The sequence below is a fragment of the Pseudomonas sp. Irchel 3H9 genome (assembly GCF_900187495.1).
Lineage (GTDB): Bacteria > Pseudomonadota > Gammaproteobacteria > Pseudomonadales > Pseudomonadaceae > Aquipseudomonas > Aquipseudomonas sivasensis.
In genome coordinates this window covers 1-55272 of the sequence record NZ_FYDK01000005.1, presented here as the reverse complement: position 1 = coordinate 55272, position 55272 = coordinate 1, and the positions used below count along the sequence as shown (strand labels likewise).

Genomic DNA, 55272 nt, shown 5'->3' with positions numbered 1-55272 from the left:
CAAACCCCCGCGCTCAGCAGCAGCCAGGCAGCGGGATTACAAAGAACGCCAGAGGGCGGCCGGCTACAAGCTCACAGCCCTGTGGATTCACACAGAGACGGAGCAGGAGGGTAAGCAGGCGGCACGCGACGGGAAGCCACTCAAGCCGATGGAGTCGAAAGACCCCTTGAGCTGGGCGGCAGGCTGGATCAGCGAGAAGGGCAAGCAGTAATCGGCTGAAACCTTAGCCGATCGAATCGATGGTCCAGATTTGGGCCATCTCAGAAGAGGTGCCAGGCCGCTGCGCTAACAGCCGCCTGGCGATCACACGACGCAACCTTGAGAGACACGTCATGCAACTTTACCAAAATATCAGTAACGCCCTGAAAGGCCAAGACAAGTCCGAATTTGAAGGGGAGTGCTCGGTAGGCACTGAGGTGGGCGACTCTAGCGACTTACATCTGCCCCTCTTCACCGAGAAGCAACGAACCCTCGTGGTTGAGCTCATTCTCGCAGAGCGGCGTTACGCTACCCGGTGGTGGACGCACCTAAGTGAGATGCGGCGGCGTAAGGAGCTCCCTGAGTGGGTTGCAGCGGACATTGGCACTCATGATGAGCATGATCTTCTGCTTGAGAGTAGGAAGGCCGTCAATCAGGCTCTGTTCGGCTCAGATGACCTGGGCGGCGATCAGCAATACCGCGCGGTGATGTTGGAGTAGGGCTGGTAAACAACGACACCTTTGCAGCATCAAGGGCGCTACCCCGAAACAGGGTGGTGCCCTTTTTTCATTTGCTGGCGGTCGGTGCCTTCTCAGCAAAGTAGATCAGGTTGAGCTGTATGCCTCCAACCACTCATCAACACTCTGGTCCTGTGGTGGCTTAGGGGTGTGTATGGGGGAGTAAGGAAAGGTCTTGTAACCGTTCTCCCTTATTACCTTGTTTCCGTAGTTTGAAGCACACGTAGTTGGAAACGGCTGTAACCCTTGTGGTTCGTGGTCTGTAGGCATTTCCTTGTCCGGTACTTTTGTCCGGGAGTTGTCCGGCGCTTGTCCGGAAATTGTCCGGATGTTGTCCGGCAAAATTGCTGCTCTGAATTGTTCTGCGTTCAGACTGACAGGTACCAGGGTGCCGACTTTGAAGCGGTCATCAGTCACTGATCCAGTCACCAGGACGCTACGTAGCTTCCCCATGTAATCGTGCATAGCCGCCAGCCGCCGAGGAAAAGGCAGGCCGGTCCCCATCCAGAACTTGTAGAAGTGGCTGCGCTTGCCGATGCGGAATTGTCCTTTTGGTAGCAGAGCGCCAGCCTTAGCCGTAGCGGTGTTCCGCTGACGCGTCAGATCGGCGTTGAAAACTGCGTAGACAGATTGGCCGGACAGCATCGAGACAAACTGAAGCGTGATACCGGCGCTCCGGGTTTTGCCGTAGTGCCCAGTTGAATAGCCTACGTACTCGAATGCATCCAGGCCCACCGACATAAGCACTTCACGGCAAATTCTGGCCCGGTTGGTACTGATCCACTCCGGCGGTACGAGCTTGCCGCTCGCCGGTTGAATGGCGAGCTGCCCAAGCTCAATGCTAACCGTGTCTCCACGGCTAAGTAGTTTTGTGGCTAGGCATTCCACTGAATCGACCTCAGCGTTACTCGGCTGGATAACCAGAGGGCCGAAGCCCACAAGCAGTTCACAGGCAGGCGCAAGAGGTCGCCGCAAAACTGCGGAGACCTCTACGAGCTCTGGATTACGACGCTTCGCGCATCAGGATGTACTTGGCCACGCGATGAGGTGGCCGGCCTGGCTCGGTGGACTGGTGCGTCCAATAGGTGCGGATCTCATGACCCTTTTTCCTGAGGCGGCGGATGGTGTTGGGGGGCTGGACGATATCCAGATCCTTGGCGGCTTCGATGGTCGATACCGGCCCGTTTCGCAGGGCCTCCATCATCTTGCAGTCTTGCTCTGTTGAAGAATGACGTGTCATAGTTTGCCCTTCACGTTGGTGCTATCCAGTGTGTTTTCGCTAAGGCGGTGCTCGAACACCGCCTTAGCAACCTCTCGCGCAACCCTGCGCAATCTCCACTCCTTATTCTTTTCGTACTTCACCGTGCGCCGACCTTTGCTGCGCGCTCGATGAAAGCCTTCAGCTCGGACGCCAAAGCCAGGCGCCGGCGGCCGATCTTGAAAGTCTTGATTTCGCCCTGAGCGATCAGCTCATAGGTGGCAGATCGCGAGATGCCCAGAATGCGGGCAGATTCTTCGACGCTCACCGACAGCGGCGCCATTTGTTGCTGTGCTTGTTCCATGGTTGTCTCCCAAAAACGAAGCCAGAAAGGGCGTCGTGTGTTGCTAGACTACAACGCACAAAACTAACATTGCAAGCAAATGCTAAACAGACTCGTATTCGCACGGATTGACAGAGGTTTGCGTGTCGCGCAAGCTGTGCCAGTCAGGTCAGTTAGGCTGATCTCATCAGAGTTGATGGAAAGATATGGCTACGAAGACGAGTAAGAGAGCGGGCGAGACAAGCACCACGGTGAGCGTGGGAATCAGGATCGATCCTAAAATTAAGTTTGCCCTGGATATAATGGGACGCCTACAAAAGCGCTCATTAACGGCCGTAATCGAGTGGTCCATTACTCAGGCAATCGCTAGCCAGACGACAGATTTCGATGGTGGAACTCTGTCCAGTGAACTTGACAAAATTTGGTCTACTGATGAAGCAGTAAGAACCGTAAATTTGGCTATCCATATGCCCGGGGCGCTGACATACGACGAACTTCGGATCTGGGAAACTATCAGGTCAAGCGAATATTTTTGGCACACCTACCCGGACGGCTCGTTCGGCGATGACTTTGATCGTTTAGTGCCAAGTCGTATCAGGTCTAATTGGGAGCGGATTTTGTCCCATGTTGAAAAACATAAATCATCGCCGACAGTAGTGCCGATGACGGCTGACGACATCATATTCGATGACATACCGTTCTAGAGCAATTCCACCGCTGCAGCCTTTGTTCCTGGAGCTAAATGCGCGTAGCGTAAAGTCATCTTGATATCGGCGTGCCCTAGCAGATCCCGTACCGTGTTGAGCGGTACGCCGGCCATTACCAGGCGTGAAGCGAAGTCGTGACGCATATCGTGCCAGCGGAATCCGTCGATCTGCGCCCGCTCAAGCAACTTGAGCCAGGCGCTTTTGACGTCCTCAAAGCGACCGCCGCCCTGACCTGGGAACACATACGGCGACTTGCTCACCTGCTTCTTCCAGGCTTCCAGCACACCAATAGTCTCCTTGTTCATCGGGATGTGGCGCGTATCGCTTGTCTTGGTGGTGGCCCCGGCGACTGTGATTGTCTTCGTGTCGAAGTTCACCGCTGACCATTTCAGGTCGAACAGCTCTCCGCGCCTCATGCCGGTATTCAACGATACCAACACCATTGGCTTCAGGTGATCGGTGAAGGGCAGTTGCAGGAGGCTTGGCAGTGGCTCTCTGTGGCGGTCCGTCCGCCAGGTGTTTGCACTCTCACGCTCGGCCCTCATTTCATCCTGTCGAGCGTCCAGGGCATCGCGTAGACGCTTGGTCTCGTCAGCAGCCAGGTAGCGAATTACCCCCTTTGAGTCGACTTTGAGCTGTTTCAGCTTGGCCAGAGGATGCTCGTCGATGTAATCCCACTCGACCGCTCGGCTGAATACTCCGCTGATAGAGCCCATTTTCCGGTTGACCGTGGAGGGCTTGTTACCGGCCTGCATCCATCCTGTGCGGATCTGCTCCAGGTCTCGCCCGGTGATCGCGTCCAAGCGCTGGGGCATGATTGGGTCGAAGTTATTGCTGAGGGTGTGCTGCGTCTTCTCATGGCCTTTGTGATGGGCTTTGAACCACGGCATATAGGTGTCGTCGATAAAGTCGCGCAGCGAGGGCAGGGCTGACCCTTTGCGGCCCTGGGCGATGGCCAAGGGCTCGCCGTGGGCGTGCGCATCGGCTAAGTACTGGGCGGCCTCGGTTCGGGCTTGGTCAAGAGTAAGCACGCCGACACGCCCGAGGGTGGCGTTCTTGTTTCGGCCCCACGTGACCATGTAGGACTTGTGACCGCTGGGCAGTACGCGAATAAAGAAACCGGGTTGCACGGTGTCATGCACGCGGTATGCTTTCGTCTCGGCGGCTAGGCTGCCAATTAGCTTCTGAGTGATTTTGGTTTTCAAGGGTTCGACCGTGACAGCAGGATGGCAGCAAAAAGCACTATACCGCTCGATGTTCACGGACTCAATGGGACTAAAAGGCCAAGTAATACTGGGCTTATGGTTGTGCCTGTTGGGTCTGAATTGACCCTCCTAAGGGGAAGGTTGGCCGTTCGAACCGGCCCTGGGACACCAGTTCCAAAGCCCCGCACAGACTATTCTGGGCGGGGCTTTTTTGTGCGTGCTCGGTCTTTTCAAACAACAATCGAACCTTGCCGCCGATCAATGTTCACAGCAGGTGCTGTCGGGTATTTTTCGCGATGGTGTACCTCTTACGACGCCCCGTGTCGTCTGAGCTGTTCAAGCAAATTAATCCCCGGAAACAGCTCATACCGCCTGTCCGGAACCGGCCACCCAGGACTATCATGCCGATAGCCCTGTCTCTCACTGCAAGGAGCCGCTCGGAACGCCGATGCGTCAGATCTGGAAATCTTTTCGAGCCCTTTATTTCGCGTCCTTGATGATGCTGATCGGCTCTGGCCTGCTCAGTACCTACCTGGCCTTGCGTCTGGCGGCCGACCATGTCGACAGCCTGTGGGTGGGTGCGCTGATGGCGGCCAACTACTTTGGCCTGGTTTTGGGCGGCAAGATCGGGCACCGCTTAATTGCGAGAGTCGGGCATATCCGTGCCTATGCTACCTGCGCCGGTATCGTCGGCGCGGCGGTGCTGGGCCATGGCCTGATCGACTGGTTGCCGGCCTGGATCGTGCTGCGGATGATCGTCGGCCTCGGAATGATGTGCCAGTACATGGTCATCGAGAGCTGGCTCAATGAGCAGGCGGATGCCAAGCAGAGGGGCGTGGTCTTCAGCGGCTATATGATCGCGTCCTACCTTGGGCTGGTGCTGGGTCAATTGATCCTGGTCATGCATCCCCAGCTTGGCCTTGAGTTGCTGATGCTGGTGGCGCTGTGCTTTGCCCTGTGCCTGGTGCCGGTGGCCATGACTCGACGTATTCACCCGGCGGCCTTACACCCCGCGCCGATGGAGCCGCGTTTCTTTATCAAGCGCGTGCCCCAGTCGCTGAGTACAGTGTTGGGTGCGGGGTTGATTGTCGGTTCGTTTTACGGTTTGGCGCCGCTTTATGCGTCCCAGCAGGGGCTCACGACGGAGCAAGTCGGCCTGTTCATGGGTAGCTGCATTTTTGCCGGACTGCTGGTGCAGTGGCCTCTGGGCTGGTTGTCGGATCGTTATGATAGGGCGCTGTTGATTCGTTGTTTTGCCTTGTGCCTGGCGGTAGCGGCCTTGCCGCTGGCGATCATGACTCAGGTGCCGCTGGAAGTGCTGTTTGTCGCGGGCTTCCTGTGTTCGCTGGTGCAGTTCTGTCTGTACCCGCTGGCGGTGGCGTTTTCCAATGACCATGTGGAAGGCGATCGTCGAGTATCGCTGACCGCCATGCTGCTGGTGACTTATGGCGTTGGTGCGAGTATCGGGCCGTTGCTGGCAGGCGTGATCATGAAGATGTTCGGCAGCCAAATGCTGTATGCCTTCTTCAGCCTGTGTGCGTTGATCCTGGTGTGGCGCATCCGGCCGAAGGCGGTGACCAATTTGCATCAGGTGGAGGATGCCCCGCTGCATCACGTGGCGATGCCCGACAGCATGTCGAGTTCGCCGCTGGTGGCCGCGCTTGATCCACGGGTCGATGAGCAAGTGGTGCAGGAGCAGATGCAGAATGTCCCTGATCCTGAGCCTGAGCCGGAAACTGATCCCCAGCCGCCAGTAGATGAGCCAGCCTTTGTCGGGCCGCCGGAACCTCTGGGGCCGGAAGAGCATCCGCATGACTTGAGCAGGGCGCGCCCCTGAAAGTAAAAACGGGCAGATCCCCAAAGGATCTGCCCGTTTTTTTGCCGCGATCTTTAATGATTAAAAATCGTCGTCCTTGTCGAAGCGCCGCGCTTCTCGCTGCAGTTGATACACAAAACGTTCGACTTGGCGCTGCACCAGGCCACTCATGTTGTGGAAGCGCACGCCGGCAAAGGTGGTGTTTATCTTCTCTTCGAAGTGCAGGTAACGCAGCTCGACCGAAGTGGTCATGCTGCCAAACGGCAGGGCGGCGATAAAGCGGTCGTAGACCTGGCCCAGTTGCAAGCGTTCGGAGATGTCGCCTTCAAAGCGCAGTTTGCAGCCGGTGGCGGAGATATCGAGCAATTTGCCGTTGACCGGCGCCTTGAGTTTTTCGCCGCCGAGCTCGATGTTCACCAGTTGTGCCAGCTTCAGCGCGGCGCGAAATGCATTGCGGCGCTGATGGTAGACCACCTCGTCCGGCAGGCTGCCGGTGTAGATACGGTGGCCATCTTTTTCGCTGATTTTGAGGTTGCCGGTGCTTTCCCAGGCGACGCGCACGCCGTCGTGGAAGCCTTCGATACGGAAGGGTTCGCCGTTTTCGAGGTGGCGTTCGCCATCACGGGGGATCATTTCGTCCAGCGCCAGCGTGCTGCTGTCACGGTTGACGTCCACCAGATAGCTCTGGAAGCGCTGGCTGCGCTCATGGAAGGTGATGATCAGCGGGTCATGGCTGTCTTGCAGCATCCGCAAGGTGCCTGCGATTTCCAGAGGCGTGGTGAGCACCTTGGGTGGCTGCGGCGCATCTTCCGCATTAAGGGCGTTGAACACGGTTCTTCCATCTCCAGACAAAATACGACTACACGCAAGAACCGGCATTTTGCCAGCATGTGGCGCGCCTTGGATAGGGCGCACAGTAAACTGGCGTCAGGCTTGGCTGCGGGTGCTTGGCTTGACCAGGCGCGAGGTTGATCCCTGGGCGTTATACAGTGCCGGCGGCTCTCCGCCATGGAGTATGCGCAACTGGTTGGCGGTCGTGGCTTGCTGAAGCTGGATCGACTGACCGTTAAGCAGGTTGGCTTCCTGGCACTGGGCGAGCAATTGGTTGAGTTCTTTGCTCTGGCTCAGGAGCTGATCGCCGACCGAGGAGTGGCTGGCCAGCTGCGCCAAGCCGTCGTGGTCTGCCGGCAGGCCAAGGCTGATCAGGATCTGGCTGCGTTTTTTGCCGTGCTGTTCCAAGAGGACAATCAGCGACTGTTTGCGGGCCAGAATTTCTTCCAGCAACGGCATGTCCCGGCCGTAAAGGGCCAGTGATTCCTCTCTTAGCAGCTCCAGCAATTGTTGCGTCGGCGCTAGATCATCAATGATCAGTTGCAGCAAATGTTCGTCGTGATGCATGGCTGGCCTTGGGTTTTAAGCGTCCAAAAGCCCTGCGCAGGCCTTTGCCTAGCGCTCGGCTTCGAAATTAAGCAGCTTGCTGGCTACACGGTTGCTGTCGACTTTATAGCTGCCATCGGCGATTGCCTGTTTCAATTCGGCCACACGGGCTTTATTGACCACGGGTTGATCGCGCAGCGAGTCAGTGACCTTCTGCAACTGTTGAGCCTCATTGCTCAGGTGTACGGATTCCCCGCTCTGGCTGGCCTGTTCTGCCTTGACGGGCAGCGCCGGGGCCTTGGTTTCTACGCTGTCCTTGGTGCTGGTGGTGCGCGTAGTGCCTGACGTCGTCGGGGCGTTATTTAAACGGCTGAAATCGATGACCATGATAAAAAAACCTCTGGGTATTTGGACGCTTGCCATGTTTTCGGCCATACCCGGACAAACTTTAGGCGCGAATGACAATAAATCTCCGCACGGGACTTCTCGTGCACAGTGTAGGAAAACCCAGCGTCCTGTACCAGTAATCTATAAAGCGACCTCGACTTGCCCTGGGGCTGTCACCCGCGCCTTGATCACGCGGTTGGAGTTGAGGTTCTTGACTCGAATCTGTTCGCTCATGCCGCCGTTGGACAGTGCTTCGCCAGGCATTTTCACATTCAATCCTCCGCTGCTCGCGGAAATCACTACCTGATCGCCCTTGCGAATGACCTCGGCCTGTTCCAGATGCACCAGCGTAATCACCTGATCGGTGACCACTGGTCGGGTCAATTTCTGCCCGATGGCTTGGTCCACTGATGTGAGATAGCCCTGGTTGATCAGGCTGATGTCGCGTTCACGCAGCACAACGTCTTCAAAACCAATGATGCCGGTGCGTTTCAGCGGTCGGGCCACCACCACTACATCGCGGAATAGCTTGACCTGTGCCGGCACAAACACCGTCCAGGGCGAGGCGCCATCGCAGCGCACCCGCACCGTCACGCGGCCGATAGGCTGAGCGGGGCTTTCCAGGGTCGCTGTCAATTCCTTGTCGCACATAGGCATGCGCAGGCGCGGGTCCAACTGGTTGACCTGGATTTCATAACGCCCCGGTGTCTGGGTGGTCGCCAGATAATCTTCTACAGTGAACTCAAGAAAGCCCTGAGTGACGCCGATAAGTAGATCAGGCAAGGTGACGTTATCTGCGCGGGCCGTGGCGCCGAGGCAGGAAGCAAGCAATGCCACCGAGGCGCAGAGCAATCTGCGGTACTGTGGGAATCGAAGGCGTCGGGAAACTGTCGTTTTAATATCCATGGCCAATAAATAGCAAAGCTCGTGCCGTTTAGTGTTGGGTGCGCGTCGCACCTTCAAGGTTTTAGCGTAGGAGTCTGGGCATGGCAGGAGTAATGGATTCAGTAAACCAGCGCACACAGCTGGTAGGGCAGAATCGCCTGGAGTTGTTGCTTTTTCGCCTGGATGGCAAACAGCTGTACGGCATCAATGTGTTCAAGGTGCGGGAAGTGCTGCAATGTCCCAAGCTGACGATCATGCCCAAGTCCAGCCCTGTGGTGTGTGGCGTAGCCAACATCCGTGGCGCGACCATCCCGATTCTTGACCTGGCCCTGGCCACCGGTTCGGCTGGACTGCAGGACCGCGAGAGCCCGTTCGTAATCATCACCGAGTACAACACCAAGACCCAGGGCTTTCTGGTGCGCTCGGTGGAGCGCATCGTCAACATGAACTGGGAAGAGATTCATCCGCCGCCCAAGGGCACTGGCCGCGACCACTACCTCACGGCGGTGACGCGGGTCGATAACCAGTTGGTGGAAATCATCGACGTGGAGAAGATCCTCGCCGAAGTTGCGCCGACCTCGGAATCGATTTCCGTGGGCGTGGTGGATGCCGAAACGGCGCATAAGGCGGTCTCGCTGCGTGTGCTCACGGTGGATGACTCCTCGGTGGCACGCAAGCAGGTGACCCGTTGCCTGCAAACCGTCGGCGTGGAAGTGGTGGCGCTTAATGATGGTCGCCAGGCGCTGGATTACCTGCGCAAGCTGGTGGATGAAGGCAAGAAACCGGAAGAAGAATTTTTGATGATGATCTCCGACATCGAGATGCCGGAAATGGACGGCTACACCCTCACGGCTGAGATACGCAGCGATCCACGCATGCAAAAATTGCATATCATCCTGCATACTTCGTTGTCGGGCGTATTCAATCAGGCGATGGTCAAGAAGGTCGGTGCCGATGACTTCCTGGCCAAATTCCGTCCTGATGACCTGGCATCCCGGGTAGTCGACCGGATCAAGGCAGCAGATCACAGCTAAGGGCTTGTTGCCCTGGCGGTCTTACGATTTTAGAGGCGGTATCAGTGTCTACGGGTAATTTGGATTTTGAACAGTTCCGGGTCTTCCTGGAAAAAGCCTGTGGCATATTGCTCGGTGAAAACAAGCAATACCTGGTATCCAGCCGTCTTAACAAACTGATGGAGCAGCAGGGCATCAAGTCCCTGGGCGAGTTGGTTCAACGGATCCAGGGGCAGCCGCGCAGTGGTCTCAAAGAAATGGTGGTCGATGCCATGACCACCAACGAAACCCTTTGGTTTCGTGATACCTACCCCTTTGAAGTGCTCAAGAGCAAAGTGCTGCCGGAGGCTATCAAGGCCAGCCCGGGCCAGCGTCTGCGTATCTGGTCGGCAGCCTGCTCCTCGGGGCAGGAACCGTACTCTATCTCGATGTCCATTGATGAGTTCGAACGGACAAACATGGGTCAGTTGAAGGCCGGGGCACAAATTGTTGCCACTGACCTGTCCGGCACCATGCTCACTAATTGCAAGACCGGCGAGTACGACAGCCTGGCTCTGGGACGTGGTTTGTCCCAGGAACGCCTGCAACGTTACTTCGACCCGAAAGGGGCGGGGCGTTGGGCGATCAAGGCGCCAATCAAGAGCCGCGTTGAGTTCCGCTCGTTCAACCTGCTTGATAGCTACGCCAGCCTTGGCAAGTTCGACATGGTATTTTGCCGCAACGTGCTGATCTACTTTTCGGCCGAAGTGAAGAAAGACATCCTCTTGCGCATCCACGGCACCCTCAAGCGTGGCGGTTACTTGTTCCTCGGTGCTTCCGAGGCGCTCAATGGCCTGCCGGATCATTTCCAGATGGTGCAGTGCAGCCCTGGGATCATCTACCAGGCCAAGTAATAAAGCGTACGCGGTCAAGAATGTGGGAGGGGGCTTGCCCCCGATAACGGTGGTTCAGTTGATGCATCTATCACTGATACACCGCTATCGGGGGCAAGCCCCCTCCCACATTTTTTTTGTGCGGCAATCCTCAGGATAGCGGCAAGCCGGATTGCCGCTTTACTGGCGCTACGCGGAGACCCGTTGCCGCTTTTCTGGCATTGCCGCCGGCAATATCCCCGCAAACCCTTGATTCATGGGCTTTTCAGAAACTGGCATGCGCTTTGCTATAACCAAGTTAACGAACAGCAGGTCAGCCTAAAGGTTTCCGCCATGAGCATCAGCTTCGATAAAGCGCTCGGTATCCACGAAAAAGCCCTGGGCTTCCGCGCCCAGCGTGCTGAAGTCCTGGCCAACAACATTGCCAACGCCGATACCCCGAACTACAAGGCTCGGGACCTGGACTTCTCCGCGGTGCTTGCCGCACAGCAGGACAAGACCAAGAACGGCACCTTCGCCTTGAACATGACCAACAACCGTCATATCGAAGCACAAGGTCTGAGCAGTGGTGACGAGTCGCTGCTGTATCGCACGCCGATGCAGCCGTCGATCGACCAGAACACCGTCGACGCCCAGCTGGAGCAATCGGCCTACGCCGAGAACTCGGTGAACTTCCAAGCCAGCTTTACGCTGCTCAACAGCAAATTCAAAGGGCTGATGTCGGCCCTTCGTGGAGAGTAAGCCATGTCCCTGTCCAGTGTTTTCAATATTGCCGGTAGTGGCATGAGCGCCCAGACCACGCGTCTCAACACCGTCGCCAGTAACATCGCCAACGCCGAGACTGTGTCTTCGAGCATTGACCAGACCTACCGTGCGCGTCACCCGGTCTTCGCCACCATGTTCCAGGGCGGCCAGAACGGCGGCAGCGATTCGTTGTTTCAGGAGCAGGGCGCAGCAGGCTCTGGCGTGCAGGTGCTCGGCGTGGTCGAAGACCAGAGCAACCTCGAAGCCCGCTACGAGCCGAACCACCCGGCTGCGAACGAAAAAGGCTACGTGTACTACCCGAACGTCAACGTGGTCGAGGAAATGGCCGACATGATTTCCGCCAGCCGCTCGTTCCAGACCAATGCGGAAATGATGAACACCGCCAAAACCATGATGCAGAAGGTCCTGACCCTGGGTCAGTGATAAGGGGCGCCAAATAATGGCCATCGTTGATACGTCTACTAATTCGGCAGTCCAGGACCTTTTCAATTCCAAGGTCAGCACTGCAACAAACAATGTCGCGAGTACGGCTGCTGCTGCTACCGGCAATCAGTCGTTGGGTAAAGATGCATTCCTGCAGCTGCTCGTCACCCAGCTGAAAAACCAAGACCCGCTGTCGCCTCAGGACAACGGTGCATTTGTGGCCCAACTGGCCCAGTTCAGCAGCCTGGAAGGCATCAACACCCTCAACGACTCGGTGAATGCAATTTCCAGCAACTTTAGCTCCTCCCAGGCGCTGCAGGCTTCGTCGCTGGTTGGGCGTTCGATCATCACCCAGACCGACAAGGCCCTGGTGGATACGAGCAAGAGCATGAACGGTTCGGTAGCTGTGACTGCAGCCACCGGCAACGTCGCCATCAAGATCACAGACAAAGATGGCAACTTGGTGCGCACCATTGATATGGGTGCCCAGAGCGCCGGCACCGCGAGCTTCATCTGGGATGGCAAGAACGATGCGGGTGAGGTGGCTCCAGCGGGCACCTACACCTTCGCGGCTACGACCAAGAATGACGCGGGCGATTCAGTGGCCCTGGCCACTTCGTTGCCGGCAACGGTGACCAGCGTGACTTTGAGCAAGACCGGTGGCGAGATGCTGCTGAACCTTGCGGGTGGCATGGGCAGCGTCAAGCTGTCGCAAATTCAGACTATCGGTACATAGAGCCGGCTAACTACGGCAGAGGGAGAGAAACATGTCTTTTAATATCGGCCTTAGCGGCCTCTATGCGGCCAACAAACAATTGGACGTGACTGGCAACAACATCGCCAACGTCGCGACCACTGGCTTCAAGTCGTCCCGTGCGGAATTCGCCGACATCTACGCCGCGTCCAAATTGGGCACCGGCCAGAACAGCATCGGCAATGGTGTGAACCTGGCGGCGGTGTCCCAGCAGTTCACCCAAGGTGACGTCAACAACAGCGGCGGCGTGCTGGACATGGCGATCCAGGGCGGTGGCTTCTTCGTGCAGAAGGGCAGCGACGGTTCGCTGGAATACACCCGTAGTGGTGCGTTCCGTGCCGACAAAGACGGCTATATCACCAACAACACCGGCACCTCGCGCCTGCAAGGCTACGCAGCGGATGAAGACGGCAAGATCATCAAGGGTGGCTTGACCGACCTGCAACTGAACTTGTCTTACCTGCCGCCGAAGGCGTCCACCAAAGTGGATTCCACCAGTAACCTGAACTCGTCGGAGCCGGTGATCAATCAGACCGACAAGCCGTTCGACCCAAGCGACACCACCACCTTTACCACTCAGTACAGCACCACCTTGTACGACTCCCAAGGCAACTCGCACGCCATGGTGCAGTACATGGTGAAAACCGACGCCAACGAATGGAATGCCTACACGTTGATCGATGGTCGTAACCTGGATGGTTCCAAGCCGACAACGACCGGCACCACTGCACCTGTGCCATCGACCATCACTTTTGATGGTGCCGGTAAGCTTAAAGATGTTGTTACCGGTGGCGTGAGCAGCAAGACATTGACGCTCACTGGCTGGGTCCCAGGATCGGTGACCGATGGCAATTGGACGCCAAACGAAGCGACCGCCGGGCCAATTGCCGTGAATATGGGCAATATCACCCAGTACAACTCTGCCAGCTACCGCAACCCACCGACTACCGACGGCTACGCCACCGGCCAGATCACCGGCCTGAAAATCGACGGCAACGGTGTCATGTTCGCCACGTTCAGCAACCAGCAGAGCAAGGCCATTGGCCAGATCTCCCTGGCCAGCTTCAACAACGAACAGGGCCTGCAGCCTGCGGGTAGTACCGCTTGGAGAGAGACCTTCTCCTCGGGCCAGCCGGGTTACGACACCCCGCAATCCGGGACCCTGGGTTCGATTGTGGCCAACTCCCTGGAGAACTCCAACGTCAACCTGACCAACGAGCTGGTAGACCTGATCAAGGCCCAGAGCAACTATCAGGCGAACGCCAAGACCATCTCCACCCAGAGCACCATCATGCAGACCATCATTCAGATGACCTGATGCGGTAATGCTCCACAAGAAGCCCCTCGTGAGAGGGGCTTTTTTGTGGATGTAAGAAAAGTGTGTTTGAAACGGTCCCCACGCGTGAGAGCGATCAAACCGCAGGCAAAAGAAAACCCCCGACCAGCCCAGAGGGTTGATCGGGGGTTTCGAGTAAGCGCTATTGGGCGCTTACCTGCTCAGCTTATTGGCAAGCTTCGCAATCCGGCTCATCAATCGCGCAGGCCTTTGGCACGGGTGCCGGACCGGCTGGAGCAGCGAGTACCGAGTCATCACCATGGTTGCCGCTGGATACAGCGTTCAGCTTACCGGTGTTGATGGTCGACTTCTCGGTGCTGGTTGCGGCCAGGGCACGGAGGTAGTAAGTGGTTTTCAGGCCACGGTACCAAGCCATGCGGTAGGTCACGTCCAGCTTCTTGCCCGAAGCGCCAGCGATGTACAGGTTCAGGGACTGAGCCTGGTCGATCCACTTCTGACGACGGCTGGCGGCGTCAACGATCCACTTGGTGTCCACTTCGAAGGCGGTCGCGTAGAGCTCTTTGAGTTCTTGCGGGATGCGCTCGATCTGCTGCACGGAACCGTCATAGTACTTCAGGTCGTTGATCATGACCGAGTCCCACAGGTCGCGAGCCTTGAGGTCGCGAACCAGGTACGGGTTGATCACGGTGAATTCGCCCGACAGGTTCGATTTCACATACAGGTTCTGGTAGGTCGGTTCGATCGACTGGGACACGCCGGTGATGTTGGCGATGGTCGCAGTCGGTGCGATGGCCATGATGTTGGAGTTACGAATACCTTTCTGCACGCGGGCACGTACCGGCGCCCAGTCCAGGGATTCTTCCAGGTCAACATCAATGTACTTCTGGCCACGTTGCTCGATCAGGATCTGTTGCGAGTCCAGCGGCAGGATGCCTTTGGACCACAGCGAACCCTGGAACGTCTCGTAGGCACCGCGCTCGTCGGCCAGGTCGCAGGAAGCCTGGATCGCGTAGTAGCTGACCGCTTCCATGGACTTGTCGGCGAACTCGACCGCTGCATCCGAACCGTAAGGGATGTGCTGCAGGTAAAGCGCGTCCTGGAAGCCCATGATGCCCAGGCCAACCGGGCGGTGCTTGAAGTTGGAGTTCTGCGCCTGTGGCACCGAGTAGTAGTTGATGTCGATTACGTTATCGAGCATGCGAACTGCGGTGTTGACGGTGCGCTCCAGCTTGGCAGTGTCCAGCTTGCCGTTGACGATGTGGTTCGGCAGGTTGATCGAACCCAGGTTGCAAACGGCGATCTCGTCCTTGTTGGTGTTCAAGGTGATCTCGGTGCACAGGTTCGAGCTGTGAACCACGCCCACGTGCTGCTGCGGGCTGCGCAGGTTGCATGGGTCCTTGAAGGTCAGCCATGGGTGGCCGGTTTCGAACAGCATGGACAGCATCTTGCGCCACAGGTCTTTGGCCTGGATGGTCTTGAACAGCTTGATCTTGCCTGGGTACTGGGACAGGGCTTCGTAATACTCGTAGCGTTCTTCGAAAGCCTTGCCGGTCAGGTCGTGCAGGTCCGGCACTTCGGATGGCGAGAACAGGGTCCACGGGCCGTCATCGAAGACACGCTTCATGAACAGGTCAGGGATCCAGTTGGCGGTGTTCATGTCGTGGGTACGACGACGATCATCACCTGTGTTCTTGCGCAGCTCGATGAACTCTTCAATGTCCATGTGCCAGGTTTCCAGGTAGGCACACACAGCGCCTTTGCGCTTGCCGCCCTGGTTGACCGCTACCGCGGTGTCGTTCACGACTTTCAGGAACGGTACGACGCCCTGGGACTTGCCGTTGGTGCCCTTGATGTACGAACCCAAGGCCCGCACCGGAGTCCAGTCGTTGCCCAGGCCGCCTGCGAATTTGGACAACATGGCGTTGTCGTGGATCGCGTGGTAGATGCCCGACAGGTCATCCGGCACGGTGGTCAGGTAGCAGCTCGACAGCTGTGGACGCAGGGTGCCGGCGTTGAACAGCGTCGGGGTCGACGACATGTAGTCGAAGGACGACAGCAGGTTGTAGAACTCGATCGCACGGTCTTCTTTGTGTTTCTCTTCGATCGCCAGGCCCATGGCCACGCGCATGAAGAACACTTGCGGCAGTTCGAAGCGGATACCGTCCTTGTGGATGAAGTAACGGTCGTACAGGGTTTGCAGGCCCAGGTAAGTGAACTGCTGGTCGCGCTCGTGATTGATCGCCTTGCCGAGTTTTTCCAGGTCGAAAGTGGCCAGGATTGGGTTCAGCAATTCGAACTCGATACCCTTGGCGACGTAGGCAGGCAGGGCCTTGGCGTACAGGTCAGCCATTTCGTGGTGGGTGGCGCTGTCGGCCACGCCCAGGAAGCCCAGGCCTTCGGCACGCAGGGTGTCCATCAGCAGGCGCGCGGTCACGAACGAGTAGTTCGGCTCGCGTTCAACCAGGGTACGGGCGGTCATCACCAGGGCGGTGTTGACGTCGGTCAGGGCCACGCCGTCGTACAGGTTCTTCAGGGTTTCGCGCTGGATCAGGTCACCGTCGACTTCTTCCAGGCCTTCGCAGGCCTCGGTGATGATGGTGTTCAGGCGGCCCAGGTCCAGCGGTGCAAACGTACCGTCGGCCAGGGTGATACGGATCGACGGGTGAGCTTGTACGGCGGCTTCTTCGGCCGGGGAGCGCACGGCGCGCTCTTTGGAGCGGGCGTCACGGTAGATCACGTAGTCGCGCGCAACTTTTTGCTCGCCGGCACGCATCAGGGCCAGTTCGACCTGGTCCTGGATTTCTTCGATGTGGATAGTGCCGCCCGACGGCATACGACGTTTGAAGGTCGCGGTGACTTGTTCGGTCAGGCGGGCAACGGTGTCGTGGATGCGCGACGAAGCGGCAGCGGTGCCGCCTTCAACTGCAAGAAACGCTTTGGTGATAGCGACGGTGATTTTGTCATCGGTGTAAGGAACGACAGTGCCGTTACGCTTGATCACGCGCAGTTGCCCTGGTGCAGTGGCGGACAGATCCATATTCGAATCTGCTGCCAGCGGCACGGAGCCCTGCGGGTTCTCGCGAGTTGTGTCGGTTTGCATGGGGGGTTGTCTCCACATTCTATATTTATTTGGGCACCATCACGGTGCCCACCGTTCCGTCCTGAAGCACTTACAGCAGGCGTTGGCCTGGCATAACAACTTCGGGACAGGAGGAAGGGGGGCTGTTCGCGCCGCTTCCATGCCGAAGTCTTCGGTTCGGGGCTTTAATGCCCTTGGCCGTATTCCTGGTGGGTGACAGTTGCCAGGTTCAAGCACTGCAACACCCGTACCGTTTTCTGCTATTGGAGCTTGAAAACGGCTGCCATCCGCTTGAGCGGTTTGGGCTTTCAAAAAATGCTTGGGTTCGACCAAACAGGAGCAAGAAAGGGCTTGAGTTTCTTGTCTGACTTGTGTTGGGTCTTTTCGCTCAAAACCCTACATGTAGGGTTTTTTTAGCGCCGAGGTACAAGATAATGCGTTTTGGGGGGCTTAGCAACGCACGACCTGTGGATAACGCTGTGGGTAAAATGTGTATGAAACGTGGAACGCCCGTGTAGGCCGCAGTACTGCTGGATTCGGCCGTTTGTCACCGAATATTCCAATATAAAAACAGCCGGTTGGATTTTTGAGGGCGCGAACCCTACCACAAAAAAACGCGATCACCGAATGGATTTACCGGCTTGTGTTCCAGGGTTGGGGCATGGCTACAATCGGCCTTCAATAGAGGCAGTATTGTGCTTCCCGTACATGACAATAATTAGAATCGAGGTAGCGCATGGAGCAAGAAGCCTGGCAAATCCTGATCGTCGAGGACGACGAGCGATTGGCCGAATTGACCCGTGAGTACCTGGAAAGCAACGGCCTGCGTGTTTCGGTTGAAGGCGATGGCGCCCAGGCCGCAGCGCGTATCATCGCCGAGCAACCAGACCTGGTGATCCTCGACCTGATGCTGCCCGGCGAAGATGGCCTGAGCATCTGCCGCAAGGTGCGCGAGCGCTACGAGGGCGTGATCCTCATGCTTACCGCGCGCACCGACGACATGGACCAGGTGCTGGGCCTGGACATGGGCGCCGACGACTACGTATGCAAACCCGTGCGCCCCCGGCTGTTGCTGGCGCGTATCCAGGCGCTGCTGCGGCGCAGTGAGCCCGCCGAATCCGCAACGGTAGAAAACCAGCGCCGCCTGGAATTCGGCCCGTTGGTGGTAGACAACGCCCTGCGCGAAGCCTGGCTGCACGGCGGCAGTATTGAACTGACCAGCGCTGAATTTGACCTGCTGTGGCTGCTGGTGGCGAATGCCGGGCGCATCCTGTCCCGCGAAGAAATCTTTATCGCCCTGCGCGGTATCGGCTATGACGGCCAAGACCGGTCCATCGATGTACGCATCTCACGAATTCGCCCGAAAATCGGCGACGATCCGATCCATCCGCGTCTGATCAAGACCATTCGTAGCAAAGGCTACTTATTCGTCCCTGAAGCCGCCGCCGATATGTCGCTGTGAACTCGATCTTCCTGCGTATCTACGGCGGCATGTGCGCGGCCCTCATCCTGGTGGCGCTGTTGGGCGTACTGGCCTTGCACCTGCTTAACGAGGTGCGCAGCGGCCAATACCGCGAGCGCCTCGCCCATGGCACCTTTGCCTTGATGGGCGACAACCTGCAACCCATGAGCGCTATCGAACGCCAACGTGCCTTGGCGGTGTGGGAGCGCTTGCTGGGGATCCCCCTGGAACTGCGCAGCCTCACCGACGCGCAGTTGGACCTCAGCCAGCGCAACAGCCTTCAACGCGGCCAGGTTCTGGTGCAGCAGACCGGCCCTCACGCCGCCCGTGTTCTGCGCCTGGTCAGCGATAAAGAGCAGTGGGTGCTGACGGGGGAGGTGCAGCAGATCAGCGAACAACTGGCCCGTGCGACCATTTACCTGCTGGCTGACGAATTGGTGCGCTTCCCCGTGGCCGAGCAGCCGCAAAGGTTGGCGGATATAAAAGAAGCCAAGGGCTTTGGGTTCGAAATGCACCTGATGACCCTCGACCAGGCCGATATGGACGACGACCAGCGCCGCCGCGTGTCGGAGGGCGATACGGTGATGGCCCTGGGCAAGGGTGGCGACTCGATCCGCGTGTTCTCTGGCATCGTCGGTACGCCCTGGGTGCTGGAACTCGGTCCGCTGTATCAAATGAACCCGTACCCGGTGCAGTGGCTGGTCCTGATTGCTTTGATTGGCCTGACCTTGATCGGCTTGATCGTCTATCTGCTGGTGCGTCAGCTTGAGCGCCGGCTGCGTGGCCTGGAGGCGGCCGCGACACGTATTGCCAAGGGCAATCTGGAAGTGCGCGTGCCGGCCCGGGGAGCGGACTCGGTGGGTCGCCTCGCCGCGGCCTTCAATGGCATGGCCGAGCACTTGCAGCAATTGCTGGCGATCCAGCGCGAACTGGTACGTGCGGTGTCCCACGAACTGCGCACGCCGGTAGCGCGCCTGCGCTTCGGATTGGAGATGATCGGCGACGCTGCTACCCCAGAGGCCCGGCGCAAGTACCTGGAAGGCATGGACAGCGATATCCAGGACCTCGATGGCCTGGTGGATGAAATGCTCACCTACGCAAGGCTGGAGCAGGGCGCACCCGAGCTGAGTTTTCAGCGAGTGGACCTTGATGCGTTGCTTGATCAGGTGATTGGCGAATTATCGCCACTGCGCCCACAGGTGACTGTGGCGCGGGGTATCTGCTTGTCATCGGCCCACTGGGATAACGCCTGGGTCGACGCCGAACCCCGCTATTTACACCGTGCCCTGCAAAATCTGGTGAGCAATGCCATGCGCCACGCGCAGAGCCAAGTGCTGATCAGTTATCAGGTGGGTCAGGTGCGCTGTCGAATCGATGTCGAGGACGATGGCCCCGGTGTGCCGGAAAACGCCTGGGAGCGTATTTTTACGCCCTTCCTGCGGCTCGACGACAGCCGCACCCGAGCGTCCGGGGGCCATGGCCTGGGCTTGTCGATTGTACGGCGGATCATCTATTGGCACGGCGGGCGCGCATTGATCAGCAAGAGCAACAACCTGGGTGGGGCGTGTTTCAGTTTGAGTTGGCCGAGGGGGCAGGATAAAACCTGACCTATCAGGCGCTGATGCTCACGAGGCTCAAGAGCTGCCCATCATTCACCGCAAACTGCCCAACCAACTCTTTGCCATGGCACCACTCATCCGACAAGTCAGTCAGCAGCCGCAGCTTTATATGCCCGGCCTCGGTCCACTCCACCACCTCGGCATGCTCAAAATAGAAGCGCTTGTGCACAATCGGGTAAAGCGCCTTGAACAGGCTCTCTTTGACCGAAAACGTCAGCGTCACCAGCAGGGCAATCTGCTCTCGCGCCACACCGCCCATACGCTGCAGCTCGTCGGCTGTCAGAATTTCCCCGGCCAGACGCTCCGCGCGCTCCAGCGTGAGTACATTCTCCAGGTCCATCCCCAACCCGCGCCATTGCGCCTTGTACCCGACAATCGCCGCGGCATGCCCGGTGCTGTGTGTGATCGAGCCACTGATGTGCGCGGGCCAGACCGGTGCACGGTCTTCGCCGATAGCCGGGATGCAGTCAAGCTGATCGAGGTGTTGCAGAGCGGCGCGGGCGCACAGGCGACCGGCCAGAAACTCGGCTTGGCGCTTGGCCACTGAGCGCTGGATGCTCGCCGGTGCGGGCACTGCACAGCGTTGGAAATCACCGGCTGCCAACAATGCCGGGTCGAAGTGAGTGCCGAGAAACACTGTTCCCGGTAATGGTTCGGGCAGTGGCCAATGGGCGTCGAGTGGTGTGCAGCAAGCGGGCAGAAGATTCATGGGCGGTATTTTGCCGAGTTGAGGCGCCAGAGGATAGCCCGCTGCGGCGCACCGCCTGTTCAGGGGGAGTTCAGGGGCTTTTGCGTAGGCTGACCTCAACAGCCAAACGCGTATGAGGTAACACCATGACTGCGATCAAAAAGCTGATGTTGGCGTTGACCATGCTCAGTGCCACCGCAGGGGTCCAGGCCTCTGATGGTGACTTTGCCGCATTCGGTCGCGAGAAAACCAAGAAAACCAGCACCTTGATTCAACGTGTCAGTTTCGAAGACGCGAGCAGTCAGCCTACGCCTTGGGGCCAGTCCCTGGGCCTTGCTACCCCACAGCCAGCCTACCGCACCGGTTACGCGCACCTGAGTGGCCAGTTCAATGGCATTAAACTGCGCCCGCAAGACCTGCAGGGCCGCTATGATGTCCCCCTGTCGGACAGTTGATTTGCTTTGGAGAGCCTTATGAAATTGCTGGTGGTGGAAGATGAGGCGCTGCTGCGTCATCACCTGTTTACCCGCCTGACCGACAGCGGCCACGTGGTCGAAGCTGTGGCCAACGCCGAAGAGGCGCTTTACCAGGTCGGTCAATTCAACCATGACCTGGCGATTATCGACCTGGGCCTGCCCGGCATGGGCGGCCTGGACCTGATCCGCCAACTGCGCAGCCAGGCCAAAACGTTTCCGATCCTAATCCTCACCGCGCGTGGCAACTGGCAGGACAAGGTCGAAGGCCTGGCCGCCGGCGCTGACGACTACGTGGTCAAACCATTCCAGTTCGAAGAGCTGGAGGCGCGCATGAACGCCTTGCTGCGCCGCTCCAGCGGGTTCACCCAATCGACTATCGTTGCCGGGCCCTTGCTGCTGGACCTCAACCGCAAGCAAGCGTCCCTCGACGAACAGCCCCTGGCGCTGACCGCCTACGAATACCGCATCCTTGAATACCTGATGCGCCATCACCAGCAAGTTGTCGCCAAAGACCGCTTGATGGAACAGCTTTACCCCGACGACGACGAGCGCGATCCAAACGTCATTGAAGTCTTGGTCGGCCGCCTGCGCCGCAAGCTGGAAGGCCCCACAGGGTTCAAGCCGATCGACACCGTGCGTGGCCTGGGCTACCTGTTCAATGAGCGCTGCCGTTGATCCGCTCGTTACGTGTGCGTTTGATGCTGGCGGCAGCGACCCTGGCCGTGTTGTTCATGCTGGGCTTGTTGCCGGCCATGCAGGGCGCTTTCAGTCTGGCGTTGCAGGATTCCATCGAACAGCGCCTGGCGTCGGACGTGACGACGCTGATCTCCGCCGCGCGGGTCGAAAACAACCGCCTGCTGATGCCTGCGCAGTTGCCGGACGAACGTTTCAACCTGACCGATAGCCGTCTGCTCGGCTATATCTACGACCGCGAAGGCCACTTGGTGTGGCGCTCGCGGGCTACCCGGGAAGAAAACATCAACTACAAGCCGCGCTATGACGGGCGAGGCAATGAATTCGCCAGGATTCGCGAAGCGGACGGCCAGGAGTTCTTCGTCTATGACGTGGAGGTCAAGCTGCTCGGCGGCAAGAGCGCGGCGTTCAGTATCGTCGCCCTGCAACCGGTGCGCGAATACCAGCTGACCCTAGAAGGCCTGCGCGAAAACCTCTACTTGGGCTTCGGCGCGGCGTTGCTGGTGCTGCTGACGTTGCTGTGGCTGGGCCTGACCTGGGGCCTTCAAGCCCTGCGGCGGCTGAGTCAGGAGCTTGACCAGATCGAAGGCGGCACCCGCGAAAGCCTGTCCGAACAACACCCACGTGAATTGCTGCGCCTTACCGGCTCCCTCAACCGCTTGCTGCACAGTGAGCGTGAACAACGTACGCGATACCGCGACTCCCTCGATGACTTGGCTCACAGCCTGAAAACCCCGCTCGCCGTGTTGCAAGGCGTGAGTGAAGACATGGCCAAGCGCCCGGAAGACCGCGATCAGGCCTGGGTGCTGCAATCGCAGATCGAACGCATGAGCCAGCAGATCAGCTACCAGTTGCAGCGCGCCAGTTTGCGCAAAAGCGGGCTGGTGCGCCATCAAGTGCGCCTGGAACCGGTGCTGCAAAGCCTGTGCGATACCTTGGGCAAGGTCTACCGCGACAAGGGGGTCAGGGTGTCCTTTGAACTGCCGCACGCCTGCGATGTGCCGATCGAGAAGGGTGCCTTGCTCGAATTGCTCGGCAACCTGCTGGAAAACGCCTATCGGCTGTGCCTGAGTGAAGTGCGAGTTAGTCTGGTCGAGAACCTCGAAGGCATTGAGTTGTGCATAGAAGATGACGGACCAGGCGTGCCGCCAGATCAGCGCGCGCGGATTTTGCAACGGGGCGAGCGGCTGGACCGCCAGCATCCGGGGCAGGGGATTGGGTTGGCGGTGGTCAAGGACATCATAGAAAGCTACGGCGCGCGACTGACCCTGGGAGATTCACCGCTGGGTGGCGCGGCGTTCAAGATCCACTTTCCATCTGTGTGATCTTCACTGGCTGGGCTGGCCCTATCGGGGGCAAGCCCTCTCCCGCATTTTGAATTTATTCAAGCATCAAACTTTGTAAAGGCAGTCAAAGGTGGGAGGGGGCTTGCCCCCGATGAGGCCCTCACACACAACGCCTCTCTAACTCACCCGTGCGCGATAGGCCCCCGGCGTTAACCCTGTCCACTTCTTGAACGCCCGATGAAATGCCGACGGTTCGGAAAATCCCAACTGCTCGGCAATCTCCTGCAACGACAAATCCGCCCGTCCCAGATAGTAGATGGCGATGTCCCGCCGCAACTCATCTTTGAGCGCCTGAAAGCTGGTGCCTTCTTCGCGCAAATGCCTGCGAAGGGTTTGTGGGCTGATGTGCAAGTGCTGAGCGACGGCTTCCAGGTCCGGCCACGGCGTGCGATCGCGGCTCAGTAGGCGTCGCAACTGACTGCTCAAGCTATCGCCTTCATCCGGGCGTGACAGCAGGTCAGCGGGAGAGCGCTCCAGAAAGTGCTTGAGGGTGCGCTCATCCTGCAGCAGCGGCATGTTCAGGTAGCGGGCAGGGAACACCAGGCTACTGTTCGGCGAACCGAACACCCGGTCGCAGGGAAACAGCAGGTCATATTCGCTGGAGTGGGCCGGCATCGGGTAGCTGAACGTGGCCTGGTGCAGTCGGATGCGCTGGCCGATCAGCCAACTGCCCAGGCGGTGCCAGATCACCAGCAGGCATTCGCTGAGGAAGTGATCCGGGTCCCACAGTTGGGAGTCATCCAGGCTCAGGCGGGCCATTTCGCCTTCCCGTGTGAGCTGCCAACGCGGGCCTTGTGGGAATAGGCTATAAAATAATAAGCCGCGTTCCAGGGCTTTCTCCAGCGTGCGGCAGTGGATCAACGCATGGCACATCATGGCGAAAGTGCCACGTTTGCTCGGACCGTCGGCAAAGCCCAGGTATTCGTCGTCCAACGCCAGCCAAAGCATCTGGAGCAACCGGGTAAATTGCTCCGGCGCAATGCGGGCGCGAGGTTCAGTCAACTGCTCGGGGGTGATGCCCAACTGTTGCAGCAGGCCCGAATAATCGTAACCGGCCCGACGCGCTCCGCCCAGGGCGGCCCGTGCGTAGTGACTGGCGATGGTGCGTTCACGCATGCGGGGCCCTCGTCCATGGAATGGCGGATGGTAGTCAGCACCTGGCAAGGCGACAAGGCGGATATCCGCCAAATTGTAGGACGCGATTGGGTGCGGTGGCGGAAATTCGCCAACCGATTTGGCGCCTGGCGAGGCGTCTGAAAACGATCAGCCCTGATGCCTAAAGGCCTTTAGGGCTTTTGAGCAAAGTGGCACGGCGTTTGCGATAAGGATTACAGCGCAGGCCTGGACCTACAGGCTTCGCAAACAACAAATCCCTCCAGTGCAGGAGGGTTCGCAATTCAAGTGTCGTGGGCAATGGCGGATATTTGCCACACGGGACGATTGAGGAATTTTGCAATGACGACTCGTCAGCCAATCTACAAATCCCTGTATTTCCAGGTGATCGTTGCAATCGTTATCGGTATTTTGCTCGGTCACTTCTACCCGCAAACCGGTGTGGCCCTTAAGCCACTGGGTGACGGGTTTATCAAACTGATCAAAATGGTCATCGCCCCGATCATCTTCTGCACCGTTGTCAGCGGCATCGCTGGCATGCAAAGCATGAAATCGGTCGGCAAAACCGGCGGCTACGCGCTGCTGTACTTCGAAATCGTTTCCACCGTCGCCCTGCTGATCGGCCTGATCGTGGTGAACGTTGTGCAACCGGGCGCCGGCATGCACATCGACGTAGCGACCCTGGACGCTTCCAAAGTCGCTGCCTATGTGACTGCTGGCGCAGACCAGAGCATCGTTGGCTTCCTGCTTAACGTGATCCCGAACACCATCGTCGGCGCCTTCGCCAACGGCGATATCCTGCAAGTGCTGATGTTCTCGGTGATCTTCGGTTTTGCCCTGCATCGCCTGGGTGCCTACGGCAAGCCGGTGCTGGACTTCATCGATCGCTTCGCCCACGTGATGTTCAACATCATCAACATGATCATGAAGCTCGCGCCACTTGGTGCCCTGGGCGCCATGGCGTTCACCATCGGTGCCTACGGTGTAGGTTCCCTGGTGCAGTTGGGCCAACTGATGATCTGCTTCTACATCACTTGCCTGTTGTTCGTGCTGGTGGTGCTGGGCGGTATCTGCCGCGCTCACGGTTTCAGCGTCATCAAGCTGATCCGCTACATCCGTGAAGAGCTGCTGATCGTATTGGGTACTTCCTCCTCCGAGTCCGCACTGCCACGCATGCTGATCAAGATGGAGCGTCTGGGTGCCAAGAAATCCGTAGTAGGTCTGGTAATCCCGACTGGCTACTCCTTCAACCTTGACGGTACTTCGATCTACCTGACCATGGCTGCCGTGTTCATCGCTCAAGCGACTGACACCCACATGGACATTACCCACCAGATCACTCTGCTGCTGGTGCTGCTGCTGTCCTCCAAAGGCGCTGCTGGCGTGACCGGTAGTGGCTTCATCGTTTTGGCTGCAACCTTGTCGGCTGTAGGCCACCTGCCGGTTGCCGGCTTGGCGCTGATCCTGGGTATCGACCGCTTCATGTCCGAAGCCCGCGCACTGACCAACCTGGTCGGTAACGCCGTTGCCACCATCGTTGTGGCTAAGTGGGTCAAGGAACTGGACACCGACAAGCTGCAAAGCGAGCTGGCGTCTGGCGGTACCGGTATCTCCGAAACCCGCGAAATCGATGACCTGGGCGTGGCCGAAGGCCCTGCACCTGTCGTCAAGTAAGCCGCTGAAGGCGTGAGCCCACGCTAGCAGCTATACGCAAACGCCCCGACTGGTTCGGGGCGTTTGCGTTTCTGCTCGGCCACTTTTGAATCGCTTTGCTTTACAGTAAATGAATACTTCATCAACAACGCTGGCGGGAGACTGAATGGACAGTGTGGATTTGAATGTCCTGCGCAGCGTGCTGGAATGGCGCCGCGCTGGACAGCGAGTGGTGTTGTACAGCGTGGTCCAGACCTGGGGCAGTGCACCGCGTCCGCCGGGGGCAATGCTAGCCCTGCGGGGCGACGGCGTGGTGATTGGCTCGGTTTCCGGTGGTTGCATCGAGGATGACTTGATCGCGCGGTTGCAGGACGGCCGCTTGCCTGATGACGGCCCGCCGGTACAACTGGTGACCTACGGCGTTACACGCGACGAAGCTGCGCGTTTTGGGCTGCCGTGCGGCGGCACGCTGCGCTTGACCGAGGAGAGGGTGGATGACTGGGGCTGGGTAGAGAAGTTACTGGCGCGCTGCGAGGATCATCAGATTGTTGCTCGGGAGCTAAACCTTGCTACCGGCGAAGTGACCCTGAGCGGCGCGAGCAAGACTGATGTGGTGAGTTTCGACGGTGAACGCTTGCGCGCCATCTATGGACCACGCTGGCGCCTGCTGCTGATCGGCGCCGGGCAACTGTCGCGCTATGTGGCGGAAATGGCGCGTTTGCTGGATTTCGAAGTGCTGATCTGCGACCCGCGCGAAGAGTTCGTGTATGGCTGGGAAGAGCAACATGGCCGCTTTGTGCCGGGTATGCCTGATGAGGCAGTGTTGAATATCCAGACCGACGAACGCACAGCGATTGTCTGCCTCACACACGACCCGCGCCTGGATGACATGGCGTTGCTGACGGCGTTGAATTCCAATGCCTTCTATATCGGCGCGCTAGGTTCAAGGGTCAATACCCAGAAGCGCCGTGAAAACCTCGCCGCACTGGGTTTGTCGGCGGAGGCGATTGCCCGCTTGCATGGGCCGATTGGTTTGCATATCGGCAGCCATACGCCGGCGGAAATCGCGCTGTCGCTGATGGCGGAAATTGTCGCAATCAAGAACGGCGTGGCGCCTATGCAGAAAAAGCCTTTGCCGGTGGTAGCTGAGTGACCGTGACCGCGATTGTGCTGGCGGCAGGGCAGGGCAGCCGCTTCCGCGCAGAAGCTGGGGCCGACCAGGATAAATTGCTGGCGCTCTGTGTAGGTCGCGATGGCGTGACGCGACCGGTGATCGAGCAGGTGCTGTTGAATCTGCCGGCAGACGTAGTGGAGCGCTGGGTGGTGACCTCGCCAGATCGTTCGGAGGTCATTCGGTTGGCGAAGGTGTATGGCTGCAAGGTCTTGTTGCTGCAGTCGGCTGGCATGGGCGACAGTATTGCCGCAGCTGTCGCGGCCAGTGCTTCGGCGCAGGGTTGGCTGGTGGTACTGGGGGATATGCCGTTTATTCAAGCGTCGACGATCGAGCGCGTGATAGACGGTCTGGATAGCATCAATGTGCCGGTACATGCCGGTCAGTATGGCCACCCGGTTGCCTTTGCCCGTGCACTTGGGCCCGCCTTGATGGCGCTGAGTGGCGATCGTGGTGCCAAAGCGTTATTTGTACAGGCTGTTTTGAAGGCGGTGCGGGTGGAGGATCCCGGTGTGTTGTGGGATGTGGATGTGCCCGCGTTGTTGCATTACCGCTGACCGGCAGACAAAAAAAGCCCCGCCTGATCACTCAGGCGGGGCTTTTTAGTGGCTGATGGAATCAGACGAGGGGTTTAGGCTCGTGCTCTTCTTCCAGGGCCTTGTGCTCTACCACGGCTTCAGCAACCGGAGCAGGCGCTTCGACAGCTTCGACTACAGCCGGAGCGGCGGCGGCAGCAGCAGCGGCGGCTGCCTCAGCTTCCTTGCGGCGACGACGCACTTCACGTGGATCGTTCGGCGCACGGCCGTTTTCGCTCAAGGCGCTGGCAGGAGCAGCTTCAACCACGGGTGCTTCAACTTCAGCAACAACCGGGGCTTCAACAGCCACTGGTGCGGGCTCGGCAACCACGACTTCAACCACCGGTGCTGGCGCTTCTTCTACAACAGGCGCTGGCGCGGGAGCTTCGACCGGGGCGGCAGGTTCGGCAGTCCACTGGAAGGCGGTCTGTTCTTCGCGAACTTCACGCACCGCTGGGGCAGCTTCTTCGACAGCCGGAGCTTCAACTACGGCTTCAACCACTGGCTGAGGTTCAACAACCGGCGCAGGTTCAATGGCGACCGCTTCGGTTTCTGGCTGGGCGTCGCGAACCGGGGCTACTTCCACTTCCGGAACCACTGGGGCTTCGATCGGGGTAGTTGCCTCAACAGCGGGGGCCTCAACGACCGGTGCTTCAACCGCTGGGGTCTCGGCAACTGGTGCTTCTACAGCAGCGGTTTCTTCAACGGCTGCAGTAGCGCGTTCAGCTTGCTCGTGAGCCTGGGCTTCAGCAGGAGCGCTGATGACCGAGCTGGCAACGGCAGCAGTAACGGCCAGGCCGGCAGCCAGTTCGGCACCCGTCGTTTCGTTAGCTTCGTTGGTTGCGCCCTCAGCGTTCTCGCCGGTCTCTTCCGAGCCTTCGATTACGTTGCCGTTGGCATCACGCTGGCGCTCGCGACGGTTGCTGCGACGACGCTGACCACGGGAGCGGCGGCGAGGACGATCGCCTTCGGCGTTGTCCTGACCATCTTCCTGCAGTTGCTCTTCGCCGGTCAGTACTTCTTCCTCTTCGCTGGCGGAAGCAGCTTGCTCGGCGCGTGGTTGACGCTCTTCACGCGGAGGGCGCGGCTGGCGCTCTTCACGAGGGGCGCGTTCTTCACGCGGCTGGCGGGCCGGGCGCTCTTCGGTAGTCGCAGCAGCGGCAGCAGCAACGGCTGGCGCAGCGTCCAGCGGCTCACGCAGTTCACGTACGCGTTCCTCACGCTCGCCACGTGGCTTGCGATCTTCACGCGGAGCACGTGGGGTGCGAGGTGCGCGCTCTTCACGCGGTGCGCGTTCTTCACGGGCTACGGCTGGTGTTTCTTCACGGGCTTCACGAGGCGCACGCTCTTCACGTGGCGCGCGTTCCTCACGCGGTGCCCGTTCTTCGCGCGGCTTGCGCTCTTCGTCACGGCGACCGTTGCGGTTGCGGCTCTGCTGACGGCCGTTGCGACGTTCTTCGTTACGTGCCGGGCGCTCGGAGGCTGGTTTTTCAACTACAACCGGGGCCACAGGCTCTTCTTTGGTAGCGAACAGGCTGACCAGCGATTTCACCAGGCCTTTGAACAGGCTCGGCTCAGGCATGGCGGCTGGTGCAGCAACTGGTGCGGCAGCTTCAACCGGCACTGGTGCATTGGCACGGGCTGGCGCGGTTTTCACGGCAGCTTCCTGGCGAACCAGAGTGCGGGTCGCGGCGGCTGGCTGGACTTCTTCCACTTCGGCAGCGGCAGCAGCGATTTCGTAGCTGGACTGGCCGCTGTGGGCTTCCGGGCTGTCGTCACGCAGGCGCTGTACTTCGAAGTGCGGCGTTTCGAGGTGATCGTTCGGCAGGATGACGATACGGGCACGGGTGCGCAGTTCAATCTTGGTGATCGAGTTACGTTTTTCGTTCAGCAGGAAAGCGGCGACCGGGATCGGCACTTGCGCGCGGACTTCGGCGGTGCGGTCTTTCAGGGCTTCTTCTTCGATCAGGCGCAGGATCGCCAGGGACAGCGATTCAACGTCACGGATGATGCCGGTGCCGTTGCAACGCGGGCAGACGATGCCGCTGCTCTCGCCCAGGGATGGACGCAGGCGCTGACGGGACATTTCCAGCAGGCCGAAGCGCGAGATGCGGCCGACTTGCACGCGGGCACGGTCAGCTTCCAGGCATTCGCGGACTTTCTCTTCCACGGCGCGCTGGTTCTTGGCTGGGGTCATGTCGATGAAGTCGATCACGATCAGGCCGCCGATGTCACGCAGGCGCAGTTGGCGGGCGATTTCTTCAGCCGCTTCCAGGTTGGTCTGCAGGGCGGTTTCTTCGATGTCGCTACCCTTCGTTGCGCGCGCCGAGTTGATGTCGATGGACACCAGTGCTTCGGTCGGGTCGATCACGATGGAGCCACCGGAAGGCAGTTCTACGACGCGCTGGAAAGCGGTCTCGATCTGGCTTTCGATCTGGAAGCGGTTGAACAGCGGAACGCTGTCTTCGTACAGCTTGATCTTGCTGGCGTACTGCGGCATCACCTGGCGGATGAAGGTCAGGGCTTCGTCCTGGGCTTCAACGCTGTCGATCAGCACTTCGCCGATGTCCTGGCGCAGGTAGTCGCGGATGGCGCGGATGATCACGTTGCTTTCCTGATAGATCAGGAACGGCGCGGAACGATCCAGGGACGCTTCTTTGATAGCGGTCCACAGTTGCAGCAGGTAGTCGAGGTCCCACTGCATTTCTTCGCTGCTGCGGCCCAGGCCGGCAGTGCGAACGATCAGACCCATGTCGGCCGGTGCGATCAGGCCGTTCAGCGCTTCACGCAGTTCGTTGCGTTCTTCGCCTTCGATGCGGCGGGAAATGCCGCCAGCACGTGGGTTGTTCGGCATCAGCACCAGGTAACGGCCGGCCAAGGAGATGAAGGTGGTCAGGGCGGCGCCCTTGTTGCCACGTTCTTCTTTTTCGACCTGGACGATGACTTCCTGGCCTTCGCTCAGGACGTCCTTGATGTTCACGCGGCCTTCGGGGGCTTTCTTGAAGTATTCGCGGGAGATTTCTTTGAGGGGCAGGAAGCCGTGGCGCTCGGAGCCGAAATCGACAAAGGCAGCCTCAAGGCTTGGTTCGATGCGAGTAATACGGCCTTTATAGATGTTGGCCTTCTTTTGCTCGCGTGCACCGGATTCGATGTCCAGGTCGTAGAGGCGTTGGCCATCTACCAGTGCAACACGCAACTCTTCGGGTTGAGTTGCGTTAATCAGCATTCTTTTCATGTTGTACCGTCGGTTTCCGGGCTGCCGGAAACGGCGTTCGGCACACACGACTTCTCACGGTCGGTGTCAGGTGCGTCAAGAGTGGTTGGCCACTCCAGTGTCCAGCAAAATCGGCCAATTGGGCCGGTATCGCGACGGACGCGTCCTGCTTGTTAGCGGTGGTGACAAAGGCACCACTTCAACAAAAGCTAAGGTCAGGAGGAGGAATCAACCGGCGACTGTGGACGAGATGAAGCGTCTAAATATAAGCCTAGTGCTACACGGTCCGACGGTTGTGCATCTCCACCCTACACGTATCCCTGATAATTCGGGTGCTGCCGCGCGCAGAATCCGCAGCGGGTTGGCATTTACCGTGTACTCCAATGGGGAGTTCACGCTCATGGCTAAACAAGACTGAATGTGGGCGACTGCGCTCTCACTCAGCTCTTAACAGGCGTTGTTTCCGAAGCATTCGCCGTGGTCTGGCACAAGACTGACTGCACTTTGTGAACTGGCCGTAAATATCGGCGCAGAATGCGAGTATTCACTCTGCGTTCTGCACTCGCTTCAGGCCTCATGTCACCTGCGCTTGTTACAATCTCGAACCTTCCAGGGTGGCGAAAGCCCCGTAGGACGGCCTCGCGTCCTGATGAATTGCGATGGTCAGGGCCGGCAGCTTGCCGCAAGTCCTCTGTCCAGGCCGCTTTTGGCGGCGTTCGCGACTATAGCAGCAATGATTAAGTGCTTCAATTCCATAAAAAATTGTTATCATCGCCGCCATGACGACTACCGCCCCCCAGACCCCCAGCGTCCAGCTGCTTGAGGTCTCGCCGGAATATGCCGGCCAACGCATCGACAACTTTCTCCTGGCCAGGCTCAAAGGCGTGCCCAAGACCTTGATTTACCGCATCTTGCGTAAAGGCGAGGTGCGCGTGAACAAGGGTCGTATCAAGCCCGAGTACAAGCTGCAGGCGGGCGATATCGTCCGTGTGCCGCCAGTGCGCGTGCCTGAGCGGGACGAGCCTGTTCCCCTCGCGCAAGGGCTGCTGCAGCGCCTTGAGGCGTCGATTGTCTTTGAGGACAACAAACTAATCGTGATCAACAAGCCCTGTGGTATTGCTGTGCATGGTGGCAGCGGCCTAACGTTTGGGGTGATCGAAGCCTTTCGCCAGTTGCGCCCGGATGCCAAGGAGCTGGAACTGGTCCATCGCCTGGATCGCGATACTTCCGGCCTGTTGATGATCGCCAAGAAGCGCAGCATGTTGCGGCACCTGCACACCGCCCTGCGGGGTGATGGCGTGGACAAGCGCTACATGGCGTTGGTGCGTGGCAACTGGGCCAGCTCAATCAAAAGCGTTCGCGCGCCGCTTCAGAAGAGCAATCTGCGCTCGGGCGAGCGCATGGTCGAAGTGGACGAGGAGGGTAAAGAAGCCCTGACCCTGTTCAAGGTGCTGCGCCGCTTCGGTGACTTCGCCACCCTGGTCGAGGCCAAACCGGTCACAGGGCGTACCCACCAGATTCGCGTGCATACCTTGCATGCGGGCCATTGCATTGCCGGTGATACCAAGTACGGCGACGAAGACTTTTCCAAGGAAATTAGAGACTTGGGCGGTAAGCGCCTGTTTCTCCATGCCTACATGCTGACTGTGCCGCTGCCTGATGGTGGCGAGCTGAAGTTGCAGGCGCCTGTCGATGAGATGTGGGCCAAGACCGTGGAGCGTTTGAGTGTCGCACCTTGATTACAAGCTGCTGATTTTTGATTGGGATGGGACGCTGGCCAACTCCATTGGTCGCATTGTCGAGTCGATGCACATGGCGTCCACCCGTTCAGGCTTTGCGTTATGCAGCGATCAGGCGGTCAAGGGCATTATTGGTCTGGGGCTGCCTGAAGCCATCCGTACCCTGTATCCCGAAATCAGTGACGCTGAACTGATAGCGTTTCGCGAGCATTACGCCGATCACTACATTGCGCTGGAGGCAGAGCCTTCGCCGCTGTTTGAGGGCGTTGTGCAATCGCTGGCGGCGTTCCGGGCGCAGGGCTACCACTTGGCAGTTGCTACCGGCAAGGCTCGTCGCGGGCTGGATCGGGTGCTCAAGGCTCATGGTTGGGAAGATTACTTCGACATCACCCGTGCTGCGGATGAAACCGCCAGCAAACCTCACCCTCTGATGCTGGAGCAGATCCTTGCCCATTGCGGCGTGTCGCCGCGTGAGGCGCTGATGGTGGGTGATGCTTCCTTCGATCTGATGATGGCGCGCAACGCCGGCATGGACAGCGTTGCAGTCAGCTATGGTGCCCAGTCCGCTGAGGCGTTACAGCAATACGAGCCTAGGGTCACGATTGATCATTTTTCTGAATTGCAGGCCTGGCTCGGTCGGGCTCAATAAGTCTTTGCTGGGGTTGATGGCATGAGTGATGAGTGGAAAGCGCCTGAAAAGGCTGAAAGCGGTGACGACAAGAGTTGGAAGCTGCTGGAGAAGACGCTCCTGGCCAGCGTCCAGGAGCAGCGTCGTGCGCGGCGCTGGGGGATTTTCTTCAAGCTGCTGACCTTTACTTATCTGTTGCTCATGCTGGCGCTGTTCAGTCCGCTGATGGATATGGAAAAGAGCGCAACCCGTGGCGCGAACTACACCGCGCTGATCGAGGTGCGCGGTGTAATTGCCGACAAGGAGCCGGCAAGCGCCGATAACATCGTTGGCAGCCTGCGTGCTGCGTTCGAAGATCCCAAGGTCAAAGGGGTGATACTGCGCATCAACAGCCCGGGCGGCAGCCCGGTGCAATCGGGTTATGTGTATGACGAGATTCGCCGCCTGCGTGGCCTGCACCCGGATATCAAACTGTACGCCGTGATTTCCGATCTGGGTGCTTCGGGTGCTTATTACATCGCCAGTGCCGCTGATCAGATCTATGCCGACAAGGCCAGTCTTGTGGGCTCCATTGGTGTGACGGCGGCCGGTTATGGGTTTGTTGGCACTATGGAGAAGCTGGGTGTCGAGCGCCGCACCTACACCTCGGGCGAGCACAAAGCGTTTCTGGATCCGTTCCAGCCGCAAAAGCCCGATGAAACACAATTCTGGCAGAGCGTGCTGGATACCACTCATCGCCAGTTCATTGCCAGCGTGAAGCAGGGGCGCGGGGATCGTCTGAAGGATAAAGATCATCCCGAGCTGTTCTCGGGGCTGGTGTGGTCCGGTGAGCAGGCGTTGCCGCTGGGTTTGATCGATGGCCTGGGCAGTGCCAGTTCGGTGGCGCGGGATGTGATTGGCGAGAAGGAGTTGGTGGATTTCACGGTTGAGGAATCGCCGTTTGATCGCTTCTCCAAGAGGCTCGGTGCCAGCGTGGCTGAGAAGCTGGCGCTGTACATGGGCTTCCAGGGGCCGACGCTGCGCTAATATCTCAAGTCTGTCGTAGGTCAAAATGTAGGAGGGGCGGTGCGATGATTCGACTTGCCCCCCGATAGCGGTGGATCAGTCAACCCAAGGTTGGCTGATACGCTTCTAGCGGGGGAAAACCCTCTCCCGTATTTGGTTTGCGGTGTTCTTAAGGGACTTGCACGCCTTCGCTGAGTAGCATATCTACCAAGCGAATCAGCGGTAAGCCGACAAGGCTGGTCGCATCTGGCCCGTCGGTGCTTTGGAACAAACTCACGCCCAGTCCTTCCGCCTTGAAGCTGCCCGCGCAGTCATACGGTTGTTCGACACGCAGGTAGCGCTCGATGCGCGCTGCATCCAGCTCGCGCATGTGCACGGTAAAGGGCACGCAGTCGACCTGGCAGCGCCCCGTCTCGCTGTTCAGCAGGGCCAGGCCGGTGAGGAAGCTGACACGCTTGCCGCTGGCGGCCAATAACTGCTCACGCGCATTTTCGAAAGTGTGAGGCTTGCCGATGATGCGGCCTTCCAGTGCGGCGACCTGGTCTGAACCGATGATCAGGTGTCCTGGGTGGCTGGCGGCGAGGGCGCGCGCCTTTGCTTCGGCCAGGCGCTTGACCAGCTCGATGGCGGACTCATTTGCAGCATGGCTTTCGTCGATATCCGGCGAGCTGCAGATGAATGGCAGGTGCAGGCGACTGAGCAATTCCCGGCGATAAACCGAGCTGGAAGCGAGTAATAAAGGCAGCATGTACGACTCCTCAAGGCAGTCGCCGATTCTAGCGGGGCGACCGGCTGACGCACAGGGCTGAATTTCCTTTGACATGGCTGGGTGCATCCCTATAATGCTGCGCCTATGTTGAATGACCCGATTCCACCTCACGTTGACCCGCGCAAATTGGCTGATCGTGGCACTTCCCTTCAAGGTGAATTGCTGCTGGCCGATTTGGAGAGACTCTGCGACCCGCTTTCCGACACTGTCGGTACGGTGCAGGCCAAATTCGTTTTTGAACGAGATGAACGTAAATCTGTGGTAATCCACAGCTTTATCGACACCGAGGTCAAAATGGTTTGCCAGCGTTGTCTTGAGCTGGTCACCCTGCCGATCCACAGCGAGTGCAGTTATGCCGTGGTAAAGGAGGGTGCGAATACCCAGTCGTTGCCGAAAGGTTATGACGTGCTGGAACTGGGCGAAGATCCTTTGGATCTGCATGCACTGATCGAGGAAGAGCTTCTGCTCGCCTTGCCCATTGTGCCTGCTCATCATCCGGAAGAATGCCAGCAGCCGGAGGGTCTCGATGACGAGGCCGAGCCGAGCGAGGACGAGGTAACGCGGTCCAACCCGTTCAGTGTATTGGCGCAGTTAAAGCGTGACCCAAACGTTTAGGAGTTAATCAATTATGGCTGTTCAGCAGAACAAAAAATCCCGTTCCGCCCGTGACATGCGTCGTTCGCACGATGCCCTGACGGCGAGCACTCTGTCTGTAGAAAAAACCACCGGTGAAATTCACCTGCGTCACCACGTATCGCCAGAAGGCGTATACCGTGGCCGTAAAGTGATCGACAAGGGCGCTGACGAGTAATCACTTGTCTGCTCAAGTCATCGCGATTGACGCAATGGGCGGGGACTTCGGTCCCCGCAGCATTGTTCAGGCCTGTATTGCCAGCCTGATTGCTACGCCCTCGCTGCACCTGACCCTCGTCGGTCAACCCTCACTCCTTGAAGAATTGATCGCCAGCCATCCGGTTGTGGATCGCGCGCGCCTGACGATTACGCCGGCCAGCGAAACCATCAGCATGGATGACAAGCCTGCTTCGGCCCTGCGCGGCAAGCCTGACTCTTCAATGCGAGTGGCCTTGGAGTTATTGCGTGATGGCAAGGTGCAAGCCTGTGTCAGTGCAGGTAACACCGGGGCGTTGATGGCACTGTCACGGTATGTGCTCAAGACGCTGCCTGGCATAGACCGGCCCGCTATGGTCGCGGCGATTCCAACGCAGGAAGGCTACTGCCAACTGCTGGACTTAGGTGCGAACGTGGATTGCAGTGCCGAGCACTTGTTCCAGTTCGCCGTGATGGGCTCGGTGGCCGCAGAAGCGCTTGGTATAGCCCGGCCGCGTGTGGCCTTGCTGAATATCGGTACTGAAGACATCAAGGGCAATCAGCAGGTCAAGCTTGCCGCCAGTCTGTTGCAGGGCGCGCGGGGCTTGAATTACATCGGTTTTGTCGAGGGTGACGGTGTTTACCGCGGCGAAGCGGATGTGGTGGTCTGCGATGGGTTTGTCGGCAATATCCTGCTTAAATCCAGCGAAGGCCTGGCGACCATGATCGCTGTGCGCATTGAGACGTTGTTCAGGCGTAATCTGGTATCGCGCATCGTAGGTGCTCTGGCGCTACCGTTGATGCGGCGTCTGCAGGCCGACCTGGCTCCGGCGCGGCACAATGGTGCGAGCTTTCTGGGGTTGCAGGGGATTGTGGTGAAGAGTCACGGTTCAGCCGGTGTTGAAGGCTTTCAAAGTGCTATTGCGCGGGCCTTGATCGAGATTCAGGAAAACCTGCCGCAACGCTTGCACGGCCGTCTTGAGGATCTGTTGCCTTAGGCGAATTGGCTCGGGAGTGCTTAAATGTGACCGGCCAGTTCAATTGACCATCCAATCTGTCAGTTTCGCGCGCTCCCATAGTCGGCGCGCGCATTTTTGACGACCAGATCATTAGGGGCTTGTTACATGTCTACATCCCTCGCATTCGTCTTTCCAGGGCAGGGTTCGCAGTCCCTCGGCATGTTGGCCGAGCTGGGCGCGCAATACCCGCTGATCCTCGATACCTTCAAGGAAGCTTCCGAGGCCCTGGGTTACGACCTGTGGGCGCTGACCCAGCAGGGGCCGGAAGAGCAGCTCAATCAAACCGATAAAACGCAACCGGCCATCCTGACCGCTTCGATCGCCTTGTGGCGCCTGTGGCTGGCCGAAGGTGGCGCGCGCCCGGCATTCGTCGCCGGTCACAGCTTGGGCGAATATAGCGCCTTGGTTGCTGCGGGCAGCCTGACCCTCGCCGAAGCGGTCAAGCTGGTCGAGCGTCGTGGTCAACTGATGCAGGAAGCCGTTCCGGCCGGGCAGGGCGGCATGGCCGCTATTCTGGGCCTGGACGACGCAGTAGTGATCGAAGCCTGCGCCGAAGCGGCCCAGGGCGAAGTGGTCAGCGCAGTGAATTTCAACTCCCCTGGCCAGGTGGTGATCGCCGGTGCCAAGGCGGCAGTTGAGCGCGCCATCGAAGGCTGCAAGGCGCGTGGCGCCAAGCGTGCTCTGCCGTTGCCGGTGAGCGTGCCGTCCCACTGCGAGCTGATGCGCCCGGCGGCCGAGCGTTTTGCCGAGTCCATCGCAGCCATCAACTGGCAGGCACCGCAAATTCCGCTGGTGCAGAACGTCAGCGCGGCCGTGGCGGTCGACCTCGACACGCTCAAGCGGGACCTGCTGGAGCAACTCTACAAGCCTGTGCGCTGGGTCGAGTCGGTCCAAACCCTGGCCGCCAACGGCGCCACCGAGCTGGTCGAGTGCGGCCCAGGCAAAGTCCTGGCTGGTCTGAACAAGCGTTGCGCCGACGGCGTGTCGACTGCCAACCTCAACACCCCGGATGCCTTCGCTGCCGCTCGTGCGGCGCTGGCCTGATCCCCGAACTTAGGAGAAGCCTGCATGAGTCTGCAAGGTAAAGTTGCACTGGTTACCGGCGCGAGCCGTGGCATTGGCCAGGCTATCGCCCTGGAACTGGGCCGTCAGGGTGCCGTTGTGATCGGCACCGCCACTTCCGCTTCGGGCGCCGAGCGTATCGCCGCGACCCTGAAGGAAAATGGCGTTCAAGGCACTGGCCTTGAGCTGAACGTGACCAGCGATGAGTCTGTGGCTGCTGTATTGGCCGAGATCACTGCACAGTTCGGCGCACCGGCTATTCTGGTGAACAATGCCGGTATCACGCGCGACAATCTGATGATGCGTATGAAAGACGACGAGTGGTACGACGTGGTCGATACCAACCTGAACAGTCTGTTTCGCCTGTCCAAGGGCGTTTTGCGCGGTATGACCAAGGCGCGTTGGGGGCGAATTATCAATATTGGCTCCGTAGTGGGTGCCATGGGCAACGCAGGCCAAGTAAACTACGCAGCTGCCAAGGCTGGTCTGGAAGGTTTCAGTCGTGCTTTGGCACGTGAGGTCGGCTCGCGGTCGATTACGGTCAACTCGGTGGCCCCAGGGTTCATTGACACCGATATGACTCGCGAACTGCCGGAAGCACAGCGTGAAGGCTTGCTGACGCAGATTCCGCTGGGCCGTCTGGGCCAGGCTCAAGAGATCGCGAATGTGGTCACTTTCCTGGCATCCGACGGTGCGGCATACGTGACTGGGGCTACAATCCCGGTGAACGGCGGGATGTACATGAGTTAAATTGTGACGGATCGCTTCAAAAAAATGTCATACGAGCTGTCTAAAATCCGTTATAAAGCTGCAACTTAATTTATAGGCAGGTGGCGGACCGGGTACAGGGTGAAGCTTTCAGTTGAAAAGCTGAAAAGGCTTTCTATACACTTACCCACTGGCCAGCTGCCTGAATTTGTCCATTAGGAGTTAAACAAGGTATGAGCACCATCGAAGAGCGCGTCAAGAAAATCGTTGCCGAGCAACTGGGCGTCAAAGAAGAAGAAGTGACCAACACTGCTTCCTTCGTAGAAGACCTGGGTGCCGATTCCCTTGACACCGTTGAGCTGGTGATGGCTCTGGAAGAGGAATTCGAGACCGAAATCCCGGACGAAGAAGCTGAAAAAATCACTACTGTTCAAGCTGCTATCGACTACGTTACTGCCCACCAGGCGTAATAGTTTGTAGTCGTCGCTTGCTGTTAGGGAAAACCGCACTGCTGTAACGGCGTGCGGTTTTTTCTTTAGCGGTGATGAAAAAGTAAGCTCTGAAGCAAAGTGTCGTCATTAGAAAAAGGAGAGTGCTGTGTCGCGTAGACGCGTCGTAGTCACCGGTATGGGTATGTTGTCGCCACTGGGTACGGATGTGCCGAGCAGTTGGCAGGGCATTCTGGCTGGCCGCAGTGGTATTGGTCTGATCGAACACACGGACCTTTCTGCCTATTCCACCCGTTTTGGCGGCTCGGTAAAGGGGTTCAATGTCGAGGAATATCTCTCGATCAAAGAGTCCCGCAAACTCGACCTGTTCATTCAATACGGCCTGGCAGCCGGTTTTCAGGCAGTGCGTAACGCCGGCCTGGAAGTCACTGATGCCAACCGTGAACGCATCGGCGTGGCGATGGGGTCTGGTATTGGTGGTCTGACCAATATCGAAGAAACCAGCCGCACGTTGCACGATACTGGCCCTCGTCGAATTTCACCGTTCTTCGTGCCTGGCTCGATCATCAATATGATTTCCGGCTTCCTGTCCATCCACCTGGGTGCACAGGGACCGAACTACGCCATCGCTACTGCGTGCACCACCGGCACGCATTGCATCGGCATGGCAGCGCGCAACATTGCCTACGACGAAGCCGACGTGATGATCGCCGGCGGTGCCGAAATGGCAGCCTGCGGCCTGGGTATGGGCGGCTTTGGCGCGTCCCGTGCGCTGTCGACCCGCAATGACGAGCCGACCCGCGCCAGCCGTCCGTGGGACAAGGGTCGTGACGGCTTCGTACTGTCCGATGGTGCTGGTGCCCTGGTGCTGGAGGAGTTGGAGCACGCTAAGGCGCGCGGAGCCACCATCTATGCCGAGCTGATCGGCTTTGGCATGAGCGGCGACGCCTACCACATGACCTCGCCACCGTCTGACGGTGCCGGCGCTGCGCGCTGCATCACCAACGCATTGCGTGATGCGAAGGTCAATGTCGATCAGGTGCAGTACATCAACGCCCATGGCACTTCGACCCCGACCGGTGACTTGGCGGAAGCTGAGGCCATCAAGTCGGTGTTCGGCGAGCACGCTTACAAGCTGGCTGTCAGCTCCACCAAGTCCATGACCGGTCACCTGCTGGGTGCGGCGGGCGCGGTCGAGGCGATCTTCAGCGTGATGGCCATCAAGGATCAGGTCGCTCCGCCGACCATCAACCTGGATGAGCCGGATGAAGGCTGCGACCTGAACTTCGTACCGCACGAGCCGCAACAGATGCCGATCGACGTTGCGATCTCCAACTCGTTCGGATTTGGTGGCACCAACGGTTCCCTGGTGTTCCGCCGGTACGCCGAGTGATGCACAGCTGGGTCGACGGTCAGCCAGCGGACAGCGTGCCCCTGAAAGATCGCGGCCTGGCGTATGGCGATGGCCTGTTCGAGACCGTCGCCGTCAAGGCCGGGCAGCCCCTGCTACTCGACCGCCACCTGCAGCGCCTTGATGAGGGCTGCAGGCGCTTTGCGTTCGTGGTCGATCTCGGGTTGATCCGCAACGAAGTGCTTGCCTATGCCGCCTCCCTCGGTGACGGTGTCCTCAAACTGATCCTTACCCGTGGCGACAGCCTGCGCGGTTATGGCATCAATCCCGACGCACCTGTGCGCCGTATCCTGCAGGGCAGTCCGCCCGCCACCTATCCCCACGCCCATGGAGCCGACGGCATTCGCCTGTTTCCGTGCGCTACCCGTTTGGCGGAGCAGCCCTTGCTGGCCGGCCTGAAGCACCTTAACCGCCTGGAGCAGGTGATCGCGCGTGCCGAATGGCAAGATGTCGAACATGCCGAAGGTTTGATGCTGGATATGTCCGGCCGCGTCATTGAGGGCGTATTCAGCAATCTGTTTCTTGTGCGTAACGGCTTGTTACTAACCGCCGATCTGAAGCGTTGCGGTGTCGCGGGCGTGATGCGTGCCGAGATCCTGGACCAGGCACAATCGCTGGGCATCCCGGTGGCCGTGGCCGACATCACTGTCGAACAACTGCGGCAGGCCGACGAAGTCTTTGTCTGTAACAGCGTGTATGGCATTTGGCCGGTGCGCGGCTGTGCTGCGATGAGCTGGCCGGTTGGGCCGCTCACCCGTAAACTGCAGGGCATTGTTCGCGCGCTATTGGATATCTGAGTTGATACGAAAACTGGTTGTACTGCTGCTGATCGGTCTGTTCTCGGCGGCTTTGCTGTTGGGGGTCTGCGCCTGGAAATACGACGCTGCCTTGAAGCAGCCGCTGAATCTGACCCAAGAGCAGTTGCTCGATGTGCCGGCAGGGGCGACTCCGACCGGCACCTTCAATCGACTGGAAGCCGACGGCGTGATCGACGGAGCCTTCTGGCTGCGTCTGTATTGGCGCTTCAACCTAGACGGCCAACCGCTGCATAGCGGCGAATACCGCATGACGCCCGGCATGACCGCCGAAGGCCTGATCGGCCTCTGGCAGCGTGGCGACGTGGTGCAATACAGTCTGACACTGGTGGAAGGCTGGAACTTCCGCCAAGTGCGTTCGGCCCTGGCCAAGCATGAAAAGATCGTACAGAGCCTCTCCGGCCTGAGTGACAGCGAAGTGATGGAGAAACTTGGTCACCCTGGGGTGTTTCCCGAAGGGCGATTCTTCCCGGATACGTATCGATTCGTGCGCGGCATGACCGACGTCGAATTCCTTAAAAAAGCTTACAACCGCCTGGACGACGTACTGGCCCAGGAGTGGAGCAAGCGCGCCCCCGATGTGCCGTACACCGACCCTTATCAAGCGCTGATCATGGCGTCTCTGGTGGAAAAAGAGACCGGTGTGCCTGAGGAGCGTGGCCAGATTGCCGGTGTGTTCGTCCGCCGTCTGAAGATCGGCATGCTGCTGCAGACCGACCCTACGGTGATCTACGGCCTGGGTGAGCGTTACAACGGCAAGTTGACGCGCGCTCACCTCAAGGAATCCAACCCTTACAACACCTACATGATTGCCGGGCTGCCGCCGACGCCAATCGCCATGGTCGGTCGCGAGGCTATCCATGCCGCATTGAACCCGGTGCCTGGCAGCAGCCTGTATTTCGTCGCCCGTGGCGATGGCAGTCATATTTTCTCCGATGACCTGGGTGCGCATAATGCCGCCGTGCGTGAGTTCCAGCTCAAACGCCGTGCCGATTACCGCTCCAGTCCGGCACCGGTGGTAAAACCGCCGGAAGATGCAACGCCGCCAACGGAAGCGCCCGCCGAGCCCGTGCTGGACACCACCGCGCCACAAAGCCCGCAATGACTCTGACTAAGGACTGCCTGTGACTGGCTTGTTTATTACCCTGGAAGGCCCGGAAGGCGCCGGCAAAAGCACCAACCGCGATTACTTGGCAAAGCGCTTGCGTGCCGAAGGCATCGAGGTGGTGTTGACCCGTGAGCCCGGCGGTACGCCTTTGGCCGAGCGCATCCGTGAAGTGTTGCTGGCCCCAGGCGAAGAACAGATGAACCCGGACACCGAGCTGCTACTGGTGTTCGCTGCCCGGGCACAACATCTGGCCGAGGTGATTCGCCCGGCCCTGGCCCGCGGTGCCGTGGTGATTTGCGACCGGTTTACCGATTCCACCTACGCCTACCAGGGCGGCGGCCGCGGCTTGTCATTGGCGCGCATCGCTACCCTGGAAACGTTCGTGCAAGGTGATTTGCGTCCTGACCTGACCCTGTTGTTCGACTTGCCCGTAGAAGTGGGCATGGCCCGCGCCAGTGCTCGTGGTCGTCTCGATCGCTTCGAACTCGAAGGCCAGGCGTTCTTCGATGCTGTGCGCAGCGCGTTTCTCAAACGTGCTCAGGTCGAACCTGCTCGCTATCACCTGCTTGACGCATCCCAGCCGTTGGCGAAGGTGCAGCAGGCCATCGACGGCTTGTTGCCAACACTGTTGGAGCGCGCCCGTGGCTGAAGCCTACCCGTGGCAGGACAGTCTCTGGCAACAGTTAGCCGGCCGCGCCCAGCACGCTCATGCCTACTTGTTGCATGGGCCAATCGGTATTGGTAAACGGGCCCTTGCCGAGCGCCTGATGGCCAGCCTGCTGTGCCAGCGTCCGGTTAACTCGGAGGCTTGTGGCGAGTGCAAATCCTGCCTGTTGCTCAAGGCTGGCAGCCATCCGGACAATTACCTGCTGGAGCCCGAGGAAGCCGACAAGGCAATCAAGGTCGACCAAGTGCGTGATCTCGTCAGCTTCGTGGTGCAAACCGCGCAGATGGGCGGGCGCAAGGTGGTGCTGATCGAGCCGGTAGAAGCGATGAACATCAACGCCGCCAACGCCCTGCTCAAAAGCCTGGAAGAACCCTCCGGCGATACTGTGCTGTTGCTCGTGAGCCACCAGTCAAGCCGCCTGTTGCCGACCATCCGCAGCCGCTGCGTGCAGCAGGCCTGTCCGCTGCCAAGCGAGGCGATAAGCCTGCAATGGCTGGCGCAGGCACTGCCAGATTGCTCCGCCGATGAACGTGTCGAACTACTGACCCTGGCCGCCGGTTCGCCCTTGGCGGCCGTGAAGCTGCAAGCCCAAGGCGTGCGTGACCAGCGCGCGCTGGTGGTGGATGGGGTTAAAAAACTGCTCAAGCAGGAACTGTCTGCGACACAACTGGCCGAAAGCGCCTGGAAAGACATTCCCCTGTTGCTGCTGTTCGACTGGTTCTGCGATTGGTCGAGCCTGATCCTGCGGTATCAGTTGACCCAGGATGAAAATGGCCTGGGCCTGCAGGACATGCGCAAGGTCGTGCAGTATCTCGCGCAGAAAAGCGCCCAGGACAAGGTGCTGTCCATCCAGGACTGGATCCTCGCCCAGCGCCAGAAAGTGCTCGGCAAGGCCAACCTCAACCGTGTGCTGTTGCTTGAAGCGCTGCTGGTGCAGTGGGTGGGCTTGCTCGGCCGCCGTTAATTTCCGTGGTCGACGGATGTATCGTCGGCCAGACACTTTCCGTGACTCAAGTTGTAACTTCCTATGCTCGTAGATTCCCACTGCCACCTTGATCGTCTTGACCTCGCCCAGCACGGCGGCTCCCTTGATGCCGCCTTGGAAGCGGCTCGCCAGCGCGGAGTCGGGCATTTCCTGTGCATCGGCGTCAGCGCCGACAACGCCGCCGACGTCAAAGCCTTGGCTGATCGTTATGCCGACGTGGATTGCTCAGTGGGTATCCACCCGCTGGACCTCAAGCCAGGCGAGGCCCCGGCCCTCGACTGGCTGCTGGGCGAACTCAACCATCCGCGTGTAGTGGCCATCGGCGAGACCGGCCTGGATTACCACTACGAACCCGAAGCTGCCGAGTTGCAGCAGGCATCCTTTCGCCTGCATCTGCAAGCCGCCCAGCAGACGGGCAAACCGGTGATTGTCCATACCCGCGGCGCCCGTGCCGACACGCTCACCTTGCTGCGCGAAGCCGCGTTGCCCCAGGCCGGCGTATTGCACTGCTTCACTGAAGACTGGGACATGGCCAAGGCGGCGTTGGACCTGGGTTTCTATATCTCCCTGTCGGGCATCGTCACTTTTCGCAATGCCGACGCGTTGCGTGACGTGGCCCGCCAAGTCCCGGCCGATCGCCTGTTGGTGGAAACGGACTCGCCATACCTGGCGCCCATCCCCCATCGCGGCAAGCCGAACCTGCCGGAGTACGTGCGTGACGTGGCGGATTACCTGGCGATGCTGCGGGGTGAGTCCTACGAGCGTTTTGCGCAACAGACTACCGAGAACTTCAAGCGCCTGTTTCCATTGGCTCACGTCGCTTCGTAGATCCAGGGTCAAATCGCGGGCAAAAAAAACCCGGGTTCTGGGGGGTGAATCCGGGTTAAGACCATTAGGAGTAAAGCAAGGGCACACAGTCCGTCGGTACCCAGGTCGGCGCTTCACTTGGGGGAGATGTCACGCCGACAGTTCAAGTATTGATCAGTATCTGATTCAGTCCAGTCGCGACTGATCGTTTTTTAAACAGATTTGGAATACACGCGCTTCGCTTGAGTTCTCATTAGGCCGGTGCACGGGGGCAGTTGTTGCGTATTATTTCTGACTGATAGCCATGAAATCGTTGGCAGTCTGAAAGTAAAGTGCATGGCGGGTTCACATAGACGTTGCCCAACGACCGTTCAGTCGGGATAATCCCTCGCACTGGGTAAATCGTATCGCCATGTAATCTTGGTCATGCGCAACCCTCCCTATTCCGACCTTTGCAGACCTCTTCCTCATGCACAAAGAACCCCGTAAGGTCCGTGAGTTTCGCCGCCGTGAGCAGGAAATTCTCGACACCGCACTCAAATTGTTCCTCGAACAAGGCGAAGACAGCGTCACCGTCGAGATGATCGCGGATGCCGTGGGTATCGGCAAAGGCACGATCTACAAGCACTTCAAGTCCAAGGCGGAGATCTACCTGCGCCTGATGCTCGACTACGAGCGCGACTTGAACGAGCTGCTGCATTCGGCCGATGTCGATAAAGACAAGGAAGCGCTGTCCCGCGCCTACTTCGAGTTCCGTATGCGTGATCCGCAGCGCTATCGCCTGTTCGACCGCCTGGAGGAGAAGGTCGTCAAGGGCCATCAGGTGCCAGAGATGGTCGAAGAGCTGCACAAGATCCGCGCCTCGAACTTCGAACGCCTGACCCTGTTGATCAAGGGCCGTATCAGTGAAGGCAAGCTTGAAGACGTACCTCCTTATTTCCACTATTGCGCGGCTTGGGCCTTGGTGCACGGCGCCGTGGCGCTGTACCACTCGCCATTCTGGAGCAATGTGCTGGAAGACCAGGAAGGTTTCTTCCAGTTCCTGATGGACATTGGCGTACGCATGGGCAACAAGCGCAAGCATAGCGCCGAGCCAGCAGCCGTAGAGTCTTCGCCCGTTGAGACGCCGGCGTCGTAATCTTTACTGCCAGGCGTAGTACCCCAGGAATATACTCAGGCAAGGACCTTGCTAAAAGCTGATTTATCAGTCAGTTTTTAGCGCGCCCGAATCATCCTCTGCCGGAGTGATCCATGATCGTTGATCGTCAAGGCAGGCGTTTTCGCAATTTGCGGATCAGCCTGACTTCAGCCTGCAACTACGCGTGTACCTACTGCGTGCCCAACGGCAAGCGGCTGGTGGCTGCCCAAGACGAACTCTCGGCCGAGGCCATGGCCCGTGGTGTGGCTTACCTGATCGAAGCGGCGGGCATCGACCGACTGCGCATCACGGGTGGCGAGCCGCTGGTCAGCCCCAAGCTGGAAGCCTTCATGAGCGCAGTCGGTGGCATGGGTCTCAGCGATATCAGCTTGACCACCAACGGCCAGTTGCTGGCGCGCAAACTGCCGCTGTTGGTGGATGCCGGCATTCGGCGTATCAACGTCTCTCTCGATACCTTGGACGCGGACGCCTTCCGCAGCATCGCCCGTGGTGGCGACTTGGCCACCGTGCTCGATGGCATGGACCAAGCGCGCGCTGCAGGAATCAAGATCAAGGTCAACATGGTGCCGTTGCGCGGCCAGAACCTCGACCAAGTGATGCCGCTGCTCGACTACTGCCTGGAGCGTGGTTACGAGCTGCGCTTTATCGAGTTGATGCGCATGGGCCACCTGGCCAAGGATTCCAACGCGTTCCTGCAGCAATTCGTCAGCCTGCAGCAACTGCTCAGCCTGATTGGCGAACATCACGAATACCTGCAAGCCAACGCACCGGTGGACGCAACCGCAGTTCGCTACGAGGTGCCGGGCAAAGGCTACTTTGGCGTGATCGCCAACGAGAGCGTTCCATTCTGCCGTACCTGCTCACGGTTGCGCCTGTCGTCCACCGGCTGGCTGCATGGCTGCTTGTCTTCCAGCAACCGCCACTATGTCGGCGACCTGCTCGACAAACCGCGCCACCAGGCACTGCCGGCGCTGCAAGGCTTGCTGATGAAAGCCCTGGGCGACAAACAGGAAGTGGCATTTTCCGGCGGCGCGACGATCATGAAGATCATCGGCGGCTAACGCTATCCCAAGGTTACCCATCACCCAATATGGGAGTTGCCTTCAAGCTGGCGCAGAACCTGCATCTCACGTCCATTCGCCGGTTTTCCGTCACCGGCTTCTGGAGGATTAGGATGCGTAATCTGGTTTTGTTGCTGGCGTCATTGACGCTGAGTGGTTGCATGACCGTCAGCGATATGGCCGAAGGCACCCGCTATCAGATGAGCGACGCCGGGTTGCTTGACCACAGCGACACCCGCCGTACCGCCTCGGTTCGCATACAGCCGGACTCCTTTGTTTTCATCGCGCAGGGTGCCTTCGTGCCGCCGGGCAGCGCCTATCCGCGAACGAACGTGGTGGCCGAAGAAGCCTTCAACGGATTCGTCGAATACTTCCCCATGGTGCGCCGCGCCCGTCAGCCCGAAGGTTTGGAACAGGCGATGGCCGATGCTCGTGCGGCAGGCGCCCATTACCTGCTGTACTGCCGATTCGCCAAGGCAGATGACCGCATCGGCAACGCCGACGAATGGGCCGATCAAGAGGCTCTGGACCGGGTAGGGCTAGACAGTGGCGTAATCCAGATCATGTTGATCGAGACCAGTACCCAGTATTTGATTGATACTGCACGCATTCGCAGTCGTGGCGGTTTACTGACGTTCCACGACAATCGGCCACAAGACTTGATTGCCCGCCCGCTGGCGCAGTACGCCCGCGGCCTGCTGGGTATGAGCGATCAGTAAGGCCAGATCAAAAAAAGGGAGAACCCCATGACCGATTCCGCCAAGGCCAACGACCTGTTGGCCCAACTGCCCAAAGGCAAGGGACCGGCGCCGGTGCACCTGTGGAACCCGGACTTCTGCGGCAACATCGACATGCGCATCGCCCGCGATGGCACCTGGTTCTACCAAGGCACGCCTATTGGGCGAAAGCCGATGGTCAAGTTGTTCTCCAATATCATTCGCCGCGATGGCGATGATTATTTCCTGATTACTCCCGTGGAAAAAGTCGGCATCACCGTCGATGATGCGCCCTTTGTCGCGTTGACCCTGGAGGTTGAAGGGCAGGGTGAAAGCCAGTTGCTGCGCTTCACCACCAACGTCGATGAACAGATCGAAGCTGATATCGAACATCCGCTGCGGGTGGTCATCGACCCCGTCACCCAGGAACCTGCGCCCTATCTACGGGTGCGTACCAACCTCGAAGCGCTAGTGCACCGCAACGTGTTCTATCAATTGGTCGAGCTTGCTGTAAGCCGCCCGATCAACGGTCAGAACTGGCTGGGCGTGTGGAGCGGTGGCGAGTTTTTCCCGATCGGCGTGGAACCTTGAGGCCGGTTTTTTCACCTTCTTGAAATAATAAGCTTGCTGCTAACGGGCGCTTTCGGTTATCAATTTGTACATGATTAGACATGTTCGATTTGATAAGAAAAAACGCGTCGTCGACGAGCTCATCCGCCGTATCGAGGGTGGGGTGATGGCCGACGGTTTCCTGCTGCCGGGCGAGCACCAACTAGCGGAAGAATTTGCGGTCAGCCGCGGCACCCTGCGCGAAGCCCTGGCCGAACTCAAGCGGCGCAACTACATTGCGACCCAGAGCGGCGTCGGCTCCATCGTCACATTTGACGGCATGGTGCTCGATCAAAACAGCGGGTGGGCCCAGGCCTTGGCGGACAATGGCGCCTTGGTGACCACCGATGTCCTGCGCCTGGAAGCGGTGACGCGCCCCGACCTGTTCAGCCGGTTCGGCACCGATCAATTTATCGCCCTCGACCGCCGCCGGCGCACCACCGATGGTACCGCCGTGTCCCTTGAACGTTCGTTGATGCCCGCGTCCGGTGGCCTGGAAAGCCTGCCCCGCGTCGGCCTGATCGACAATTCCCTGACCATCACCCTGGCGGCCTACGGCTATGTCGGCGCCGAAGGTGACCAGTGGATCGGCGCCGAACCCCTCAGCGATGAAGACGCCCAACTGCTCGGTCGCCCGGCGGGGACCGTATTCCTCAAGGCATCGCGCACCACCTATGACCGGCGCGAGCGTTTCATGGAGCACGTCGAAAGCTTGCTTGACCCTCTGCACTTTCGCCTGCACCTGCAATTTGGATCGTCGAAATGACCTCGAATAACCGCGCCGTTGGCGCTTTCTACGGTCTCGCGCTGGGTGATGCCCTGGGCATGCCTACTCAGTCCCTCAGCCGCGAGCAGGTGCGACAGCGCTTCGGTGCTATCACCACCTTGGAAGATGCCGGTGCCGACCAACCTATCGCGCCGAACATGCCCGCCGGTTCCATTACCGATGACACCGAACAGGCAATTCTGGTGGGCGAGTTGCTGGTTGAAGGCCAAGGCAAGATTGAGCCCACCGTGCTCGCCCAGCGCCTGATCGACTGGGAAGCGGTGATGCGTGCCAAGGGTTCCCAGGACCTGCTCGGCCCGTCGACCAAGCGTGCCATCGACATGATCCTTGCCGGCCATACCCCGGAAGAGTCCGGCCGCTACGGCACCACCAACGGTGCTGCCATGCGCATCACGCCGGTGGGAATCGCCGCCGATGTCAGCGACCCGGCAGCGTTTATCCAGGCGGTCATCCAGGCGTGCCAGGTCACCCACAACACCACCTTGGGCATCTCCAGTGCAGCGGCGGTGGCTGCAGTGGTGTCAGCCGGTATCAACGGTGCGGATCTCGGCGAAGCGTTGAATATTGGCGCCCAGATCGCCCGACAGGCGGAAGGCCACGGTCATTGGATTGCTGGCGGGCGTATCTCCACCCGTATCAGTTGGGCGCGCACTCTGAGTGTCGGCAGCGGCGACAAAGCGTTGTTTGCTGAACTGCTCTACGAATTGATCGGCACCTCAGTCGCCTCCCAGGAGTCGGTGGTGGTGTCGTTTGCCCTCGCCCAGCAAGTGGCAGTGGGGGATATGAACGCCTTCGAGGCTTTGTGCCTGGCCGCCAGCCTTGGCGGTGACACCGACACCATTGCGGCGATTCTGGGTGCAATGCTCGGCGCCTGTTTAGGCATGCAGTGCTGGCCTGCGGCAATGATCGAACAGATCAAGGCCGTGAATGGGTTGGACTTGCAGCCGTTGGTTGAAGATCTGTTGAAAATGCGCTGAGTCAGGACAGTTGGGAAGACCGATTCACCTTGCACACCTGCCACAACCACAACAATACCGGCACCAGGAGCACCCCCTCATGAGCAGCACCTCTTCCGGCCAAAGCGCCGGACAATTGGAAACACGCGGCATCGAACCGGTCCCCGAAGGCGAGTGCAATGGCCATCCGCTGCAACTGTTCTGGGTGTGGTTCGCCGCCAACATCAGCATCCTCGGCTTGCCGCTCGGCGCGACGTTGGTGGCGTTCCGTGGCCTGGCAATCTGGCAGGCGATCATCGTGGCGATCCTCGGCGCAGCAGGCTCCTTCGCGGTGGTGGGCATCATCTCCATCGCTGGCCGTCGTGGTAGGGCTCCCAGCCTGACCCTGTCCCGCGCTATCTTCGGCGTGCGTGGCAATATCGGCCCAACGCTGGTGTCGCTGATGTCGCGCCTCGGCTGGGAAACCGTCAATACCACCACCGCCGCCTTTGTGCTGCTGTCGTTGTGTTCGATCCTGTTCGGGTCGCCGGTCGAGGCCAAAAGCGCGCCGGTGCTGACCCTGATCTTTATTGCCATCTTCGTGTTGCTGACCCTGTCCGTTTCCGGCCTGGGCCATGCCACCCTGCTGGTCATCCAGAAGTGGGCCACGTACGTGTTTGGTGCGTTGAATATCCTGGTCGGCGGCTTCCTCTGCGCCACCATCGACTGGGGCGCCGTGTTCAACGCCACACCCGCACCGCTGAGCGCAATGATCATCGGCATAGGCACCATGGCCGCCGGCACCGGTATCGGTTGGGCCAACGCCGGTGCCGACATGTCGCGCTACCAGCACCGCAGCGTCAAGGCCGTGCGTCTGGTGGCATCCGCCGCGTTTGGTGCGGGCATTCCGCTGGTACTGCTCATCACCCTCGGCGGCTTGCTGTCGGTGGGCAACAACGACCTGGCCTCGGCCACCGACCCGATCATCGCGATCCGGGACATGCTGCCTACCTGGATGGCCGTGCCGTACCTGATCACCGCGTTCGGCGGTTTGCTGCTGTCCAATAACCTGTCGGTATACTCGGCCGGTCTCACCACCTTGACCCTCGGCTTGAAGGTCAAGCGCGTGCACGCAGTGATCGTCGACATCGTCGCGATCTTCGCCGGTTCGATTTACTTCATGTTGATTGCCGACAGTTTCTACGGTCCGTTCATCACCTTCATCTCGTTGCTGGCGGTGCCGATTACCGCGTGGGTCGGGATCTTTGTGGTCGACCTGATCCACCGTCACTACTACAGCCCCAAGGATCTGCTGGACGTCAGCCCCAGCAGCGCCTACTGGTATCGCGGCGGTGTGGAGTGGCGTGCGTTCGGCGCGTGGGCCGTGGCGATTGTGCTGGGCTTCAGCTTCACCACCATCGGTACCACCGCCGAAAATATCTGGTTCGCCGGGCCGCTGTCCGACTCCTGGCTGGGCCACAACGGCCTGGGCTGGATCGTCACCTTTCTGGTGGCCGGCGGGATTTATGCCGTACTGGGCGGCGCGGCTGATCGTCGCCCAGCGTTAGTAGAGAGCCCCAATGTCTAGATTGCTGCACACCGGCCAGGTCATTGTTGACCTGGTCATGGCCCTCGATACCTTGCCCGCCACTGGCGGCGACGTGCTCGCCAAGTCCGCCGGTTTCGAAGCCGGCGGCGGCTTCAATGTAATGGCGGCGGCACGACGCAATGGGTTGCCGGTGGTTTACCTGGGGCGCCACGGCAACGGCCGCTTTGGCGACCTGGCCCGCGCGGCGATGCAGGCCGAGGGCGTGGAAATGGCCCAGGCGGCAAGTGAGGGAAAGGACACCGGGTTGTGTGTCTCGCTGACCGAGGCCACCACCGAGCGCACCTTCATCTCCCATATCGGCGCTGAAGGTGACTTGACTGCCGATGACTTAGCGCGCGTCGTTCCCCAGGCTGATGATTATGTATACGTCAGCGGCTACAGCCTGCTGCTGGAAGGCAAAGCGCAGGCGTTGCTCGATTGGTTACTGGCGTTACCCCGCGCGATCACCGTGGTGTTCGACCCGGGCCCGCTGGTCAAGGCGCCCGATTCTGCACTGATGATTGCCTTGCTGCCACGTATCGACATCTGGACCAGCAATGGCCCGGAAGCCTTGGCGTTTACCGGTGCGAAAACACTGGCGGACGCACTGCTGGACCTCAATCGGCATCTGCCTGATGGCGCGCTGCTGGTGGTGCGTGATGGGCCGAATGGCTGTTGGGTCAGTCGTCACGGACATGCCGACCATGTGCCAGGCTTTAAGGTGAGGGCGGTGGATAGCAATGGCGCGGGTGATGCGCATGCGGGGGTGTTTATTGCAGGTTTGGCCGCGGGTTTGACACCGTGTGAGGCAGCGCGTCGGGCGAATGCGGCGGCGGCGCTGGCGGTGACCCGTTGGGGCCCGGCCACCTCGCCCGGCACCGACGAAGTTGACGCTTTGCTCACTCACTGAGCGCGGAGCAGACATGTGGAAGGGGGCGTGCTCCCGATTGCAGTGCATCAGCCCATGTACAGGTAGCTGACATACCGCTATCGGGAGCACGCCCCCTCGCACATTTGGTTGGTGTGGAGGCTACTGACCGGCGTCCAGTTTGCGCGCCTCATCCACTCCAGATGCCGTCAGCTTGATCGGCAAGTTCAGCGAGTATTCACCGGCGTCGTCGGTGGTCACATGCCCATCCTTGATAAACCCGCGGTCCTGTAGGAACGCCAACACACTGGCGACCTCCTTTTCGCCGCGGTAGTTATCCAGCACCTCCTTGCCCAAACCTTGTGGGTGGGCGTGCAGCAGGCGGGTGAGGACTTCTTTTTCAAGGTTTCTATCGACGTTCATGCGTACCTCTTCACTGGGAAATGATCGGGTGTTCATCTTGCGGTCGAGTGCTTAAGGCGCAGGTTGTTTCGGCGCGCCGGGCAGGTTCGAGTCGTCGCCTTTGTTGATCTTCGGCTCATTGATCGACGGGCCCATTTTACCGTTGCCGACTGCGGCAGGTGCCTGGCGCTCGGTGTCGTGGCCCTTGGTATGCGGGTCGGCGCCGTTGGCGTTATCAATGACTGCGCCACCATTGGTGTCCAGGCCGGTGCCCATGGATTTTTGCGATTCGGTGGTGGCGTCAGGCGTAGGATCGGTCGGGCCGGTGGTCGAGCTGGCAGCGACGGCGCTCAGCGATGCGGCGGACAGCAGGCCGGTGAGGGCGAAGGCAGCAAACTTGGAAGGCTTCATGAGGATATCTCCATAGAATTAATGTCCTTACCCTCTATTGGTCAGTTGCCGTTTGTTGATGGTGCCTTGATGGCGACGAACGGTATCAGCGCGCCTGTAAGATTTTGTGTGGCGCGGCCCCTCACCACTCCCGCCGCGCCACCCCCGGCTTTGTCGTGTGCGTGCGGGTGCTTGCAGCAGCGCAGGCCGGCGTAACTGCACGGCCCATGAAAATGCGCTGCAATCAGTCATCAAAGCGCCTTAGTATGTCGGCTTTGAAATTGCCCAAGGCTTGCCCATGACCATCGAGATTCGCCCCGCCGTGCCCAGCGATGCTGCGCAGATCCTGACGTTCATCACCGAACTCGCCGAGTACGAGAAAGCCCGGCATGAAGTGATCGCCAGCGTGGTGGATATCCAGCGCAGCCTTTTCAGCGAGGGCGCCACCGCCCATGGCCTGATCTGCTTGCGCGATGGGCTGCCGATTGGTTTTGCGGTGTTCTTTTTCAGCTATTCCACCTGGCTGGGCAGCAACTGCTTGTACCTGGAAGACCTCTATATCAACCCCGAGCAGCGCGGTGGCGGGGCGGGCAAGAAGTTGCTGCGCCACCTGGCCAAGATCGCGTTTGATAACGGCTGCGCGCGCTTCGAGTGGAGCGTGCTGGACTGGAACGAGCCAGCGATTGCCTTCTACAAATCCATCGGCGCCCAGCCCCAGGAAGAGTGGGTGCGCTATCGCATGGAAGGTGATGCATTACGGGATTTTGCCCTGGGCTGATTGTCATCCTGCCTACAAAACCGGCCAATCCAGGGCCGGTTTTTTTATGTCAAAGCTCACAATATGGGATGCAAATTTATATATTGAGATGTTTCTGGGTCTGGGTTTATAGTCGGCGGCATCAGCACTCACTACCAAAAATAAAACAGGTGAAGCGATGCAGGCACAACCGTTGTCACTCCCCGCCGTGCCCGAGCCCACTTACGGCGAGCGGCTCAAAGGCAAGGTGGTGATCATCACCGGCGCCGCCCAAGGCATTGGCGAAGCGATCGTCGCGTGTTTCCAGGCCCAGCAGGCGCGCCTGGTTATCGCCGATATTCAGGGTGAAAAAGTCGAGAAGGTGGCCGCCCATTGGCGCGAACGCGGTGCGCAGATTTACGCGCAAGCCGTCGACATCACTTCAAAAGAGCAATGGCAGGCGCTGGTCAATGTGGCCATCGAGCGCTTTGGTCGCGTGGATGTGCTGGTCAACTGTGCTGGCGTCAACGTGTTCTGCGACCCACTGGAAATGACCGACGAAGATTGGCGCCGCTGCTTCGCCATTGACCTCGACGGCGCCTGGTTTGGCTGCCGCACGGTGCTACCGCACATGATTGAGCAGGGCGTCGGCAACATCATCAATATCGCCTCCACCCATTCCAGCCACATCATTCCTGGTTGCTTCCCGTACCCCGTCGCCAAGCATGGCTTGCTCGGCCTCACCCGAGCCCTCGGTATCGAATACGCGCCCAAGGGCATTCGCGTTAACGCTATCGCGCCGGGCTATATCGAAACCCAACTCAACGTCGACTACTGGAACGGTTTTTCCGATCCTCACGCCGAGCGCCAGCGCGCCTTTGACCTGCACCCGCCCAAACGCATCGGCCAGCCGGTGGAGGTGGCGATGACTGCGCTGTTTTTGGCCACCGACGAGGCGCCCTTTATCAATGCCACCTGCCTGATGATCGATGGCGGGCGGTCTGTGATGTATCACGACTAGAACTTTTACCGCTCAATAACAATAAAAGGTGTCGTTCATGAAAAAAGCCCTACGCGTCCTTGCCGCCGCCGTTGCTTTAAGCAGCCTCAGCAGCCTCGCATCCGCCGAAGAAGTGAAGATCGGCTTCCTGGTTAAACAAGCCGAAGAACCCTG

The 55272-nt window shown here is 59.3% G+C and carries 58 protein-coding genes and 1 pseudogene (1 of these 59 only partly in view); 44 read left to right on the top strand and 15 right to left on the bottom strand.

Annotated features, from left to right (window positions below):
- Positions 1-211: the 3' portion of a hypothetical protein gene (locus tag CKW32_RS18900; RefSeq protein WP_095185684.1), read on the top strand. 14 nt of this gene lie to the left of the window's left edge; 211 of the gene's 225 nt are visible here — the last part of the coding sequence; its start codon lies off the left edge, out of view; the stop codon is at positions 209-211.
- A gap of 121 nt (positions 212-332) precedes the next feature.
- Positions 333-698: a hypothetical protein gene (locus CKW32_RS28655; RefSeq protein ID WP_256585347.1), complete on the top strand. Its 366-nt coding sequence runs from the start codon at positions 333-335 to the stop codon at positions 696-698.
- Between the two features lie 105 nt (positions 699-803).
- Here CKW32_RS28655 and CKW32_RS18890 read toward each other — a convergent pair whose 3' ends face one another.
- The 3 genes from CKW32_RS18890 to CKW32_RS18880 all read right to left on the bottom strand — a co-directional run bounded on the left by CKW32_RS18890 (position 804) and on the right by CKW32_RS18880 (position 2278).
- The gene (locus CKW32_RS18890) at positions 804-1604 is read right to left on the bottom strand and encodes a hypothetical protein (RefSeq protein ID WP_095185836.1); all 801 of its coding nucleotides are present in this window, start codon (positions 1602-1604) and stop codon (positions 804-806) included.
- A gap of 115 nt (positions 1605-1719) precedes the next feature.
- Positions 1720-1956: a helix-turn-helix domain-containing protein gene (locus CKW32_RS18885; RefSeq protein ID WP_026013795.1), complete on the bottom strand. Its 237-nt coding sequence runs from the start codon at positions 1954-1956 to the stop codon at positions 1720-1722.
- Between the two features lie 118 nt (positions 1957-2074).
- Positions 2075-2278, bottom strand: a complete 204-nt coding sequence (locus CKW32_RS18880) for a helix-turn-helix domain-containing protein (protein WP_058410861.1) — start codon at positions 2276-2278, stop codon at positions 2075-2077.
- Positions 2279-2463: 185 nt separating this feature from the next.
- On the opposite strand from CKW32_RS18880, the gene CKW32_RS18875 reads away from it, so the two are divergent.
- Complete coding sequence (locus CKW32_RS18875) at positions 2464-2961, top strand: hypothetical protein (RefSeq protein ID WP_095185683.1); 498 nt, start codon at positions 2464-2466, stop codon at positions 2959-2961.
- On the opposite strand, the gene CKW32_RS18870 is transcribed toward CKW32_RS18875, so the two are convergent.
- Complete coding sequence (locus CKW32_RS18870) at positions 2958-4169, bottom strand: site-specific integrase (protein ID WP_177434289.1); 1212 nt, start codon at positions 4167-4169, stop codon at positions 2958-2960. The two genes, CKW32_RS18875 and CKW32_RS18870, sit on opposite strands and share 4 nt — an antisense overlap.
- Positions 4170-4617: 448 nt before the next feature.
- Between CKW32_RS18870 and CKW32_RS18865 the strand changes: the two genes are divergently transcribed.
- Positions 4618-6006: an MFS transporter gene (locus CKW32_RS18865; RefSeq protein WP_095185681.1), complete on the top strand. Its 1389-nt coding sequence runs from the start codon at positions 4618-4620 to the stop codon at positions 6004-6006.
- 60 nt (positions 6007-6066) lie between these two features.
- Here CKW32_RS18865 and CKW32_RS18860 read toward each other — a convergent pair whose 3' ends face one another.
- The 4 genes from CKW32_RS18860 to flgA form a co-directional block, all read right to left on the bottom strand.
- The gene (locus tag CKW32_RS18860) at positions 6067-6816 is read right to left on the bottom strand and encodes a flagellar brake protein (RefSeq protein ID WP_032886767.1); all 750 of its coding nucleotides are present in this window, start codon (positions 6814-6816) and stop codon (positions 6067-6069) included.
- Positions 6817-6912: 96 nt separating this feature from the next.
- Positions 6913-7383 (bottom strand): flagella synthesis protein FlgN, encoded by a 471-nt coding sequence (locus tag CKW32_RS18855; protein WP_032886768.1) that lies wholly within the window; start codon positions 7381-7383, stop codon positions 6913-6915.
- A gap of 48 nt (positions 7384-7431) precedes the next feature.
- On the bottom strand, positions 7432-7749 hold the full coding sequence (gene flgM, locus CKW32_RS18850) for a flagellar biosynthesis anti-sigma factor FlgM (protein ID WP_095185680.1): 318 nt from the start codon (positions 7747-7749) through the stop codon (positions 7432-7434).
- A 141-nt stretch (positions 7750-7890) separates the two neighbouring features.
- A complete protein-coding gene (gene flgA / locus CKW32_RS18845) occupies positions 7891-8655 on the bottom strand; it encodes a flagellar basal body P-ring formation chaperone FlgA (protein WP_032886771.1) in 765 nt (254 codons plus the stop codon).
- 80 nt (positions 8656-8735) lie between these two features.
- Between flgA and CKW32_RS18840 the strand changes: the two genes are divergently transcribed.
- The 6 genes from CKW32_RS18840 to flgE all read left to right on the top strand — a co-directional run bounded on the left by CKW32_RS18840 (position 8736) and on the right by flgE (position 13779).
- Positions 8736-9668 carry a chemotaxis protein CheV gene (locus tag CKW32_RS18840; protein WP_095185679.1) on the top strand — a complete coding sequence of 311 codons (933 nt, stop codon included), beginning with the start codon at positions 8736-8738 and terminating at the stop codon, positions 9666-9668.
- Between the two features lie 44 nt (positions 9669-9712).
- Entirely contained in the window at positions 9713-10540 is an 828-nt protein-coding gene (gene cheR, locus CKW32_RS18835; protein ID WP_032886774.1) for a protein-glutamate O-methyltransferase CheR, read from the top strand.
- Positions 10541-10852: 312 nt separating this feature from the next.
- The gene (gene flgB, locus CKW32_RS18830) at positions 10853-11260 is read left to right on the top strand and encodes a flagellar basal body rod protein FlgB (protein ID WP_032886775.1); all 408 of its coding nucleotides are present in this window, start codon (positions 10853-10855) and stop codon (positions 11258-11260) included.
- 3 nt (positions 11261-11263) lie between these two features.
- Positions 11264-11707, top strand: a complete 444-nt coding sequence (gene flgC / locus CKW32_RS18825; protein ID WP_032886776.1) for a flagellar basal body rod protein FlgC — start codon at positions 11264-11266, stop codon at positions 11705-11707.
- A gap of 16 nt (positions 11708-11723) precedes the next feature.
- Positions 11724-12443 (top strand): flagellar hook assembly protein FlgD, encoded by a 720-nt coding sequence (flgD, locus tag CKW32_RS18820; RefSeq protein ID WP_032886778.1) that lies wholly within the window; start codon positions 11724-11726, stop codon positions 12441-12443.
- A gap of 31 nt (positions 12444-12474) precedes the next feature.
- The gene (gene flgE / locus CKW32_RS18815; RefSeq protein ID WP_095185678.1) at positions 12475-13779 is read left to right on the top strand and encodes a flagellar hook protein FlgE; all 1305 of its coding nucleotides are present in this window, start codon (positions 12475-12477) and stop codon (positions 13777-13779) included.
- Positions 13780-13963: 184 nt separating this feature from the next.
- On the opposite strand, the gene CKW32_RS18810 is transcribed toward flgE, so the two are convergent.
- The gene (locus CKW32_RS18810) at positions 13964-16858 is read right to left on the bottom strand and encodes a ribonucleoside-diphosphate reductase subunit alpha (protein ID WP_032886782.1); all 2895 of its coding nucleotides are present in this window, start codon (positions 16856-16858) and stop codon (positions 13964-13966) included.
- Between the two features lie 715 nt (positions 16859-17573).
- On the opposite strand from CKW32_RS18810, the gene CKW32_RS18805 reads away from it, so the two are divergent.
- Together CKW32_RS18805 and CKW32_RS18800 are read left to right on the top strand one after the other, a co-directional pair.
- Positions 17574-18299, top strand: a complete 726-nt coding sequence (locus CKW32_RS18805) for a response regulator (protein ID WP_095185677.1) — start codon at positions 17574-17576, stop codon at positions 18297-18299.
- Positions 18296-19906 carry an ATP-binding protein gene (locus tag CKW32_RS18800; protein ID WP_032886785.1) on the top strand — a complete coding sequence of 537 codons (1611 nt, stop codon included), beginning with the start codon at positions 18296-18298 and terminating at the stop codon, positions 19904-19906. The genes CKW32_RS18805 and CKW32_RS18800 overlap by 4 nt, the downstream gene beginning before the upstream one ends.
- Before the next feature lie 4 nt (positions 19907-19910).
- On the opposite strand, the gene CKW32_RS18795 is transcribed toward CKW32_RS18800, so the two are convergent.
- On the bottom strand, positions 19911-20627 hold the full coding sequence (locus tag CKW32_RS18795; RefSeq protein WP_095185676.1) for a 4'-phosphopantetheinyl transferase: 717 nt from the start codon (positions 20625-20627) through the stop codon (positions 19911-19913).
- A gap of 125 nt (positions 20628-20752) precedes the next feature.
- Here CKW32_RS18795 and CKW32_RS18790 point away from each other — a divergent pair, with 125 nt between their 5' ends.
- Genes CKW32_RS18790 through CKW32_RS18780 form a run of 3 tightly spaced genes read left to right on the top strand, consistent with a single transcriptional unit; the run spans position 20753 to position 23100 of the window.
- Complete coding sequence (locus CKW32_RS18790; RefSeq protein ID WP_032886787.1) at positions 20753-21061, top strand: hypothetical protein; 309 nt, start codon at positions 20753-20755, stop codon at positions 21059-21061.
- An 18-nt stretch (positions 21062-21079) separates the two neighbouring features.
- Complete coding sequence (locus tag CKW32_RS18785; RefSeq protein WP_032886788.1) at positions 21080-21757, top strand: response regulator; 678 nt, start codon at positions 21080-21082, stop codon at positions 21755-21757.
- Complete coding sequence (locus CKW32_RS18780) at positions 21754-23100, top strand: ATP-binding protein (RefSeq protein ID WP_032886789.1); 1347 nt, start codon at positions 21754-21756, stop codon at positions 23098-23100. The genes CKW32_RS18785 and CKW32_RS18780 overlap by 4 nt, the downstream gene beginning before the upstream one ends.
- A 138-nt stretch (positions 23101-23238) precedes the next feature.
- On the opposite strand, the gene CKW32_RS18775 is transcribed toward CKW32_RS18780, so the two are convergent.
- Positions 23239-24237 carry an AraC family transcriptional regulator gene (locus CKW32_RS18775; protein WP_095185675.1) on the bottom strand — a complete coding sequence of 333 codons (999 nt, stop codon included), beginning with the start codon at positions 24235-24237 and terminating at the stop codon, positions 23239-23241.
- A gap of 339 nt (positions 24238-24576) precedes the next feature.
- Here CKW32_RS18775 and CKW32_RS18770 point away from each other — a divergent pair, with 339 nt between their 5' ends.
- From CKW32_RS18770 to CKW32_RS18760, 3 genes are all read left to right on the top strand, one after another.
- A complete protein-coding gene (locus CKW32_RS18770) occupies positions 24577-25908 on the top strand; it encodes a dicarboxylate/amino acid:cation symporter (RefSeq protein ID WP_032886791.1) in 1332 nt (443 codons plus the stop codon).
- Positions 25909-26053: 145 nt separating this feature from the next.
- Positions 26054-27040 (top strand): XdhC family protein, encoded by a 987-nt coding sequence (locus tag CKW32_RS18765; RefSeq protein WP_095185674.1) that lies wholly within the window; start codon positions 26054-26056, stop codon positions 27038-27040.
- Positions 27037-27615: an NTP transferase domain-containing protein gene (locus CKW32_RS18760; protein WP_095185673.1), complete on the top strand. Its 579-nt coding sequence runs from the start codon at positions 27037-27039 to the stop codon at positions 27613-27615. Before CKW32_RS18765 ends, CKW32_RS18760 begins: the two co-directional genes overlap by 4 nt.
- Positions 27616-27676: 61 nt before the next feature.
- Here the strand turns inward: CKW32_RS18760 and rne are convergent, their stop codons facing one another.
- Positions 27677-30859: a ribonuclease E gene (rne, locus tag CKW32_RS18755; RefSeq protein WP_218229662.1), complete on the bottom strand. Its 3183-nt coding sequence runs from the start codon at positions 30857-30859 to the stop codon at positions 27677-27679.
- A 767-nt stretch (positions 30860-31626) separates the two neighbouring features.
- Here rne and rluC point away from each other — a divergent pair.
- Genes rluC through CKW32_RS18740 form a run of 3 tightly spaced genes read left to right on the top strand, consistent with a single transcriptional unit; the run spans position 31627 to position 34240 of the window.
- Positions 31627-32586 carry a 23S rRNA pseudouridine(955/2504/2580) synthase RluC gene (gene rluC / locus CKW32_RS18750; protein ID WP_032886795.1) on the top strand — a complete coding sequence of 320 codons (960 nt, stop codon included), beginning with the start codon at positions 31627-31629 and terminating at the stop codon, positions 32584-32586.
- The gene (locus CKW32_RS18745; protein ID WP_095185671.1) at positions 32573-33235 is read left to right on the top strand and encodes an HAD-IA family hydrolase; all 663 of its coding nucleotides are present in this window, start codon (positions 32573-32575) and stop codon (positions 33233-33235) included. The genes rluC and CKW32_RS18745 overlap by 14 nt, the downstream gene beginning before the upstream one ends.
- A 21-nt stretch (positions 33236-33256) precedes the next feature.
- Positions 33257-34240, top strand: coding sequence for a S49 family peptidase (locus tag CKW32_RS18740; RefSeq protein WP_095185670.1), 984 nt, complete (start codon positions 33257-33259; stop codon positions 34238-34240).
- Between the two features lie 148 nt (positions 34241-34388).
- On the opposite strand, the gene CKW32_RS18735 is transcribed toward CKW32_RS18740, so the two are convergent.
- Positions 34389-34967: a nucleoside triphosphate pyrophosphatase gene (locus CKW32_RS18735; protein WP_095185669.1), complete on the bottom strand. Its 579-nt coding sequence runs from the start codon at positions 34965-34967 to the stop codon at positions 34389-34391.
- Between the two features lie 105 nt (positions 34968-35072).
- Between CKW32_RS18735 and CKW32_RS18730 the strand changes: the two genes are divergently transcribed.
- The 20 genes from CKW32_RS18730 to CKW32_RS18635 all read left to right on the top strand — a co-directional run bounded on the left by CKW32_RS18730 (position 35073) and on the right by CKW32_RS18635 (position 52612).
- On the top strand, positions 35073-35603 hold the full coding sequence (locus tag CKW32_RS18730) for a YceD family protein (protein ID WP_032886799.1): 531 nt from the start codon (positions 35073-35075) through the stop codon (positions 35601-35603).
- A 13-nt stretch (positions 35604-35616) separates the two neighbouring features.
- The gene (rpmF, locus tag CKW32_RS18725; RefSeq protein WP_008152339.1) at positions 35617-35799 is read left to right on the top strand and encodes a 50S ribosomal protein L32; all 183 of its coding nucleotides are present in this window, start codon (positions 35617-35619) and stop codon (positions 35797-35799) included.
- A 4-nt stretch (positions 35800-35803) separates the two neighbouring features.
- Positions 35804-36814 carry a phosphate acyltransferase PlsX gene (gene plsX, locus CKW32_RS18720; protein ID WP_095185668.1) on the top strand — a complete coding sequence of 337 codons (1011 nt, stop codon included), beginning with the start codon at positions 35804-35806 and terminating at the stop codon, positions 36812-36814.
- A 126-nt stretch (positions 36815-36940) separates the two neighbouring features.
- Positions 36941-37879 carry an ACP S-malonyltransferase gene (fabD, locus tag CKW32_RS18715; RefSeq protein ID WP_032886801.1) on the top strand — a complete coding sequence of 313 codons (939 nt, stop codon included), beginning with the start codon at positions 36941-36943 and terminating at the stop codon, positions 37877-37879.
- Positions 37880-37903: 24 nt separating this feature from the next.
- Complete coding sequence (gene fabG, locus CKW32_RS18710) at positions 37904-38647, top strand: 3-oxoacyl-ACP reductase FabG (RefSeq protein ID WP_032886802.1); 744 nt, start codon at positions 37904-37906, stop codon at positions 38645-38647.
- Between the two features lie 191 nt (positions 38648-38838).
- The gene (gene acpP / locus CKW32_RS18705) at positions 38839-39075 is read left to right on the top strand and encodes an acyl carrier protein (protein WP_010566559.1); all 237 of its coding nucleotides are present in this window, start codon (positions 38839-38841) and stop codon (positions 39073-39075) included.
- Between the two features lie 127 nt (positions 39076-39202).
- Positions 39203-40447: a beta-ketoacyl-ACP synthase II gene (fabF, locus tag CKW32_RS18700; protein WP_032886804.1), complete on the top strand. Its 1245-nt coding sequence runs from the start codon at positions 39203-39205 to the stop codon at positions 40445-40447.
- A complete protein-coding gene (pabC, locus tag CKW32_RS18695; protein WP_095185667.1) occupies positions 40447-41262 on the top strand; it encodes an aminodeoxychorismate lyase in 816 nt (271 codons plus the stop codon). The genes fabF and pabC overlap by 1 nt, the downstream gene beginning before the upstream one ends.
- A 1-nt stretch (position 41263) precedes the next feature.
- Complete coding sequence (gene mltG / locus CKW32_RS18690; protein ID WP_095185666.1) at positions 41264-42385, top strand: endolytic transglycosylase MltG; 1122 nt, start codon at positions 41264-41266, stop codon at positions 42383-42385.
- 19 nt (positions 42386-42404) lie between these two features.
- Complete coding sequence (gene tmk / locus CKW32_RS18685) at positions 42405-43037, top strand: dTMP kinase (RefSeq protein ID WP_095185665.1); 633 nt, start codon at positions 42405-42407, stop codon at positions 43035-43037.
- A complete protein-coding gene (locus tag CKW32_RS18680; RefSeq protein WP_095185664.1) occupies positions 43030-44019 on the top strand; it encodes a DNA polymerase III subunit delta' in 990 nt (329 codons plus the stop codon). The genes tmk and CKW32_RS18680 overlap by 8 nt, the downstream gene beginning before the upstream one ends.
- A 63-nt stretch (positions 44020-44082) precedes the next feature.
- Positions 44083-44868 (top strand): TatD family hydrolase, encoded by a 786-nt coding sequence (locus CKW32_RS18675; RefSeq protein ID WP_095185663.1) that lies wholly within the window; start codon positions 44083-44085, stop codon positions 44866-44868.
- 448 nt (positions 44869-45316) lie between these two features.
- The gene (locus tag CKW32_RS18670; protein ID WP_095185662.1) at positions 45317-45985 is read left to right on the top strand and encodes a TetR/AcrR family transcriptional regulator; all 669 of its coding nucleotides are present in this window, start codon (positions 45317-45319) and stop codon (positions 45983-45985) included.
- 113 nt (positions 45986-46098) lie between these two features.
- Entirely contained in the window at positions 46099-47067 is a 969-nt protein-coding gene (locus CKW32_RS18665; RefSeq protein WP_095185661.1) for a GTP 3',8-cyclase MoaA, read from the top strand.
- A 113-nt stretch (positions 47068-47180) separates the two neighbouring features.
- On the top strand, positions 47181-47786 hold the full coding sequence (locus tag CKW32_RS18660; protein ID WP_095185660.1) for a DUF4823 domain-containing protein: 606 nt from the start codon (positions 47181-47183) through the stop codon (positions 47784-47786).
- Positions 47787-47813: 27 nt separating this feature from the next.
- Complete coding sequence (locus CKW32_RS18655; RefSeq protein WP_095185659.1) at positions 47814-48374, top strand: DUF1285 domain-containing protein; 561 nt, start codon at positions 47814-47816, stop codon at positions 48372-48374.
- A gap of 70 nt (positions 48375-48444) precedes the next feature.
- On the top strand, positions 48445-49158 hold the full coding sequence (locus CKW32_RS18650) for a GntR family transcriptional regulator (RefSeq protein ID WP_032886816.1): 714 nt from the start codon (positions 48445-48447) through the stop codon (positions 49156-49158).
- On the top strand, positions 49155-50156 hold the full coding sequence (locus tag CKW32_RS18645; protein ID WP_032886817.1) for an ADP-ribosylglycohydrolase family protein: 1002 nt from the start codon (positions 49155-49157) through the stop codon (positions 50154-50156). The genes CKW32_RS18650 and CKW32_RS18645 overlap by 4 nt, the downstream gene beginning before the upstream one ends.
- A gap of 79 nt (positions 50157-50235) precedes the next feature.
- The gene (locus CKW32_RS18640; protein WP_095185658.1) at positions 50236-51702 is read left to right on the top strand and encodes a cytosine permease; all 1467 of its coding nucleotides are present in this window, start codon (positions 50236-50238) and stop codon (positions 51700-51702) included.
- A complete protein-coding gene (locus CKW32_RS18635; RefSeq protein ID WP_095185657.1) occupies positions 51695-52612 on the top strand; it encodes a PfkB family carbohydrate kinase in 918 nt (305 codons plus the stop codon). Before CKW32_RS18640 ends, CKW32_RS18635 begins: the two co-directional genes overlap by 8 nt.
- A gap of 120 nt (positions 52613-52732) precedes the next feature.
- Here the strand turns inward: CKW32_RS18635 and CKW32_RS18630 are convergent, their stop codons facing one another.
- Together CKW32_RS18630 and CKW32_RS18625 are read right to left on the bottom strand one after the other, a co-directional pair.
- The gene (locus tag CKW32_RS18630; RefSeq protein WP_032886820.1) at positions 52733-52993 is read right to left on the bottom strand and encodes a hypothetical protein; all 261 of its coding nucleotides are present in this window, start codon (positions 52991-52993) and stop codon (positions 52733-52735) included.
- Between the two features lie 51 nt (positions 52994-53044).
- Entirely contained in the window at positions 53045-53383 is a 339-nt protein-coding gene (locus CKW32_RS18625) for a hypothetical protein (RefSeq protein WP_032886822.1), read from the bottom strand.
- A 277-nt stretch (positions 53384-53660) separates the two neighbouring features.
- Between CKW32_RS18625 and CKW32_RS18620 the strand changes: the two genes are divergently transcribed.
- From CKW32_RS18620 to CKW32_RS28650, 3 genes and pseudogenes are all read left to right on the top strand, one after another.
- Positions 53661-54140 (top strand): GNAT family N-acetyltransferase, encoded by a 480-nt coding sequence (locus CKW32_RS18620; RefSeq protein WP_032886823.1) that lies wholly within the window; start codon positions 53661-53663, stop codon positions 54138-54140.
- A gap of 157 nt (positions 54141-54297) precedes the next feature.
- Complete coding sequence (locus CKW32_RS18615; protein WP_032886824.1) at positions 54298-55119, top strand: SDR family oxidoreductase; 822 nt, start codon at positions 54298-54300, stop codon at positions 55117-55119.
- Between the two features lie 37 nt (positions 55120-55156).
- A pseudogene (locus tag CKW32_RS28650) lies at positions 55157-55272 on the top strand (arabinose ABC transporter substrate-binding protein); the annotation flags it as partial.

What these genes read in the sequence shown, in the direction of transcription:
- CKW32_RS18740 (WP_095185670.1), top strand. Translation starts at nt 33,257, where the DNA reads ATGAGTGATGAGTGGAAAGCGCCTGAAAAGGCTGAAAGCGGTGACGAC.
- CKW32_RS18765 (WP_095185674.1), top strand. Translation starts at nt 26,054, where the DNA reads ATGGACAGTGTGGATTTGAATGTCCTGCGCAGCGTGCTGGAATGGCGC.
- CKW32_RS18625 (WP_032886822.1), bottom strand. Translation starts at nt 53,383, where the DNA reads ATGAAGCCTTCCAAGTTTGCTGCCTTCGCCCTCACCGGCCTGCTGTCC.
- CKW32_RS18855 (WP_032886768.1), bottom strand. Translation starts at nt 7,383, where the DNA reads ATGCATCACGACGAACATTTGCTGCAACTGATCATTGATGATCTAGCG.
- CKW32_RS18615 (WP_032886824.1), top strand. Translation starts at nt 54,298, where the DNA reads ATGCAGGCACAACCGTTGTCACTCCCCGCCGTGCCCGAGCCCACTTAC.
- CKW32_RS18865 (WP_095185681.1), top strand. Translation starts at nt 4,618, where the DNA reads ATGCGTCAGATCTGGAAATCTTTTCGAGCCCTTTATTTCGCGTCCTTG.
- CKW32_RS18810 (WP_032886782.1), bottom strand. Translation starts at nt 16,858, where the DNA reads ATGCAAACCGACACAACTCGCGAGAACCCGCAGGGCTCCGTGCCGCTG.
- CKW32_RS18660 (WP_095185660.1), top strand. Translation starts at nt 47,181, where the DNA reads ATGCGTAATCTGGTTTTGTTGCTGGCGTCATTGACGCTGAGTGGTTGC.
- fabG (WP_032886802.1), top strand. Translation starts at nt 37,904, where the DNA reads ATGAGTCTGCAAGGTAAAGTTGCACTGGTTACCGGCGCGAGCCGTGGC.
- CKW32_RS18655 (WP_095185659.1), top strand. Translation starts at nt 47,814, where the DNA reads ATGACCGATTCCGCCAAGGCCAACGACCTGTTGGCCCAACTGCCCAAA.
- flgM (WP_095185680.1), bottom strand. Translation starts at nt 7,749, where the DNA reads ATGGTCATCGATTTCAGCCGTTTAAATAACGCCCCGACGACGTCAGGC.
- CKW32_RS18665 (WP_095185661.1), top strand. Translation starts at nt 46,099, where the DNA reads ATGATCGTTGATCGTCAAGGCAGGCGTTTTCGCAATTTGCGGATCAGC.
- CKW32_RS18650 (WP_032886816.1), top strand. Translation starts at nt 48,445, where the DNA reads ATGATTAGACATGTTCGATTTGATAAGAAAAAACGCGTCGTCGACGAG.
- CKW32_RS18880 (WP_058410861.1), bottom strand. Translation starts at nt 2,278, where the DNA reads ATGGAACAAGCACAGCAACAAATGGCGCCGCTGTCGGTGAGCGTCGAA.
- CKW32_RS28655 (WP_256585347.1), top strand. Translation starts at nt 333, where the DNA reads ATGCAACTTTACCAAAATATCAGTAACGCCCTGAAAGGCCAAGACAAG.
- CKW32_RS18735 (WP_095185669.1), bottom strand. Translation starts at nt 34,967, where the DNA reads ATGCTGCCTTTATTACTCGCTTCCAGCTCGGTTTATCGCCGGGAATTG.
- CKW32_RS18790 (WP_032886787.1), top strand. Translation starts at nt 20,753, where the DNA reads ATGACTGCGATCAAAAAGCTGATGTTGGCGTTGACCATGCTCAGTGCC.
- CKW32_RS18635 (WP_095185657.1), top strand. Translation starts at nt 51,695, where the DNA reads ATGTCTAGATTGCTGCACACCGGCCAGGTCATTGTTGACCTGGTCATG.
- CKW32_RS18670 (WP_095185662.1), top strand. Translation starts at nt 45,317, where the DNA reads ATGCACAAAGAACCCCGTAAGGTCCGTGAGTTTCGCCGCCGTGAGCAG.
- CKW32_RS18785 (WP_032886788.1), top strand. Translation starts at nt 21,080, where the DNA reads ATGAAATTGCTGGTGGTGGAAGATGAGGCGCTGCTGCGTCATCACCTG.
- CKW32_RS18805 (WP_095185677.1), top strand. Translation starts at nt 17,574, where the DNA reads ATGGAGCAAGAAGCCTGGCAAATCCTGATCGTCGAGGACGACGAGCGA.
- CKW32_RS18840 (WP_095185679.1), top strand. Translation starts at nt 8,736, where the DNA reads ATGGCAGGAGTAATGGATTCAGTAAACCAGCGCACACAGCTGGTAGGG.
- CKW32_RS18885 (WP_026013795.1), bottom strand. Translation starts at nt 1,956, where the DNA reads ATGACACGTCATTCTTCAACAGAGCAAGACTGCAAGATGATGGAGGCC.
- pabC (WP_095185667.1), top strand. Translation starts at nt 40,447, where the DNA reads ATGCACAGCTGGGTCGACGGTCAGCCAGCGGACAGCGTGCCCCTGAAA.
- CKW32_RS18645 (WP_032886817.1), top strand. Translation starts at nt 49,155, where the DNA reads ATGACCTCGAATAACCGCGCCGTTGGCGCTTTCTACGGTCTCGCGCTG.
- CKW32_RS18775 (WP_095185675.1), bottom strand. Translation starts at nt 24,237, where the DNA reads ATGCGTGAACGCACCATCGCCAGTCACTACGCACGGGCCGCCCTGGGC.
- flgB (WP_032886775.1), top strand. Translation starts at nt 10,853, where the DNA reads ATGAGCATCAGCTTCGATAAAGCGCTCGGTATCCACGAAAAAGCCCTG.
- CKW32_RS18795 (WP_095185676.1), bottom strand. Translation starts at nt 20,627, where the DNA reads ATGAATCTTCTGCCCGCTTGCTGCACACCACTCGACGCCCATTGGCCA.
- CKW32_RS18675 (WP_095185663.1), top strand. Translation starts at nt 44,083, where the DNA reads ATGCTCGTAGATTCCCACTGCCACCTTGATCGTCTTGACCTCGCCCAG.
- CKW32_RS18640 (WP_095185658.1), top strand. Translation starts at nt 50,236, where the DNA reads ATGAGCAGCACCTCTTCCGGCCAAAGCGCCGGACAATTGGAAACACGC.
- flgA (WP_032886771.1), bottom strand. Translation starts at nt 8,655, where the DNA reads ATGGATATTAAAACGACAGTTTCCCGACGCCTTCGATTCCCACAGTAC.
- CKW32_RS18620 (WP_032886823.1), top strand. Translation starts at nt 53,661, where the DNA reads ATGACCATCGAGATTCGCCCCGCCGTGCCCAGCGATGCTGCGCAGATC.
- rne (WP_218229662.1), bottom strand. Translation starts at nt 30,859, where the DNA reads ATGCTGATTAACGCAACTCAACCCGAAGAGTTGCGTGTTGCACTGGTA.
- rluC (WP_032886795.1), top strand. Translation starts at nt 31,627, where the DNA reads ATGACGACTACCGCCCCCCAGACCCCCAGCGTCCAGCTGCTTGAGGTC.
- flgD (WP_032886778.1), top strand. Translation starts at nt 11,724, where the DNA reads ATGGCCATCGTTGATACGTCTACTAATTCGGCAGTCCAGGACCTTTTC.
- flgE (WP_095185678.1), top strand. Translation starts at nt 12,475, where the DNA reads ATGTCTTTTAATATCGGCCTTAGCGGCCTCTATGCGGCCAACAAACAA.
- CKW32_RS18630 (WP_032886820.1), bottom strand. Translation starts at nt 52,993, where the DNA reads ATGAACGTCGATAGAAACCTTGAAAAAGAAGTCCTCACCCGCCTGCTG.
- CKW32_RS18770 (WP_032886791.1), top strand. Translation starts at nt 24,577, where the DNA reads ATGACGACTCGTCAGCCAATCTACAAATCCCTGTATTTCCAGGTGATC.
- CKW32_RS18875 (WP_095185683.1), top strand. Translation starts at nt 2,464, where the DNA reads ATGGCTACGAAGACGAGTAAGAGAGCGGGCGAGACAAGCACCACGGTG.
- fabD (WP_032886801.1), top strand. Translation starts at nt 36,941, where the DNA reads ATGTCTACATCCCTCGCATTCGTCTTTCCAGGGCAGGGTTCGCAGTCC.
- flgC (WP_032886776.1), top strand. Translation starts at nt 11,264, where the DNA reads ATGTCCCTGTCCAGTGTTTTCAATATTGCCGGTAGTGGCATGAGCGCC.
- rpmF (WP_008152339.1), top strand. Translation starts at nt 35,617, where the DNA reads ATGGCTGTTCAGCAGAACAAAAAATCCCGTTCCGCCCGTGACATGCGT.
- acpP (WP_010566559.1), top strand. Translation starts at nt 38,839, where the DNA reads ATGAGCACCATCGAAGAGCGCGTCAAGAAAATCGTTGCCGAGCAACTG.
- CKW32_RS18730 (WP_032886799.1), top strand. Translation starts at nt 35,073, where the DNA reads ATGTTGAATGACCCGATTCCACCTCACGTTGACCCGCGCAAATTGGCT.